The sequence below is a fragment of the Paenibacillus sp. NPDC093718 genome (assembly GCF_050279985.1).
GTDB lineage: Bacteria > Bacillota > Bacilli > Paenibacillales > Paenibacillaceae > Paenibacillus_AQ.
On the sequence record NZ_JBNNUS010000013.1, the window covers coordinates 115344 to 162855 of the forward strand.

Below are 47512 nucleotides of genomic sequence, written 5' to 3' on the forward strand. Positions count from 1 at the left end.
ACGGAGGAGGAGCCCTCGCACGCGTCCGACCGGTTCTCCGAAATGAAGAATCTTCCCGAAGACGAGAAGAGCAAATTCGACGTCTTGATCGAAGCGGGCATCTTCAACGGCGTCTCGGCCGGCATATTCGGACTCGATCAACGGATGAACCGGGTGCAGATGGCCAAAGTGGCCGCGCTCGCGTTCGAATTGGAGGTCGTGCAAATTCGTCATTCTCAGCAACTTCGACGAGATTGGCTATGTGAAGGAAACGTTGCGGCTAGGAGCATCGGATTACATCATCAAATCGGAAATCACGAAGCATACGCTTACCGAATTGCTTGCAGGTCTCAGGCAGAAGCTGCAGCCTTCGGCCGATACCGATCCTGCGCTATTTCCGTTTCCGAGACGGTGAAGATATTTAGGAAATGTTTGTCGAAAATGAAATTTAAGTTCTAGGCAGAAGCTCATAACGATCTGAAGCCCTGCCGCTTCCGGAACATTAGCGGAGGGCTTCATCATTTACACTTGATTTAGTTTTTTTGAGAAGAAAGTCGTTAACGCCTTATAAACCTCGCCTTTCTCCTTAATAATCGAGTACATAAACTTCTTATCGTTAATGCGCTTATAAGCCGACATCAACGTACTGCTCCGGTTATACTGGTTAACCTCACCATAGCCGAACATATTGCAGCGTTCCATCAATTGCGAAATCAGCCGAACACATCGTTCGTTATCAGAGGTTAGATGGTCTCTATCCGAGAAGTGGAACGGATAGATGTTCCACGCTGCAGTCGGATACCTACTATCGATAATATCCAGCGCCTTCTGGTAAGCAGAGGAGCAAATGGTACCGCCGCTCTCGCCACGCGTGAAAAACTCTTCTTCCGTTACTTCCTTGGCTTCCGTATGGTGGGCAATATAGATGATCTCGACATGTTCATATTTGCGGCGGAGGAAGCGGGACATCCAGAAGAAAAAACTTCGGGCACAATACTTTTCGAACGAGCCCATTCTTCCTGATGTGTCCATGAGTGCGAGAATAACAGCATTGGATTGGGGTTTTACGATTTCGGTCCACGTTTTGTAACGAAGGTCATCGGGGGAAATGCCGCCTATGCCGGATATGCCGGCATTCGCATTACGACGCAGGTTTTCGATTAGCGTCCGCTTCTTGTCGCTGTTGGACATAATGCCTTTTTTACGGATATCGGTAAATACGATTTCCCTCGTCTGCAGCTGCTCCTTCTGCTTTTGCTCCAGGTTCGGAAGCTCGAGCTCTTCAAACAACATATCCTCTAATTCGTCGATGCTGATTTCCGTATCGACCATATCCTCGCCAGGTTGTTCGCCGGCGCCTTCGCCTTTGCCGCCTTTCTTCGACGCTTGCGGATCAACTCCGAGAACGTCCCCCACCTGCGAATCGCCATCGCCTTGTCCGACGTGCTGCTTTTTGTTGTAGTTATAGATGAAGTGGGATTCGTCGAGGCTTTTGATGGGGACTTTGACCGTTTTGCGGCCGTCGGACAACACGATGCTTTCGTCGGAGACGAGATCGGGGAGGTTTTTGCGGATCGCTTCCTGCACCTTCTGCTGATGCCGCGCCTGATCCTGATACCCTTTACGGTGGAGCGTCCAATCCTCTCGAGAGACAATAAAAAGCTTTTCCGAAGCCATATCATCACCTCATTATCATATAGTTAATTATGCCGCACACATGGACCTGGATATAACCGAGATAACTTTAACTCTGCTAAAGGAGTACTTAGCGAAACAATCTAATCGGTTGAAGCCAAGTAGCCTAGGACACCGGATTCGCTTTGTTCGTTCCCGTATATCTTGGAAAGTGACAAGGGCAAGAAGGGCGGCATTGAACATCGTAAACCTCGCAAAAGAGGCGGTAAGGCTCAAAAACGCGGGATAAGTGATGAACAAGTATCTGTTGTAGTTGCTCTTGACCGTAATGGTGCGATCTTCTCAAAGTTAGCTGGACGTGGACGCGTTACAGCGTCTCAAATCAATGATGTGTTGGGTAATCTTCTTCGTAGAGACGCTGTGTTATGTACGGATTCTGCAACCAATTACAAAACCTTTGCCAAGCAAAATAAAATTAACCATGAAGTGATAAACATTCGTAAAGATGGGTATGAAAAAAAGGTGTATACCATATCCAATATGTTAATCGATATCATGGTGAACTGAAATATTGGTTGAAACGTTTTGATGGTGTGGCAACACGCTACCTGGACAACTACTTGTTTTGGTTTCGGTTCCTTGAAATGAACAAAAACCAAGATGACAAGTTAGTTTCAAATTCAATTCTATTGGCATCGTGTCAAAAACCGAATTTTAACACGATAAAGTCTTTTAAACATACTAATGCATGAAAAGTTGGTTTTCTACGTTTAGCCACTGTTTTTGCCATAGAGAAACCTGAACAACATATTTTTGAGGAGGATTTATATGATTATCAGAAGGTATAAAACATCTGACCATGACTCTGTATGGGAACTCCATAATATCGGATTAACTCAGACAGGGACTAATTTAGGCAATGGAAATTGGGATGATGATTTGCACAATGTAGAACATGTATACTTGCATAACGCTGGAGAATTTTTGGTAGGACTTGTTGATGACAAATTAATTGCAATGGGAGCGTTTAGGAGAACAACTGATATATCCGCAGAAGTAAAATGAATGAGAGTACATCCAGATTATCAAGGAAAGGGCTATGGACAAAAAATTTATGAAAATCTTGAAACCAAAGCAAATGAGTTAGGATATAAAAAACTCCATTTGGACACGACAGCCAAACAACTGCCCGCCCAAAAACTTTACGAGAAATTCGGTTTTAAGGAAGTTTATAGAAAAACAATTAAAGAATTGGAACTTATTTTTTATGAGAAAATGCCTGAAAACTAAGAACTGTTTAAACATGCGTAGTATATAGCAACAATTCTTTAGAAAACAGTCTTTCATAAACATGCTTTCATTGCTGCGATTAGACCAATCATCAACGACGGATGAAATGCTAATGGGATGTGATAGAAATCTATGTGCTGTCGAGGGACAAGAACATGGTACCATTCAAAGTCGCTAATTTAGCGGCTTTTTTGTTTTATTGGTACAAGTTCTTGTCCCAAGCCGAGGACAAGAACTTGTACCGATAGCCGAAAAGGACACGAACTTGATCCGATTACCGATTAGATACATATCTAATTAAATTCCGCAGCTATTTCATTAAGCTAACGGGCAGGTTAGTGTAATAGCAATTAGATGAGGATGTGAAATTAGATATTATAATAGATGCTATGCGATTTAGGGAAGATGATTGCAAGTTCCGTATATTGACCTTCTTCTGATTTCACAGCTAGCGAGTGGCCGAGTTTGATTGCCATTTGGTTAGCCAGGTATAGCCCCATGCCTGTTGAGCTAGTATTTTTCCTACCGTTGGAACCAGTATATCCTTTGTCAAAAATTCTACCTAGGTCTTCGGCGAGAATACCAATGCCAGTATCCTGGATGAATAGGCGCTTCTCTCTCGAATTTTCCTCAAGAGAATAAATAACGGAACCTTCAGCTCCGTATATTTCAAAGCATTGGTGGCGATCTGGTCTATAATGAATCCAAGCCATTTGCAATCACTGTAAACAGCTGTTTCTTCTTCCCACATGGTGAATCTTTTTATTTCACAAGCTTCATTCGAATGGCAGTGACTACTGCTTGTGTGCGGTCCTGCGCCTCAAGTTTTTGCATGATATGGTGTATATGCGTTTTTGTTGTGCCTTCAGAAATGCATAAAATCGCAGATATTTCGTGGTTTCTCTTTCCGTAAGCAAGCAGCTGCAATACTTCCGTTTCACGCTCCGTCAAGGCGCCAAGCAGCCGATCTTTGCCGGATGAATCCGGCTCCTCCATGCCCGAAGTCAATATTTGGTCTAGAGCGCGTTTGGCCATGCTGCTATTGAACAGGGTTGCCCCCCGGTGCATGGCCCGTATACCGCTCAGTAATTCATCGGTTTCTGTATCCTTCAATAAATAGCCGGAAGCCCCGGCACGAATCCCGTCAAACACATACTGTTCAACATCAAAAGTCGTTAAGAGGACCACTTTTGTGTTAGGCAAAGCTTCAACGATAGATTTTGTTGCCATGATACCTGTTCCGCCCGGCATGCGGATATCCATCAAGACGATATCCGGAACGTTTCGCAATGTAATGTCAACAGCTTCTTCTCCGGTCGAAGCCTCTCCGACAACCTGCATATCTTTTTGAATGTCCAATATGTATCGCAATCCTTTGCGGATGAAAGGCTGGTCATCCGCCAGTACGATTCGAATCCTTTTCTCGTTTTGCATGAATCGTCTCCTTATTAGCCGTACTCGATGTAATATTAAGCGGAATAACTGCTTGTATCTTTAAACCATTTGGTGAATTTGCGGAGAAAACGATGCTCCCTCCGGCAGATTTGCATCTTTCGATCATACCGCTTAGGCCAAATCCGAAATTCAAAGGTTTCTGGCCGCTGAAATGACCGTCATCCGTAATGAGAAGCTTTACATGTTCATTCTCTTCTTCAATTACAATGTTAACCGTTTTCGCATCGGCATGCTTGAGTATATTGGTTAACGCTTCTTGCAAGATTCTGTATAGAATCACGCTGCATTTAACCGGCCACTCACCGATAGGTCCGATTTCTTTATATTGTATCTGTACCATAGAATTAGCTTCGATTTGAGAGAGGAGGCCCTTCAGCGCAATCGGTCCCAGGCCCTTCTCATCGTCCGACCATTCCTTTACTGCAAGCCTTACCTCATCCATCCCTTTCCTAGCAACCTTCAGAGTCTCGTCTACGCTGCTTGCCGCCCCAGCCGGATCCTGCGGAATCATCAGCTTCAATGCTTGTAGTTGAACAATAAGCGAGGTCATCTGATGTCCAAACCCATCATGAATGTCGCGTGCCAATCTCGTACGCTCCGTCAGCGCAGCATAACCCATCGCCTGAACAGAGGTTTGCTGCAATTCGGAATATGCCGTGTTCAGTTGTTCCAGTTGCTTTCGGTTCGTGCGATGCGCTTCGCGAAGCAGGCTTTGATTTCTGACCGCGATATACATGAGGACAGCTGCAATTAGAGCGCCATATGAGACCTTGTCGACCAGCATCATTGCAAAAATGAGGCAAACAGTGAAGACGGCGAGAGTAACGGTTGAACGATTCCATTTCGGATCGGCCACACCCAGCATATACAGCAGCGGCCAGAAAATGCGGTGATCAGGGTAATCGGAATGAACGATGCGAATGACGAGGGTTATGCCAGCAAGAATGCAAACCGCAAGGACATACCTCTTAGCATTCCACCATCCTTTAGGTGCTGCCGCCATCCATATGTAACAAGCCGCGAAGGCAGCGTAAACGATAAGTACGTGGATATGCAGAAACGGATACTCTGGCATGATCAATATGAAAAAGGCAACGATAAAGATAGTATGTGCGGCGCGGGCGTTAAAGTGCTGAAATATGTTTTTATTCATTTTTCAATCCTTCATTCGGGTGGTTTACTTCATCATAACAGATGAATCCGTCTTGCTCATCAATCGATCGATATAGACGCTAAATAAAAATCAACTGCAGATAGACGTAAAAGGAATTGCATTGTGTTATTTTTGGTGTGCAAAAGAAAACGAGGAGTGATTGCCATGGAATTGGCCAGAAAAGACGAAGATGTCAAAGAGAGAGGAAGATTGAAGTTTACAGGCATACAATTGCTGAAACGATGGCCCTCATTGCTGGCGTTAGCTATGGCCGCAACAGGGCTCCCTGCTTCGACGGATCCCATGTCATTTATCCTGATTCTCATCGCGCTTGTCTACCCGATTGCAGGCGCAATTCGCGGTCATCTCCGCGGGGTTCGTACCATCTTGATACAGGCGGCCGCATTACTGTTTTTCAGCATTATCGCGTTAGTGTCTCTGTATGTCGACAGAGAAACGGGACTGATCCTGCTTGCGGCAGGTTATATCGGCCATGCGGTCTGGGACTTTGTTCATTTTCGGAGCAACAAGATCGTCTGGCGATGGTATGCGGAATGGTGCACTGTTTTGGATTTTTTTATTGCAGCCTTTCTGCTCGCACCGATATTCATGTAACAAGTGGAGCGGATGCCTTTGCAATTGCATAAAATCTGATGGAGCCACATTCACGCTCGAACCGAGTCAACCTGCTGCCAGAGACAACGTTACTTTTGCGGTAACCGTTACCCAGGATGGTACTTTCTGGGGAGAGTGATAGTTGGAGTGGCGAATACACAGCAAACATTAATGGAGATAAGGAAAGTGGAAAGTTCATTGTTGGTTATAAAAATGCAACCGGTAAAGAACTTAAAAATTCGGAAATTACCATTAATGATGGAAAACGCGTACGTAAAGAGGGGAACTACAAAGGAGCAATAATTGAAATGCCTTCTAGTTGTTCAGGCTGTGCAGTAACGAACGTAGAAATTAAATGGAATGACAAAGAAGAAACTTTTCACTTAAAAACAAAAGACCAATCGAGAATTCGAAGGAGCCTTTATAGTCGTTTTTATCCTTGGGACGAATCGAAGAGAAAGAAGCCTTGATGATGGTTGCGATGAAAATATTTGACAACCTAACACAAGAAAATAAATTACTTCGTGAATACGTTGATAACTATGTAGACAGATTTTCATTTTAAAGTAATCAAACCATCATTCAAGAATAGAAAGACCTGAAAATGGCAACATGAAACTAAGCCCAGCTTTCATGGTTTTTAAAAACTGTGCTTGCTTGGTTGTATAGAAATCAGACCGTTACGAGGCCTGTGAGGCAGAGACAGCAACCTGAAGACCAAGATTCTCGAGTTTTCGTACAGCTTGTCTTACGATTGCTTCCTGCTGTCGCTGCTCAAAGTAATGCTTGCCTAAATCTTTGTAATCCTCTTTACGTGTGAGTATATGGTAGACAATAGCCATGATGAAGTGGGCGACAGCTACGGCTACCCGGTGTCTGCCTTTTCGTGCGCCAATCCGCCGGTACTGGGCTCCCAGGTAATTGTCGGATCTGCATACGGAGTGGGCGACTTCAATCAGTGCCGCTCGGAGATATTGTTGCCTTTGCGCGTTTTCGAGGACTTGCGTTTGCCGGCACTCCGGGAACCAGGCCTGCCCACGAACAGAGATGAGTGGCAGAGGGGAAGCGCGAACCGACGTCGTTCCCACTTCAGCCAGAATTTGTTCTGCGGTACGCCGGCCGATGCCCATATCCAGCCGCTCATTGTCTTGCTGAAAAGGGTCGAGCCGTTTGGCTACCTCCGTATCCAATTCGAGAATTTGCTCGTTCAACAAATCGACATGCGTGAGCATGGTTTTTAGCATGATCCGCTGATGGGCGCTCATGTTTCCACGCAGGGCTAATTCGAGCTCTTCTTTCTTTTTCTTCAAGGTTCGGCGAGCGAAGGCAGCCAGCTTTTCCGGATCTTCTTCGCCTTCGATCATGGCACTCATCATATCGCAGCTGCTCACGCCCATAATGTCGGAGACCACGGCAGCGAGCTTAACAAGCGGTGATGTACTTCTTGTGAACATCCAAACCGCAAGCGCGGACCTTCCTCACCAGCAGTAAGAATAGTATAGAACAACGGCGCATCAAAATTTTCATTACACTGTGGTGCCCCGAGAGGGGCATGGATGGCTAACGGGCAGAATTGTTTAGTTAAATTAAATTTGTATTCGGTCAGGCCAGGACTGTGCACATTAGCAATCCATGAGAAACCGGACATGCTGTTGGATGATAAAATGTAGACCTAGAGGAGGTTGCAAATGGAACGTGTAATCTTGATGATGAATGTGCGAGAAAACCAGGGAGGAGAGTCAGTCGCATGGCAAAGATCGTTTTCGCATTGAACCAGTCTCTGGACGGATTCGTCGACCACGACCACACGGCATTTCAGCCCGACCCTGTGCTATTCCGTCATTTCATCGACGACGTGCGCGGCCTGGCGGGCTGCCTGTACGGGCGCCGCATGTACGAGAACATGCGGTATTGGGACGGAGACCATTTTGAATGGGATGCGCCGGAACGGGAATACGCAGCGGCGTGGCAAAGCAAACCGAAGTGGGTGGTGTCGAGGACGTTAAAGACCGTCGGTCCGAACGCTTCTCTTATCGAGGGCGACCTCTCAGCGGCCATACGTGGGCTGAAGGCTCAGCATGAAGGGGAGATTGAAGTTGCCGGGCCGGAGTTGGCCCACAGTCTAACGGAGCTCGGTCTCGTTGATGAGTATCGAATCTATCTCCATCCAGTCGTGCTGGGTCACGGCAAGCCGTTCTTCGCCGGACCACGGCCGCCGCTGCGCCTCGTGGCAAGCGATCGAGTTGGCGAGAAGGTGATCAGGTTGACCTACGTTCCAGCTTAGTTGTGCGGTTACCCAGCGGCCTAAAGGACACGTTACTTTAATAGGGATTCTCCGGCTTGCCGTATCAGGATGAACTAAGCAAGGAAGCAATCCAATCTATGTTTTCATTTACATCTCAGAAAATTGCAATGTTAGTCATGAGCAAACCAGATGATGAGAATATACAACCCCAAAAATCGGTTGATCTATATGTTGAAAAATTGTATTTTTAAAACCCGTTGATGTTTAATTCCAACGGGTTTTAATTTTTTATTGAAACAATGATGGAAGAAATCTAAGAGGGAAAATGGCAAGTTACGGCAAAGGGTACAAGTTCTTGTCAGCGTTTTTTTTTGTTTAAATGAGAAGGAGAGGTGATAAAATCGATTGATCGTGGCAAACACGCCAATTGTGACACAATCCATAAAGAATGTGTCTAATGACACAAAAGCGGTCACATTGTAGGATTTTGACACAAATCCGACTACATTGTGGGGGAAACTTGGTACAAGTTCTTGTCCCGAGTCGAGGACAAGAACTTGTACCGATTGCCGAAAAGGACAAGAACATGTGCCGATTACCGATTAGATAAGTATCCATGTGTAGGTTTTATGCATTATACGGTTATTAATTGTATTTTATATTTCAATCATTTGATGCCACCTCTATAATGATGCCTACAAGAAATTTTTTTATACAATGTAAATCGGAGGACTATTCGATGAGGGAAGAAACGGAGTTAATAAAAGCCATTGATTATTTTGTTCGAGGTGAATTTTATTGTAGTCGTCAACCTGCATCCCAAGTATATGATTACGATTCTATAAAACATCTTGCTTTTGGTGCAAATGTGGATGGCAGAACAGACGAGTTTATTGTTTATGATTCAAATTCGGCTCACGTTCTCGATACCATAAATAAACTTGACATTAAAAAGGACTGTTGGATTACTGTGTTTTCAGATGAAGAACTGGATAATTATGAAACGGAAGGATATACCATTAAAAGTAAAGAGTTTCTTATGATTTTAAATCTAGAAAGCGGGTCTTTTGAAACAGATACCAAGATCATCAAGCGTATCAAAACTGAGGAAGAAGCTCAAAGCGTTAATCATTTTTTCAATAAGACTGTTATCGAGCCTGAGAAATTAAATGATCCCATTCTGCATTTTTACATTGCTGAGGAAAACGGGTATCCTGTATCTCATGGAAGTTATGCACGAGTAGATCAAACCGTATTTTTGAATAATGTTTTTACGTCAAAAGTACATAGGGGTAAAGGAATGGCGAAAGCGCTTTGCCAAAAAATGCTTATCGACGCCAAGCAGGAAGGTGCCGTCCAGAGTGTACTTATTTCTAGTCAAACGGGATATCCTTTATATCTAAAAATGGGTTACCGAGATGTATCAAAAATGTGGGTGTATACGAAGAAATCGAACCAGTAAATTTTCATGCAACATTTTTTAAACATTCTGTTATGCATAAATTCAATGCTTTATTGCGAAAGAAGAAACCGTTATTTAGATAGACAGGACCCAAGAAGAGAAAAGAAAATGTGGTTGTCGAGGGACATAAACAAGGTCCCATAGTAAGTCGCTATATTAGCGGCTTTTTTTATAGCGGTACAAGTTCTTGTCCCGATTGCCGTAAAGGACAAGAAGATGGTCCGATAGCCGATTGTATGCTGTTGATTAGACAGAAATCTAATTAAAATTCGTCAGCTATTCTGATTCCAACGTTACACGCCTAGCATTAACAGAACGTCTTCTGCGAATACAATATGTCCCCATGCAGAGAATTTAACACTGGATATTTCAGTCATCTAATTTTATCTATTGGAGTAATTCTATATTCTCTTCATAGTTTGGAGTACAGCCTAACTTTTTATAATTCTTTGGTTTTAATTATTATCATTCTTGGTAGCACTGCATACAAGGCGCAGCCCTAATAATAACTTCAGTTCCGGAGTTTTGGTTGGTCGAGAACAAAGCTATTAAAAATATTCTTTTTTTCCAACTTAAAGGCTTTATAAGATATCCTATTACGATCTATAACAAAGTTATCCAAATATTATTAATTTATATTCTGCCCTATGCGTTTATTAACTACTTCCCAGCTTAATATATAATTAACGGCTCACAATCAAGCAGCGTATTATATCTATTAACCCCATTAATAGGGTATTAGGTTATGCTTGGCTACATGGGTAGCAAATTCGCTCGTTTTAAAACATTGATTATCGTCGACATCATTAGTATTGAAACCCAAGATCTTACGCGCTCTTGAGATTTATAAGCCTGTCAGACAAGAGATTCTCGTAAAGCGCAATAGACAAGATGAAGTTGCGTTATTTATTTTTCAAAAACAAGGAGAATGTTTACAAGAAGATCCGTGGAACTAATTATTGAGGCCATTGCAGGAGAAGCTGGTGTAAAAGCAAACAATCAGAAAGTTACACCTCACAAATTAAGGCATACGTGTGCAACAGTCTTATACAATGAAGGTGAAGTAGCAGATTTATTAGCAATCGCGGATTTATTAGGAAATTTAGCGGCTTTGTTATTTTATCGGTACAAGTTCGTGTCCGAGCCAAGGACATGAACTTGTACCGATTACCGGAATGGACTAGAACACCGTCCGATTTCCGATTAGATGAATATCTAAATAAAAGACGAGTAGTTAAAACCTCAACAAGCAGTATAATAGCCCTACTAACGCGCCGAGGCAGGAAATTCAAGGGAAATGGGCGAAAGCTTTACAGTCGCAAGTCGGTTAGCAAGATTCGTAAAAAGGGGAAGATGAGGGGAGAAACACAATGAAAGCAAGCAAACGCAGCAAGAACGACAGGCAGAATCGGGGAATCGGCCGGAGATCGGGACGCAGGTGGGCAGCCTGTCTGCTCGCCGCGGTTCTGGCCCTTACGGTCGTCGTACCGGCTTATCCGGCAGAAAGCGCATCGGCGGCCTCGGCTACGATGGCCTCGCAAGGAGGGTTTACGCAGGATCAACTCGACGGATTGGCTTATCTGAACGAGATTCGGGCGAAGGTAGGCGTAGGCCCGTTGGAGCTGGATGCGAGATTGACGCAGGCGTCGCAGGCTCACGCGGCTTATTACATTCGAAGGATTGTCGGCCCATCGGGAGGAGCCGGGTACGGCAGGATTTACGGGAGTGACGGCCGGAGAACGGGGCAAAGCAGCCGGATGGCCAAACACTTCGGTAGCTGAAGTCATGTCTTTTAATAATACAACGACACGCGAAGCGATCGATTCCTGGCTAAGCACCGCTTATCATCGCAGGATTATATTGGACGACCAATATACATCGGTCGGCATCGGGTAGCAAGGTGGTACTGTGGTCATGAACCCGGCCTTCGTGAAGTTCCAGAAGGAAGGCCCGGAAGCCAAAGTGTATCCGTATGACGGCATGAAAGGAGCCGACGTTAAATGGAGCCATTGGATTGATCGTGCAGCTTAATGTTATCTAGTTCTTGATGGATTGTCGGGGGACAAGAACATAGTCTCATTGAAAGTCGCTAATTTAGCGGCTTTTTTGTTTTATCGGTACAAGTTCTTGTCCCGAGTCGAGGACAAGAACTTGTACCGATTGCCGTAAAGGACAAAAACATGGTCCGATTACCGATTAGATAAAAATATCTAGTTACTGAAGCCCGGGGGGCACTCATTGTAATACATTGTGATGGTTTGTTCTTCAATCTATATCCGAAAACTCGCGGTTCCTTCCAGCATTTTGTTCGTGGCTATGGTCCCTTCACGCCGGCAAACTTACATTTTAGTGCGGCAGATTGTTACCAGAAGGCAATCACTGGCGATGAAGCATCGGCTCTTAAAAGAACAGGCTGATCGAGATGATCCCTGCGAATCTGAAGCATGCGATCACCGTCGGAATCGGGCTGTTCATTGCTTTTATCGGCATGCGGATGAGCGGCATCATTACGGCGCATCCGTATGATCTGGTGGCACTCTGCAAGTAAAAGGCAAGTGGAAAGCCGTGCATCCGCTTATGTATATTTTTGCCGTGCTGTTTGTACTGCAGCTTGTTTTTGTTCCGCATTGATATTTCCCGCGCAGGACAACTTGGGATGGTCCATAAAAGAGCGGACCGATGAGTTCCGTTACAGTTCTCCCCAAAGGCGGCACTGAAGCCCCCTCCTTTTCATAGGATGTAGCTTCAGTGCCGCCAAAGAGAGACTTTTAACTAAACGAATTCCCTTCCTTTAACATTTCCGACAATTCTAAACATAGCCAATCAATTTGGGTAAGTTTTGGGTAACAAATGGAGCAAGCATGATTTTGATAGATAAATGAAAATGTCTGATACTGCGAAAATCGGGTATATGTACTCAAAATTCCTTTGCCATGGGTTGTCATATCCTTGACCTCATAGAGTGTAAGCGGCAAGGTTAGGCCGGTTCGCAGGACTTTGGATAACGCTTCCTTAGCTGTCCACAAGAGAGTAAGGGCGACGCTGTATGAAAAAGGAAGCGTGCGTAGCCTGTCAATTTCCGCTTTAGTGCTTTCCCCCTCAATTAGGGATAAATGATCTGGATTGAGGTCCTGAATATCAATGCCCATTGGCTGTGCTGCAGGAAAGGCAACGGCAGCCGCCATCCCATCGGTATGAGTAATACTTATCTGGGCGGATAGACTAGCTTGTTCCGTCACGATTGGATGCTGGAAAGCACCTTGTTCTATGCAGATTTGGTGCAGATTCGTACTTTGATAATGAATCAGTGCCTGCTTGGCGGCATAACGTCCTCTCAAAAAGCTTAGCTTACGACGATGGGTCGGATAGCCGCGGAACAAGACTTGTTCTTTCGAATGGAGTGTCTGTTCAACCCGGTTGTGGGTAATCTCCGGCCATTCCAATGTACAAAACGATACGGCCGCTGAAGCCGCTTCTTCGTTGGCCTGCAGTCGGAGTTTGAAGGATGGTTGATGTTGGTACAACGGTCTTTCCCTCCTTACCATACACAAAATAGGACCTCAATCAAGGCCGCTGATCCCGTGGATCGTCAGCTTATGGAATATATCATCGATCTTTTCTGCAGAGCACGGCATTTTATTATCCATCCACCACGTTAGAAGCGACCAGAACGTATTGACGACGAATTCCAGCGTCAATTCACGCGTAATAACGGATAGGCGGTTGTCGAGTAGTAATCTGCCGATCTCTTCACCGATCAGATCGACAAGCATTTGCTTCATATGATATTGAACGACCATTCCGCTTTGTTTGCCTGCAACTGCGCTGTAAATATGCCGATGGCTCTGGATATGCTGGAGCATGGGCATGCTGAAGCCGAAACGAACCTCGTTGCTTTGGGGAGGAGGCAAATAGCCCCTGCTCTGATTCTTGAGAAGGTCGCGCAATTGATCGATATTGCTGAGAAGCAGCATCTCCTTATCGGCATAATGGCTGTAAAACGTGGAGCGTCCAATATTGGCGCGATCAATAATGTCTTGAATAGTGATGTCTTCATATCCTTTCTCAATGATTAAATCGAGCAAGGCTTCTTGAAGCAAGAGCCGCGTACGTTGAATCCGGCGGTCCGGTTTCTTATCAGTCATGGTTCTTGTCCTCCAATACCATACATTTTGTCTTTTTTTGTTCCGTAATGGACGTTAACACCATTATTGGTTATTGTTAACAGCCACTTGCGAACATTATAATCGATATCGAACTACATGTTCAACAACTTATTCATTTACGATGATGTTAGGAGGAAGTGCCATGACCAAGAAGTCGGTCACCAGCGCCACCAATTCAGCAGTCGGAACGGGTGATTCTCTAATTTCTTTACGAGGCGTGTTCAAAAACTACGATACACCTTCGGGCTCATTTACGGCATTAAAGGATATTAACCTGGATGTGAATTACGGGGAGTTTGTAGCGATTGTCGGCAAATCCGGAAGCGGCAAGTCAACACTTATCAATGTTATCACAGGTATTGACAGTCCGACTTCCGGTGAGGTTTATGTGAAATCGACCGCGGTTCACAGCCTCAATCAAGAGCAATTGGCGGTTTGGCGTGGGAAAAACATCGGGGTCATATTTCAATTTTTTCAACTGCTCCCGACTTTAACCATTGCCGAGAACGTCATGCTGCCCATGGACTTTTGCAAGACCTATCCGGTACGGGAACGCCGTGAAAGGGCGCTTTATCTGCTTGATAAAGTTGGAATTGTGGAACAGGCCGATAAATTGCCTGCTGATTTGTCAGGAGGGCAGCAGCAGCGTGCTGCTATCGCCCGGTCACTCGCGAATGATCCTCCGATTCTCGTTGCCGACGAGCCTACCGGGAATTTGGATTCCCAGACGACAGACAGTGTAATGCGCTTTTTTGAGGATCTTGCGCAGGAAGGCAAAACGGTCGTAATGGTTACCCATGAACGCGATTTAAGCCAATATTTCACCAGAACGATTATGCTATCGGACGGGGCAGTCGTGACCTCATCGCCACTTAGAGACGGGGTGGGCCTCGGATGAGTCCAAGATGGAAAAAGCTGTGGAACGACCTGAAGGCAACGAGAGGCCGCATGATTATGATGGTGCTGGCCATTGCTGTCGGTATATTCGGGGTCGGCACGATTCTCAGCTCTTATACGATCTTGACCCGGGAGATCAATCTCAATTACATGAATACGAATCCTGCCAGTGCGCTGGTTGAAATGGATGAAGTGCCGGATGAATTGGTTGAGGCTGTGAAAGGTCAGCCGGGCATCGTTGATGCGGAAGCAAGCTCGACGGTGACAGCACGGGTGCTCGTCAATGACGAATGGGTACCGATCCTTCTGTTCGTCATCAAGGATTTCGAAAATATGCGCATGAATACCGTACAGCCGGAGTCTGGTGAATGGCCGCCTGCTGACAATACCATTTTAATTGAACGCGTAGCGATGTCTTTGCTTGAAGCACAGACGGGCGGAACGATCGATGTTCAGACACCTAACGGCTCTCTGCAAGCTCTGACCGTGTCAGGGACGGTCCATGACCGGGGGCTTGCACCGGCTTGGCAGGAACAGATGGCATACGGCTACGTATCTCCGGAGACGCTGGTGAAGCTCGGCGAAAGCGGCAGCATGCACATTTTGAAGGTCATTACCGAGAATCGATCGGCTCACCTGAGTGAGATCGAAGGAACAATAAGCGCTCTGGCAGGATGGATTAAACAGCAGGGATATGATGTAAATGAAATCCGGATTCCGCCTCCCGACAAGCATCCGCACCAAAGTCAGATGACGGCGATTCTAATCATGATGCTCATCTTTAGCTTGATGGCTCTCATCTTAAGCTCGGTCCTGACGGCCACGATGATCGGCGGAATGTTGGCACAGCAGGTTCGGCAGATCGGTGTCATGAAAGCGATCGGTGCGACAAGCAGACAGATCATGGGTGTTTATTTTACGATGGTGATCTTGATGGGTGCCGTCTCCGTAGCAATCGGTCTTCTCCCGGGCATTGCCGCCGGAAGGGCACTTGCTGGGGAAGTAGGCACGCTGCTTAATTTTACGTTATACAGTGACAGTATTCCGTGGTGGGTGTATGCGGTTGAACTGCTTGCCGGCATCCTTGTGCCGCTTGCGGCGGCACTGATTCCAATTTTGAGGGTAACCCGGACGACAGTACGGGAAGCGATCAGCGATTTTGGCACAAGCCGAAATTCATTCGGCTCCCGCAAATTGGATGCATTCCTCAGCCGGATTCGCGGGCTGGACCGGACGCTGGTATTGGCTCTACGCAATACATTCCGACGGCGAGGCCGCCTGATCCTTACGCTTGGCCTGCTTGCAGCGGCTGGAGGCATGTTCATGACAAGCCTAAACATTAAAGCGGCCTGGGAGAAGAATTTGGAGGGCGCTGCCCAGAATCGGAAGTATGATCTTGAGCTTCGGCTAAACCAAAGTGTGGATAAGTCGAACGTTCTACCGCTAATCACATCAATTGAGGGTGTAAAGCAAGTTGAAATATGGAATATGGCACCGGCCGGCATTCCGCGGGAAGACGGGTTGGAAATATTAAGAACGTATCCGGATGGAGGCCATGGAAGCTTCACTGCCCGATCCGTCCCGGCAGAAAGCCGGATGCTTCAACTGCCGATGATGGATGGGCGATGGCTTCAAGAGGGAGATGTCGGAGGAGTCGTACTTAATCATATGGCACAATCCTTCTACCCTGGAGTCCAGGCAGGAGATACGATTGAAATGATGGTAGACGGAAATCCTGCAAACTATGAAGTAATAGGAATAGCAAAAGAGATCGGATCTCCAGCAACAGCCTATATGCTGCCGGAATTCTTTGAGGAAGCGATCGGAACAAGGGATACGGTCAATGCCGTGCGTATAAGCATGAATGACAGGAGCCCGGAAACAGTGAGCCGTGCGGCAACAGAAATTGGGGCGACGCTAGAGAAAGCGGGGATAACCATCAAGATGGAAATCTCTGAGGCCAGGCTGGATGAAGCGATCGGAGGGCATGTTTACATTCTTATCTTTGCATTAATTATGATGTCACTAATTATGGGAGTCGTAGGCGCACTTGGTCTCATGTCGACGATGGGTACCAATGTGGTAGAGCGTACGAGGGAGTTTGGCATTATGCGAACCATCGGGGGAGAGTCCCGTACGGTACTTCGAAATATCATTAGCGAGGGAATCTTTATCGGTATCTTGAGCTGGATTATAGCGATAGTCGTGTCCGTGCCATTATCAGCATCGGTAGGAAACCTAATCGGCAATCTGGCTTTCCGTTCTCCACTGCCGCTTATTATTTCGCCATCCGTCGTACTGACTTGGCTGGCCGTGATCATTGTCGGGGCGATCATTGCAAGTGCATATCCCGCATGGAGAGCCTCGCGCTTGACTGTACGGGAGACGCTTGCTCATATTTAAGTCGGAGGTGCATCGTATGAAAAAGTCGACGATCATTTGGATCGCTGTAGTTATCATTGTTATTGGCTTAGCAGTATATTTATTCAACACCATTGATCTTATGGAAACCTTTAAGAAGTTTCACGGAAGCTAAATTAATTATGATCTATACGGATATCAAAGAGCCTCTTACTAAGAACCTAGTAAAGAGGCTCTTTTTTATGAGGTAGACACTTGCACGTAAAAGAAACAAAATGACGTATTTTGTTCAGAAATGAATTGTTTCATCATCTTTTGTTATTGTGGCGTCCAGTATCTATTATTATAATAGCGATTGTACAAAATTGGAATATTTAATGTCTAATGGAGCATCGACCTCTAGAAAGGATTCCTTCCTAGTTCGTGGTAATTCTGCCAATGGAAAGCGGGGAATTACAAAACATTGACGTTAACGATATACCAAAAGTACAAAATCATTTTACGACCCTACTTTGGGAGTAAAGGAGGCAGCGGAATGGATGTCCGATCGTCGCTTATGTTTAGCGAACTTATGGACGCTTGGGCTAAAAGAAGCCCCAGCGAACGAGCATTAGTTTTTCTGGAAAATGGGGAGGACGAAACAGCGGTCTTAAGTTACTCCGATCTTCATGAAAGAGCTAAAGTAATCGCAAGGCATCTTAAGGATCGTGGACTCAATGGAGAGCGTATCATGTTGTTGTTCCCTTCAGGTGCCGACTATGTAGCCGCTCTTCTGGGTTGCATCTATTCCGGAGCTATCGCTGTACCGGCCTATCCGCCCAGAAACAATTATCATGCTAGACGTATAGCCGTCATTGCCAGAGATTCGGGCGCTCGTACAGCGCTTGCTCTATCCCACCATTGCGCCGATATTTCAAACAGATTGAAGATGCTTGAGGAGAACTGGGCTGGCGATGTAATTCCACTGCATGAGGTGGAGGAACCGGCAACCGGATGGATCAATGAGGAATTGACAAAGGATCATGTTGCTTACCTCCAATATACTTCAGGTTCAACGGGAGATCCCAAGGGGGTCATGGTACGTCAGGGTAATTTAGTCCATAACTGCAGTATATATCAAAAAGCTATGGATCTTCCGGAGGGAATGGTTCAAGTTTCTTGGCTCCCGATATTCCACGACCTGGGCCTTGTTCAAGGCATTATACTCCCACTTATATTGGGCGGAACTTCCGTGTTTATGCCTCCGGTTTCTTTCATAGAACACCCTGTACGATGGCTGCGCGCAATCGACCGTTACCAAGGGGAGCATACCGCCGCTCCTAACTTCGCTTACGACCTCTGCATTCACAAAATTTCAGACGATGAAATATCCGATCTGAACCTCAGCTCTTTACGTTATGCCATTAACGGCGCAGAACCTATATCCTATGATACATTAAACGCTTTTGCGGAAAAATTCAGACCTTGTGGCTACCGTGCAGGCACCATATTCGGTGGATACGGTCTTGCCGAAGCGACGCTCTTTGTCACCTTCGGGAAAACCGATCGCGAAAATCCTTCTTTGCTGCTGAGTAAACCTGCTTTGGAAAAAGATCAGGTAGACTTGTGTACGGATGCCGAATCCGATGGCTGGCGCTTGGTATCTTCAGGCATCGTGCTTGAAGATCCGTTGGTCCGAATTGTGAATCCGGAGACGGGAATGGAGTGCGGAAAGCATGAAATCGGTGAAATATGGCTGGCCGGCAGCAGTATATGCGCAGGCTACTGGAACAGACCGGTTTCCACCGAGGAGACGTTTCACGCCCAGCTGGCCGGCGACGACAGCAATACGAAATATCTTCGAACAGGCGACTTAGGTTTTATTCTGGATGGCGAGCTGTACATAACAGGCCGATTGAAAGATCTGATTATTATTCGTGGCTCGAATCATTACCCGCAAGATATCGAGAAGACCGTCGAGGAGGTCAGTCCGGAGCTTCGAAAAGGCGGTTGGGGTGCGGCGTTTACCGTATTGAAAGAAGGCGTCCAGAAGCTTGTTGTCGTCCAGGAAGTGGAGAGAGTCGCTCGGAAGCGAATTAACACGTCCGTTACCGGCAGAGCGGCAGCTTCGGCAGTGGCCGAGGCTCATGGCATTGACCTCGACATAATCGTATTCGTACAGACGGGGAGCATCCCGAAGACGTCGAGCGGAAAAATTCAGCGTAAAATCTGCAAGGAAATGTTCGAAAACGGATCACTTAAAGAGATTGGCCGCTGGGAGCGAGCGGATCACATTGATTTAAAAGGGAAGGGCTTAACCTCGCACATGAGCCTGCATCCGACACAGGCCACCTACTCCGAAGTCATGTTCTCGTTAAAGCAAATCGCAGCCGGCTTAACAGGAATGGCACCCGAAGAGATTCCTCCAGATCTGCCATTTTCGGCTATGGGGCTTAATTCGATTCAGGTAGTCGAACTCGTGGCGTCGGCAGGGGCGGCTTGGGGAGTTTCGATCCCGTCAACTATCGCGTTCGAATATCCGACTTTGGCCAGCCTGAGCGAATATTTGCTGGGGGTAAGCAAACCCGGCATGACGGATACGCAGCGAGATGAACCGATTGCAATCGTAGGTTTAGACTGCCGGTTTCCCGGAGCGGATGGAGCTGAAGCATTTTGGGAGCTGCTTACTTGCGGAGCCGAAGCGATTCGGGAGGTTACGGAAGAACGGCAACGCCTCACCGGTTTTGCTTCGGGAGAAGATGCATCGTACCGATGGTTTGGCCAGCTGGATGATATTGATCGCTTTGATGCGGCGTTGTTCGGGATCTCTCCAAGGGAGGCCGAGAGTATGGATCCCCAGCAACGCATATTGCTGGAGACGGCATGGAGAGCGCTGGAATCCGCCAATATTGCACCGGACAGCCTGGCCGGAACGAACACGGGCGTTTTTATCGGAATCAGCAGCAACGATTATTTTCGGCTTCAATTGGAGCATACCGGGGAACGAGCAGCTTACATGGGCACAGGCAACGCACTTAGTGTGGCAGCGAATCGGATATCCTATTGTCTCGGGCTTCAAGGGGTGAGCTTGGCTATCGATACCGCGTGCTCCTCATCTCTCGTCGCGGTACATCAAGCATGCCGGAGCCTCGCATCCGGAGAAAGCCACCTTGCTGTTGCCGGAGGCGTCAATCTCATTCTGTCCGATGCTTACAGCCAAATATTCACGCAGGCTACGATGATTTCACCAACAGGACGATGTCATACCTTCGATGAGCAAGCGGACGGATATGTCCGTGGTGAAGGGGCAGGGGTACTAGTACTGAAGCGCCTATCGGACGCCCGCAGGGACGGAAATCGGATTCTGGCCGTTATTCGGGGCTCCGCAGTCAATCAAGACGGGTACAGCAATGGCCTAACGGCTCCAAACGGACATGCTCAGCAGCGGGTAGTCAATATGGCCCTGCAGCGAGCGGGAATACCCGGACATACCATCGGTTACGTTGAAACCCATGGCACGGGAACGCCGCTAGGCGATCCGATTGAGATTCGTTCACTGCGTGCTGTGTTGGACATCTCTGACGAAACCGAGGCTACGCCTTGCTGGCTCGGAGCGGTGAAGACCAATATCGGTCATCTGGAATCCGCATCAGGAATCGCAGGGCTTATAAAGACGGTGCTTGTTCTGCAGCATCGACTGATTCCTCCCAATCGCAATTTCCGTCAATTGAATCCGCATATCGATCTTGAAGAAAGCAGATTTCGTCTTCCAACCGGTCCGCAGGAGTGGAAGCTGCCGGCCGGGCATTCGTATCGTGCAGGAGTCAGCTCGTTCGGATTTGGCGGAACAAATGCTCACATAATACTGGAAGGTTATGAGCCGGATGCAGCGGAATTGGAGGCAATGCAGCCCATGGACGGACAAAGCGTACTGCTGACGTTGTCCGCCCGCAGCGAGAGCAGTCTGCGCGAGCTCGCGCTGCAATATGCCAATCGATTGGATTCTATTGAGGATGACAACATGCTGCCATCGATATGCCTGGCAGCGAATACCGGACGTGCCCGTTTGCCGATGAGGGTGGCTGTTACGGGTAAGAGCAGGGGGCAACTAGCAGGCCTGCTTAAAGATTACGCCGCCGGGCAAACCCATCCTGACATTTCCGTAGGGATGGCCAAGCATCGTCCGAAAATTGCCTTCCTTTTTTCCGGACAAGGCTCGCAATATATCGGAATGGGTCGGGACCTATACGCAAAGGAACAAGTGTTTAAAGAATCAATGGACCACTGCATCGAAGCGTCTGCTGATTTACTGAACGTGCCCCTGTTCGAGGTTCTGTTTGGCTCCCAAGACCATCTTCTTGATGATACGCAGTATGCCCAACCTGCACTGGCAGCTCTCCAAATGGCTCTTGTTGATCTATGGCGGAGCTGGGGCATAGAGCCAGACGTCGTCGTTGGACACAGCATAGGTGAATATGCTGCGGCCTACGCGGCAGGCATGCTTGATCGGAATACGGTGATGCGATTAGTCATTGAACGTGGGAGACTGATGGGGACTGTACCAGGGCACGGATCAATGATTTCAGTACACGCCGGGGCTGCCGATATCCAAGAAGCGCTCGGTTCATTGTGGCCCGCTGTTGACGTTGCCGCTCACAACTCGCCTAACCAATTGGTCTTGTCCGGCGATCAAGAGCTGATTCGAGATGCAGCCCGAACGCTTGAGAACAGCGATATTCAGTTAGTGAAGCTCCGTACGAGCCATGCCTTTCATTCCCGTCTGATGGAGCCTGTGCTTGAGCCGTTTCGCGCTACTCTGGAAGGAGTTGAATGGAACGAACCGCGAGTGCAACTGGTGCTTACCGGCAATGCCAGTGGGGAGAAGCCAGGCACCGATTACTGGGTGGATCAGATTCGCCAACCGGTACACTTTCACGAAGCAATGCTACAGCTTGAAACGCTGAAGGTGGATATTTTCGTTGAGATTGGTCCCGGGCAGACATTAACCAGACTGGGACAACGATGCATATCGGGGGGAGTATGGCTTTCAAGCCTTCCTAAAGTGGCGGCAGAGCCGGATCATTTGCAGGCGTGTTTGGGACAGCTGTTCGTACAAGGCGCTCCGGTATCCTTTAAGCCGAAAAAATCACCGATGAACATGCCGCAGGCTTCATTGCCGCTGTATCCTTTTGAACGCAAGAAATACTGGTTTAACCGTGAGGAGGGCCGGAGTCTGACAAGCCACGGAAGCCGGCTAAACGAAGGGGGTTACCCTTTGATTGGACGGAGCATGGATATAGCCCTAGAACATATTTGCTGTTATACCAACGCTCTTCCGGAGGCTACCTCGCGGTATTTGCTCGACCACCGTGTGGGAGATCAGAGCATCATGCCTGCAGCGGGTTATATCAGCATGATGCTGGCTGCTGTCCGCTATTCAGGATGGACAAGGGAACGTCAGCTTGTTGCGGTGCGAGATCTTCGGTTCCATCGTCCCCTGAGTTTGATTGCCGAAGGGGTGGAGGTCCAGACGGTTCTCCAGCGCCATGATGTATTGGATATGGAATGGGCCGTCCGAGTCCTGTCAAGGGATTCCCGCGACGGCGAATGGCAGACCCATGCAACCGGCACGATTTCAAAAATGGTACGTGAACCAGCAGCCTGTTCGGAAGAGGAGACGCCGGGACATCCGCCTGGTGCCAGTGGACTCACGGTTAGTCCCCCAACCGGCTTCCTGTCAATCGGGAATCAATCTTCGCCAGAGGCTGCGGGTATTATACGTGAATTTTATGACAACTGGAGGCGGCGCGGCATTGCCTATGAAACAGGCTTTCAGGCTGTCGAGTCTCTAAAACTTAAGGGAGATCGGATATTTGGTGAGATTCGCCTGCCGTCTCATGTGCCGGAGCTGTCCGGAACAATTCACCCGGTTCTGCTTGACGCTGCATTTCAGTTGCTGGGAGCTTTGCTCCTAGCATCCGAGGAGAACAGAGGGGCTGTTCCGCTTCCTGCCCGCTTGGACGCTTTGAATGTTTATGAGAGTGAATATACAACCAACACTTCGTTTGAAGTGGAAGGAAATTTACGTAAGAATGCGGCAAATGGCGATGAGCTGATTGCAGATATTACACTGCGCCATAAGAACGGAAATATCGCCGTAGAAGTGGTCGGCCTAACCGCTCAATGGACTGATATAAGCGCATTTAGAGGAAACATACCTGCCGAGCTACCATACTATTCCCCAGCATGGGAAGAAGTCTTATTGCCTTTCGGACATGAGGCTGTCATAGAGAACAAGGATTTGTCAACAGAACTATGGATCTACCCTGCATATGCCGAAGGCATGGTGAAGGTTTTGACGTCGGAAGGTGGTGCTGCTTCCCGTTATCATATCGTACTCGGGCACAAAAACAGGCAGCTCTCCGATCATTGCTGGGAAGTGGTGTACCAAGACGCCACAATATGGCCTGAGCTCGTTAACTGGCTTCCGCAAACGCTCGGTCGCATCTGGTTCCTTGGCGGAATGCACCATGCGGAACAGTCTTGGGAAGATATTCAAACATTGTCCTCCCATGAGCAGCAAGGGGTGATCACGTTGTTCCGGCTGCTTCGGGCGTTATCGCTGAATGGATACAGGGAAAAGGAGCTGATCATTCGGAGCGTAACCAACGGCGTATATTCGGTGGAGCCAGGGGAGGCGGCACAGCCTTTAGGGGCGGGTATTGCCGGCTTGTCCAAAACGGCTAATCGCGAATATTCGAAATGGTCGCTTTACCACCTGGATCTGGACCGGGACATTTTGGAACAGGATGAGCCAACGCTTCGGGATTGGATAAAGCCGTTGAATGATATCATGTCAGATCTGGCACTACGCCAAGGTCTGCCCTACCAGCGGATATTAAAGCCGACCGGGCCCAAAGCTTCTGGGAATCTCAACCTCCGCGAACAAGGGGTGTACCTCATTTTCGGCGGTTCGGGAGGCATTAGTCGCTCCCTGTCTGTATATTTGGCACAGAAGGTGAAGGCGAGATTGGTGCTCGCGGGACGTTCGCCCTCCGGACGAAAACAAGGGGAGCAGATCCAAGAGATTGTATCTGCTGGCGGAGAAGCGATCTACGTTCAGTCCGACGTGACCCAATTGGAAGATATTCGGCTTGCCGTAGCGCGGGCAAAAGAAACATTTGGGGCGATTCACGGGATCATTCATGCAGCAGTCGTCCTCCGCGATAAGTCCATGGACAACATGGATGAAGAGATGTTGCTTGAGGTGCTTGAACCGAAGGTGGCCGGGAGCGCGCAACTATTCAAGGCGGCGCAAAATGAAGAGCTGGATTTTCTAATATATTTCTCGTCAGCTCAATCATTTTTCGGAAATGCCGGTCAGGCGAACTATGCCGCAGGCAGCACCTTCCAGGATGCGGTTGCCCGGTCGGCGTCAGGGCGTGTCCGTTTTGATGTCAAGTCCGTGAATTGGGGCTACTGGAGCGAGATCGGAGTTGCGTCGGACGAGCACTATCGGAAGCGGCTTAAAAATCAAGGGGTTGACGGCATCACACCAGCAGAGGGCATACAGGCCTTCAGTCCCCTTTTGAAAATAGACGGAGAGCAGGTCGTGATCATCAAGGCTGAACCTCATATATTGGCCCAAATGGGCGTCATCACAGAGACAATTGAGATGAAAAGGGAAAATATCCCTTCACTAATCCCTGCTATAGAGCTTGCTCAACTGCCGGAAGAAGCGCTAATCCTTGCCGTTCTCCATGGACTAAGGGATTTGATTGGCTCGGTGCTGCGCATCGATGCACATCGCGAACTTGCCTCGAATGAAAGGCTTATGGAGCTCAAACTGACCTCTCTTGGTATAGATTCTTTGATGGCGATGGAGCTTCGTAATCAGATTCGCTCCTGGGTTGGTGTAGATATACCGGCACATTTATTTATCGGGGGGAGCGAAGTGTCCGAGGTGGTAGAGATGATTCGCCAAAAGCTGCTGCTGCTATTGTTGAGCAGGAAGAGCGAAGCGTATTTCGGGGATGCGGATGAGGAATTGGAGGAGTTTGTGTTATGAAATTGACGGATTTCCTGCAAATGCTTCAATCAAAAGGCATTCAAGTGAGCTGCCGAGAGGGAGCACTTAAGATACATGCCCCTAAAGGGGTGCTCACTCCGGAAATTAAACAGGAGTTGGCGACATACAAGACCGAATTGCTGACGCTGCTGCAGTCCACAGAAGAGGCTAAGCTGCCTGTCTGCCAACCAAAGCCGGAGGAATGGCATGAGCCTTTCCCCCTATCGGATTTGCAGCTTGGCTTCTACATGGCGGACAATCCTTTTATGGAGTTTCATGTGCGGCCGCACTACTACACGGAGAAGGATGTCGAGGAGCTTGATATTCCCCGTTATGAAGTTGCTTGGAACAAGGCACTGGACCGCCACCGCAATGAAATTGTGACCGTTCAGCGGAACGGGATGTTGGGAGCTGTTCAGCATCCGGCTCCGGTAAGCTGCCGTGTACACGATCTAAGGGGACTCCCTTATGACGAAGTGATCAAGAGCCTGGTGGACACCCGGGCCCAAATGATGCGCAGCGAATTACCGATTGAACGGTGGCCATGGATCGATCTTACGGTCAGCCTGTGGAGCGAAGAGGGGAGACAGCGGGCTAGGATTCATTATAATCATAACAATTTCTTCTGGGACGGTTACGGGACCCATCAGCTCCTTGAGGAAGTCGACCGCTATTATCGGGAACCTGATCTCCAGCTTCCTGAGCTTCAATTAAGCTATCGGGATGCGGTAATGGCACTGGAAGAGTTGGCCCATTCTCCTCAAGGGGAGAAGGCACGCCGATATTGGGAAGAGCGATTGCCGCTTTTGCCTGAGCCCCCATCGCTGCCGATTCGTCGAGAGATGAACCGCCGCTGCCGTTCACGGCTTCATCGGCGGGAAATATTCATCGATCGTGACGAGTGGGCACAATTCAAGTCTCATGCGCGCAGCTTCGGGATAACGCCTTCAAATGCGATTTTTTCGGCTTATGCTGAGATCATCTCCGCGTGGAGCAACAGCAGGCATTTTATCCTGAGCAACATGATGACCCGGCGATTGAATATCCATCCTGATATTCGGCATATTCTCGGGAATTTTGCTTCGCTGTATCCACTTGAAATTGACTTTCGCGCCGAAGATACGTTTATCGACAGAGCCCGCCGAGTTCAAGAGCAGGTTATCCAGGATGCGCGTCACCTCGAATGGGGCGGCATGCAAGTGATGCAAGCTTTCAACAGGCTGCGCGGCGGCTTTGGACAAGCTCCGATTCCGTTTGTCATCGGCAGCGGTTTGTTCATGGAAGGATTTAAGCGCCCTGATTTTAGTTGTCTGGAAACGTCCCAGGTCATGCTGGATCACCAATTTTGGGAGCTGGATGACGGTAGGCTCTATTATGTGTTTGATACGTTGGAGGATTTTTTCCCGGAAGGGCTCATTGATGCAATAGAAGCGGCTTACGCTTCACTCGTCCGAATGCTGGCCGTTGAAAGGGAAGCCTGGAAGCAGCTGCACTTCTCCGTTATACCGGATCGTCAGCTGGACATACGGAAACAGCCTAAGGAGGAAGAAACGTTACCCGCGGTGCGCATGGAGCATTGGATGCTTCGGGCGGCTTCTGATAGTACAGACCGGACCGCAGCCATCTCGGCAGAAGGAAGGCTTACGTACGGAGAACTTACAGCGGGAAGCGGCCGGATCGCCACCGCGCTTCAAGCGGCGGGCGCCGGACGAGGCGATTCGGTTGCGGTCGTTGCAGACCGGGGGGCGTCCTTACTCCGGGCGGTGTACGGTGTACTGCAGGCGGGATCGGCCTACGTGCCGATCGATCCACGCCTGCCCGAGGAGCGTCGCAATTACCTGCTTGCGAACAGTGGGGCCGAACTGGTGCTGGCTGAGCCGCGGTACTTGGCCGATCTGGCATGGCCAGGGGATCTTCTCGTGCTGCCGATCGGCGGCAGGGACGGTAGTGAAGGTAGCGAAGGGGTTGTAACCGTACAAACGGATGTAACCGTTACAGATCTGGCCTACATTATCTATACCTCAGGCTCTACCGGTCTGCCGAAGGGGGTCATGATTGACCACCGGGGAGCGGCAAATACGATTCTGGACGTGAACGAGCGCTTTGGCGTCGGACCGGAAGACCGCCTGTTCGGGGTATCCTCCTTCGGCTTTGACCTCTCCGTCTACGATATGTTCGGGGCGGCAGCAGCCGGCGCGGCAGTCGTATACCCACATCCGGAGCAAGCGCTGAACCCGGCGCATTGGCTGGACCGGATGATCGAGGAGGGGGTCACCATATGGAATTCGGCACCTCCGCTGGCGGTGTTACTGGCCGAGGCGGCGCAGGACCGCGGGGTCGAGCTGCCGGCGCTTCGTCTGGTGCTTCTGAGTGGGGACTGGATTCCGCTCGACCTGCCGGCACGGCTGCGCCGGGTGGCGCCTAAGGCGAAGCTGGTCAGTCTGGGCGGAGCTACGGAAGCGTCGATCTGGTCGATCCTGTATGAGATCGGAGACGTAAATCCGTCTTGGAGCAGCATCCCGTACGGGTATCCGATGAAGAATCAGAGCTGGCACATCCTGGACGAGTGGGGGCGTCCAGCACCGGAGTGGGTGGCCGGTGAGCTGTATATCGGAGGCATCGGCCTGGCTCAAGGCTATTGGAGGGATGAGGAAAAGACGAAGGCAAGCTTCATTACTCATCCGGACACCGGGGAGCGCATCTATCGGACCGGGGATATTGGGCGCTATTTGCCGGGCGGGGTGATCGAGTTTCTGGGACGGAAGGATTCGCAGGTGAAGCTGCAAGGGCACCGAATTGAGCTGGGAGAGATCGAAGCGGTTCTGGCCGGGTACCCGGGAGTCCAGGCGTCCGTGGCGCATGTGCAGCAAGGAGAGCGGGGAGCCGAGCTGGTGGCGTATGTCATTCCGGTGGCGGGAGTGACCCTGGACGTGGAGGAGCTGCGGCGCTGGGCGGGCCGCAAGCTTCCGGATTACATGGTTCCACGCCTGATCGCCTGGCTGGACCATCTGCCGCTGAATGCAAACGGGAAGATCGACCGGAAGGCGTTGCCGCGAATCGAGGAATCTAAGAGGCCGAAGGAAGCCCAGCTTCGCGACGAGCCGATGGACAAGTGGGAAACAGAGCTGCTGGATATCTGGCAGCAAGTGCTGAAGCTGGACTCGATTGCGGTGAGCGATGATTTCTTTGACCTCGGCGGCCAATCGTTTGAGGCGGTGCGCATGGTCGGGCTTATCGCAGAGCGGCTCGGGCAGACACTGTCGCTGGGCGACATCTGGGAGGAGCGGACGATTATCGGGCTGGCGTCACGGCTGCGGAGCGAGGAAGCGGAACCAGGGAAGGCAGAACGCACTCGCTGCCTCGTGCCGATGCAGGAAGAAGGCCAGGGAACCCCGATCTACTTGGTGCACCCGGCGGGAGGTCATGTCATGTGTTATGGGGAGCTCGGCAAGCGGCTTAATCGGCCAGTGCTGGCCTTTCAAGCTCCCGGGGTCGATGGCCGGGAGGCGCCGCTCCAGACGATCCCGGACATGGCGAATCGATATGTTGAGCTGCTGAACGCCCGTCAGCCAGAGGGACCGGTGATTGTGGGAGGCTGGTCCTCGGGCGGACTGATCGCCTACGAGATGGCGGTGCAGCTGCAGGAGCAGGGACGGCAGGTGGAAGGTGTAATCATCGTGGACAGTCCGGCGCCGCTGGTGCATGAACCGATCGAGGAAGCGGAGCTGTTCAAGTGGTTCCTGGGGGACTTGAACCTGCCGGAAGCGGTGTATGAGCAGGTGGCGGCCATCGACTGGACCGGGGATGCCCCGATGGCTCGGGTAGCGGCGTGGACGAAGGAGGCCGTGGGTTTGGATGCCGAGCAGTTGGAGACGATCTACGGTGTGTTCCGCGGTATCGTTCAGGGCAGCCGATCCTACCATGCTGCATCGACGCCAGTCGATATGCTGGTTCTGCGGGCAAGAGACGGGGAAGTCAGCGAATTCGTCGCTCATCCGTACCGGGAAGCAGCGGATTGGGGCTGGAAGCGCGTGACAGCAGGCCATGTGGATGGCAAGTTCCTGCCAGGGACGCATTATACGCTGCTGGCATCAGATGTCGCTCGTGTGGTAGCTGAGCAAGTGGAACAGTGGATTCATCGGATTCACGCTCACTCAAGGATATTGAACTAAGGGGGAATAAGTCATGCAAAATATATTATCACAGGCTCTTCGCGCCGGGGTGCGATTTCAGGCCGTCGGCGATAAGCTGCGCATTACAGCCCCGCAAGGCGCAATGACACCTGAACTGCGGGAAGGCATTCAGAGGCATAAACAAGCTATTCTTGATCATCTCCGCGCACAGGACCGCCCTGCAGAGGAGGACACGCTGCCAATCCTTAAGCCGGACCCTGCCCGCCGTCACGATCCATTCCCTCTTTCCGACATTCAGCATGCATACTGGTTGGGGAGGAACGGAGGCGTTGCTTACAGCGGCGTTTCAACCCATTTCTATTTCGAGTTGGACAGTGAAGGGCTGGATATTTCCCGTTTGAATGATGCTTTATGTCGACTGATCGACCGGCATGAAATGCTGCGGGCAGTTTTTGATAAAGACGGAACGCAGCGTATTTTGCTTTCAGTGCCACGATACGAGATTGCTGTTCATGATCTTTCGACCGAGGGAGAGATGCAAATCGAGCATGCCATCCAAGGAATTCGCGATGAATTGTCACATCAGGTTCTCCCATCTGATCGTTGGCCGTTATTTGATATCCGTGCCACACGACTGCCTCATCATCGGATTCGCCTTCATATCAGTCTCGATTTTCTTATAATCGATGGGTGGAGTATGTTCCTCTTGTTTGATGAATGGCATCAATTGTATAGGCATCCGGATGTAAGCCTTCCGGAAATTGATGTTTCCTATCGTGATTATTTGCTGGCAGAACGGAATCATGCCGGTTCGGCAGCTTATAAACGATCCTATGAATATTGGATGAATCGGGTTGATACGCTTCCCCCGGCACCCGCTTTGCCTGTTCGGGCCAGCTCGGACGGAAAGGGCAAACCGAGCTTCAGCCGCCGCAGAGCCGTGCTGGATCAGCAGCGCTGGGAGCAGCTTAAATTACGGGCCCGCAAGGAAGGCTTAACCCCTTCGGGTCTGCTTATGGCAGCTTATGTGGAGGTCTTGGCCCGTTGGAGCAATACCCGCCATTTTACGCTGAACCTGACATTATTTAACCGGATGCCGCTGCACGAAGATGTAGGCCGGTTAATTGGAGATTTTACCTCGTCCGTGTTGGTTGAGGTCGACCACCGTAAATCAGGAACGACCTTTCGGGAGCGGGCGCTTCAACTGCAGCGGCAGTTGGCGGATGATCTTGACCACCGTGAGGTCAGCGGGGTTGAAGTGATGCGGCAATGGTCGAAAATAAACGATACTCCCCTTCAAGCGGTCATGCCATTTGTATTCACGAGCGGCTTGGTGTTTGGCGGTAGCGAAGGGCTGGACGCAGGTTGTATCGAGCGGTTTGGGCCGATGGTCTACGGCATAAGCCAAACCCCACAAGTCTGGCTAGATCATCAGGTAATGGAGGTTAATGGAACCTTGACCTTCAACTGGGATGCCTTGGATGCGGTGTTCGAGGAGGGCGTGCTTGATGCGATGCTGGGCAGCTTCATACGATTGTTAGAGGAACTTGCCGACCAGGAGGAAGTATGGAACAGCGCTTATGTCGCGAGGCTTCCTACAGCTGTTGAAGCTGAGCGCGAAGCGATTAATCGCACAGCCAGCACTTATGACGAGTGTTTGCTGCATGAAGGCTTCATGCGGAGAGCTAGACGGTTCCCTGAAGCAATGGCTATTTTCTCGGAAGAGAGGAATTTGACGTATGGGGAACTGTTGACCGAGAGCATGGCGATTGCGGGTTGGCTACGAAAACAGGGGATCCTCAAGGGAGAATTGGTGGCAGTCCTAATGCATAAGGGATGGGAACAGGTGGCGGCTGTGCTCGGCATTCTGATGGCAGGGGGAGCATACTTGCCCGTAAATGCGAATCTTCCTGTCAGCCGGCAAGAGGAACTCCTGCATATCGGTGACGTAAGGCATATTCTGTGTCAGCCGTATGACGTACCACAAATTGCAGAACCTCAAGGCAAACGATCGTATCGGATTCTGGAGGTTCACCCGAGTACTGCCGATCATCCGGCGCTTCCGCTATTGGATGACGGTCTGAGCCCTAATATGGACGACCTTGCTTATGTGATCTTCACCTCTGGAACAACTGGCGTTCCGAAGGGGGTTATGATCAGCCACCGGGGGGCGGTCAATACAATTGAGCACATTAATCGTCTGTTCCAAGTTGGTCCGCAGGATCGTGTGCTGGCGGTTTCTTCCCTTAGCTTTGACTTGTCGGTCTACGATATATTTGGCATTTTGAGCGCAGGAGGAGCTATCGCAATCCCCGATCGTCGTAAAGGCCATGACCCAGTCTATTGGAGTCACCTGATTGCTAAGTATGGTATCACGCTATGGAATTCCGCGCCGCAGTTAATGCGGATGTTAATGGACAACTCTCATCGTGGAGGAGGGGATGAAACTACACTTCGGGCTGCACTGTTAAGCGGCGACTGGATTACGCTTGATCTGCCGGACCGCATCCGAAAGGCTTATCCCGCTTGCCGGGTGACAAGTTTGGGCGGAGCGACAGAGGCTTCGATCTGGTCCATTTACTATCCGATCGAAGAGGTGGATCCGCAATGGTCAAGCATACCTTACGGGAAGCCGCTGCCGAATCAGACCATATGGGTCTATGATGAGGAGTTTCGGATATGTCCGGATTATGTGAGGGGCCGGATTTTTATTGGAGGAATAGGTCTCGCACAAGGGTATTGGAAAGACCCCGATAAGACGAGCGAGAGGTTCGTCACACATCCAGTGACCGGAGAACGACTGTATAATACCGGTGATCTCGGTTGTTATACGCCTGGGAGCGTCATAACGTTTCTTGGCCGGGATGACAATCAAGTCAAAATACGCGGGCATCGCATAGAATTGGGTGAAATTGCAGCCGTATTACGCCAGCATCCGGAAATCCGGGAAGCTGTGGTGACGGTAACGGGCAGCTTGAACGAACATCGACAACTTGCCGCTTATATAGAGCCCGAAGTTGAGATCGGGCTCTTGGGAAGCACGGATATTCTGAAAGAGCCGCAACGGAAATTGTCTGAGCTTTTTGATGTTATGAATTTGCGCGCCCATACGCGTCAGTTAACAGGGGACTACGAAGCGGCATGGACGCTCCTGGAGGATTATTATGCTGCAACGGTCTTTAAGGTATTGTACAGTTTCGGGGTCCGAGGGGAGATTGGCGAGTTAATTGTCGTTGATCGGTTACTGGCCGCCGGCGTAGCGTCCCGGTATGAACGCTGGCTGAAGCGTGCCTTGAGCATGCTGGTCGAGGATGGATATGCACGTTTGCTTCGCCCGGGAGCCGTGGAGCTGACTTCGCCGTTGCCCGAACCGGATCTTGTTACGGTTTCGCGCGAGGTGAAGGAGCGGCTCGAGACTGTCCTCGCTTTTGAGGAAGACGAAGCCGATTGGCTTGTTGAGGCCGTGGAACGAATCGATGACATATTGCGGGAACGAATCCATTCTGCTGAGATTTATACGGCGGATGCAACAGCCAGAATATATCAGCGACTGTTCCCGGATAACCACGAGCAATTAAAGATTGCGCTTCGAAAATTGATGGAAAATCAAAGAGGTGCCCGCGTCCTGGAAGTCGGAGCAGGGCTCGGATCGGCTACGCAGCATCTATTGCCGATTGTTGCCGAAGCGAAAGGTCGGTATGTGTTTACGGACATTTCGGAATATTTTCTTCAGCGGGCCGAAGGATTGTTTCTGCCATTGCATCCCGAGATGGAATTCCGTCTATTGAATCTGGACGTCCGCCCCGAGCTTCAAGGCATGGAGCGCGGCAGCTTCGACATGATCGTTGCTTCAAGCATGATGCACGATGTGATGGATATCAGGCAAGCTCTTGAACATTTGCGCTCCTTGCTGCGTCCGGGCGGACAGTTGATCCTGCTGGAGGAAACACGATTCTTCCGTTCGTTCGATTTACATATGGGGCTTCAGCAGGGTTTCGATGTATTTCGCGACGAGGAGCTGAGAAGCACGCATTGCCTGTTGACTGTTGAACAATGGGAACGAGCTCTTCGGGACTGCGGTTTCGTCGATGTCGTCGCAACAAGCACTCCGGGCAGCGTTGCGGACTATCTGGGATTTCATGTCCTAATTGCGGAAGGGCCGCCGCTGGTGCAGCGGCTGGATGTGCAGGCCGTTCGGCAATATGTCGGCGATCGGCTTCCGGAATATATGGTACCGAAAGTGGTTCTTCAGATGGACAAAATGCCGGTATCGGCCAACGGCAAGATTGATTACAAGGCGCTTCCAGCCATTCCTGAATATATCCAATCGGAATCAGCGGTAAAGATCGAGCCTAGGCATCAGCTCGAAAGATGCATTTATGATGCATGGTCCAAGGTGATGAGAGGAAAGGACTTCGGGGTTACGGACAACTTCTTCGATCTAGGCGGAGATTCGCTTGTCGCTACGGAACTGCTGCGGGAAATGAACCAGGTGCTGCCGTTCGAGCTGGAAATGCATGAGTTTTTTGAGCACCAGACGATCGAAGCCTTGTCGATCATGATCCGGAAGCGCCTCAACGAGGAAGATAACGACTCGGCCGGGCAGCCTGGATTAATGGGCGAAGCATTGGAAAGCTCTGTCCTGTCAAGCATAGAAAATCATATTCCGCTGTCCGACTTACAGCTGGGATTTTTTATGGCGGACGATCCTTATATGGAATTCCATGTGAGGCCCCATTTATATATGGAATATGACAAAAGCCGGATCGACCCTGTACGGTATGAAAAAGCGTGGAATCAAGCCCTTCTTCGACATCGCGGGGAGATTGCGGTGCTAAAGCCCGATGGAACGCTGTCGACCTTGGACAATGTGGTGCCGCTACGCTGCAAGGTGGCAGACTTGCGTGGACTTAGCGAGGCTGAAGCCGTAGACAGGCTGATGCATACTCGAGAAGAGATGATGCGCAGTGAACTGCCGCTCGACCGCTGGCCATGGATTGATCTTCGCCTCACGTTATGGAGCGAAAAGGGCACGGATAAGACACGAATTCACTATAACCACAACAATTTCTTTTGGGATGGCCATTCCGTTCGTCAACTGCTGAAGGAAGTCGATCTGTTCTATAACGACGAGCAGGTTCAACTGCCGTCTGCGGAGGTTACCTTAAAGGCTGCCGCCACAGCGCTTGAGCAATTGTCTGCTTCCCCGGAAGGTCAAGCTTCCCGTCTTTATTGGGAGTCGCGGCTTCCCAGCTTGCCGGGTCCGCCAAGCCTTCCTGTCCGGCCGCATATGGAACGGCGCTGCCGGTCTACCCTACATCGGCGGGAGCAAATCATCGGAGCCGACATCTGGCTTTCCTTCAAAAAGCAAGCCAGAAGTCATGGCGTGACACCGTCAAGCGCGATGTTCACGGTATACGCTGAATTGCTTGGGGCGTGGAGCAACAGTCGTCACTTCGTAATCAGCAATATGATGACCCGCCGAATGGTTCTTGACCCTAATCTGCGGGATGTATACGGCAATTTTTCATCAACTTATCCGATGGAAGTAGATTTCCGTTCGGACTGTTCATTTGCAGATCGGGCTCGCCGTCTTCAAGGGCAGATCATACGGGATTCGCAGCATCTGCATTGGGGAGGTATGCAGGTGATCCAAGCCTATAGCCGTCATCGCGGTGGATTTGGACAAGCTCCAATTCCGTTTGTCATTGGCAGCGGCCTGTTCATGGAAGCTTTTCAACGCCCGGATTTTAGCTGCCTGGAGACGTCCCAGGTTATGCTGGATCATCAGTTTTGGGAATTGGAGAATGGTTCTCTATTCTATGTTCTGGATACGTTTGAGGAGTTTTTTCCGGACGGGCTTATCGATGATATGTGGGCAGCCTATGCCTCGCTAATTGAACGGCTGGCTCATGACCATCACTTGTGGCAGCGAGAAATCATTCCGCTCGTTTCCAATAAGCCTGGGCCTGGACAAAATGATAGCGATGCGAACAGCCATGTCAACTGGAAGAAATTGGATAGCTTCTTGCAGGAAACTGCCGCTGTAAATCCTGGGAGAGCGGCGGCTATTACGACGGAAGGAAGGCTTACGTATGGAGAGCTTGCAGCGGGAAGCGGCCGGATTGCCGCCGAGCTTCAAGCGGCAGGTGCCGGACGGGGCGATACGGTTGCTGTTGTCGTAGACCGGGGAGTGTCTTTACTCCGGGCGGTGTACGGTGTACTGCAGGCGGGATCGGCCTACGTGCCGATCGATCCGCGCCTGCCGGAGGAGCGTCGCAATTACCTGCTTGCGAACAGCGGGGCCGAGGTGGTGCTGACTGAGCCGCGGTACCTGTCCGATCTGGCATGGCCAGGGGATCTTCTCGTGCTGCCGATCGGCGGCAGGGACGGTAGTGAAGGTAGCGAAGGGGTTGTAACCGTACAAACGGATGTAACTGTCACAGATCTGGCCTACATTATCTATACCTCAGGCTCTACCGGTCTGCCGAAGGGGGTCATGATTGACCACCGGGGAGCGGCAAATACGATTCTGGACGTGAACGAGCGCTTTGGCGTTGGACCGGAAGACCGCCTGTTCGGGGTATCCTCCTTCGGCTTTGACCTCTCCGTCTACGATGTGTTCGGGGCAGCAGCATCCGGCGCGGCAGTCGTATACCCAGATCCGGAGCAAGCGCTGAACCCGGCGCACTGGCTGGACCGGATGATCGAGGAGGGGGTCACCGTATGGAATTCTGCGCCTCCACTTGCGGTGTTACTGGCCGAGGCGGCGCAGGACCGCGGGATCGAGCTGCCGGCGCTTCGTCTGGTGCTTCTGAGCGGGGACTGGATTCCGCTCGATCTGCCGGCACGGTTGCGGCAGGTGGCGCCGCAGGCGAAGCTGGTTAGTCTGGGCGGAGCTACGGAAGCGTCGATCTGGTCGATCCTATATGAGATCGGGGACGTGAATCCGTCCTGGAGCAGTATCCCGTACGGGTATCCGATGAAGAATCAGAGCTGGCATATCCTGGATGAGTGGGGGCGCCCAGCACCGGAATGGGTGGCTGGTGAGCTGTATATCGGAGGCATCGGCCTGGCTCAAGGCTATTGGAGGGATGAGGAGAAGACGAAGGCAAGCTTCATTTCCCATCCGGACACCGGGGAGCGCATCTACCGGACCGGGGATATTGGGCGCTATTTGCCGGGCGGGGTGATCGAGTTTCTGGGACGGAAGGATTCGCAGGTGAAGCTGCAAGGGCACCGGATTGAGCTGGGAGAGATCGAAGCGGTCCTGGCCGGGTACCCGGGAGTCCAAGCGTCCGTGGCGCATGTGCAGCAAGGAGAGCGGGGAGCCGAGCTGGTGGCGTATGTCGTTCCAGCTGCGGGAGTGACCCTGGACGCGGAGCAGCTGCGGCGCTGGGCGGGACGAAAGCTTCCGGATTATATGGTTCCGCGAGGGATCGCCTGGCTGGACCGGCTGCCGCTGAACGCAAACGGCAAAATCGACCGGAAGGCGTTGCCGCGAATCGAGGAACCTAAGAGGCCGAAGGAACCAAAGCTTCGAATCGATCCGCTGGACAAGTGGGAAACGGAGCTGCTGGATATCTGGCGGCAGGTGCTGAAGCTTGAATCGATTGCGGTGAGTGATGATTTCTTTGACCTTGGCGGCCAATCGTTTGAGGCGGTGCGCATGGTCGGGCTTATTGCAGAGCGGCTCGGGCGGACGCTGTCGCTGGGGGACATCTGGGAGGAGCGGACGATTATCGGGCTGGCGGCGCGGCTGCGGAGTGAGGAAGCGAAAACAGGGAAGGCAGAAAAAACTCGCTGCCTCGTGCCGATGCAGGAAGAAGGCCAGGGAACCCCGATCTACTTGGTGCACCCGGCGGGAGGTCATGTCATGTGCTATGGGGAGCTCGGCAAGCGGCTTAATCGGCCGGTGCTGGCCTTTCAAGCTCCCGGGGTCGACGGCCGGGAGGCGCCGCTCCAGACGATCCCGGACATGGCGAATCGATATGTCGAGTTGCTCAGCGCCCGACAACCGGAGGGGCCGGTGATTGTGGGAGGCTGGTCCTCGGGCGGACTGATCGCCTACGAGATGGCGGTACAGCTGCAGGAGCAGGGGCGGCAGGTGGAAGGTGTGATCATCGTGGACAGCCCGGCGCCGCTGGTTCATGATCCGATCGAGGAAGCGGAGCTGTTCCAGTGGTTCCTTGGGGACTTGAACCTGCCGGAAGCGGTGTATGAGCAGGTGGCGGCCATAGAATGGACCGGAGATGCCCCGATGGCTCGGGTAGCGGCCTGGACGAAGGAGGCCGTGGGTCTGGATGCCGAGCAGCTGGAGACGATCTACGGCGTGTTCTGCGGAATTGTTCAGGGCAGCCGATCCTACCATGCTGCATCGACGCCGGTCGATATGCTGGTTCTGCGGGCAAGAGACGGGGAAGTAAGCGAATTTGCGGCTCACCCGTACCGGGAAGCAGCGGATTGGGGCTGGAAGCGCGTGACAGCAGGCCATGTGGACGGCAAGTTCCTGTCAGGGACGCATTATACGCTGCTTGCATCAGATGCCGTCGGCATGATCGCCGAGGAAGTAGAACAGTGGCTGAAGCAAACGAATAAAATCATCAGCTCATGATTAACGGTCGGGGGCATGAATCCTGCATGAAATATAGATGGAGTGCCGCGAAACAGCATAACCGAATGCTGTTAATGCCCCCGTTCTTTCATGCTGATTTCGATAGGGAGGCAAAAAAGGCATGGAGAGATTTGATGACATTGTCGTCGGCGCCGGTTCGTCCGGGGCCGTCATCGCTAGTCGTCTAAGCGAAGACACAGGCCGCCGCATACTTCTGCTTGAAGCCGGGCCGGATTATCTGAACAGGGATGAGTCGCCAGACTCCATTCTGAATCCGAACGGTCCTGTTTTGTCAGGGAATAATTGGGACATTCAAGCACTTGTCAGGGAAGATCAGCCACTGGGAGAAGCTCGCCGAAGAGGGGTGTTGTTCGACTATGCCCTCGGTAAAGTTGTAGGCGGATCATCATCTATTAATGGTGCGATTGCTCTGCGCGGCCTTCCAGAAGACTTTGACGAATGGGCGGAAGTAACAGGAGGTGCCTGGTCTTGGTCAGAGGTGCTGCCTGCATTCCGATCGTTAGAGCATGACCTGTCTCCGGATGCCTCCATTCATGGGCGAAGCGGTCCCGTGCCGATTGTTCGTCCTGACGGTACGGAGCTTGTCCCCCTTCAGGAGGGGTTCTTGAAAGCATGCCTATCGATTGGCTATCCCTTGGATCCTGATTTGAATCATCCGGACTCAACGGGGGTTGGGTATATCCCTAAAAATATTAGTGGGGGAATTCGGATGTCGTCGGCTTGGACCCACCTTGCCAAGGCTCGTGCCAGACCGAACCTTACGATTCGGTCCGATGCGCATGTGGTGCGGCTTGATTGGAAAGAAGATCATACGGTTCAAGGCGTCGAAGCGATTGCGGGCGGCAAACGAATTCGACTCGCCGCCGATCGTGTCATCCTATGTGCGGGAACGATTCAAACGCCGGCCATCTTGATGCGTTCCGGCATCGGGTCTCCCCGATCGCTAGAGTCGCTTGGTATTCGTGCCCGAGTTTCGCTCGCCGGTATGGGGGAGAATCTGACAGACCATCCTGCGGTCGGTATATGGGGGGTGCCCAAAGCTGGCGCAAGCAAACTGGGAGAGCCGACGCATCAAGTGTTACTCCGTTATTCAAGCGGGTCCATCATGAGCCGCAATGATATGCATGTGTATATGCTTAGTGGAATGGACACACGAATGTTCCCCCTTTTAAACAATGCGCTGCAATCTTCGATTAGTTTGGTCGTATCGGCCTGCCTTATGAAGCCGCGATCACGCGGCTATGTCCGGCTACTCTCGTCAGATCCCTTGGTTCCGCCTAGAATAGTCGTCAATTGTCTTACTGATCGTGTAGACGCCCGTATGATGAGGGACGGGGTGCGGAGAGCTTGGGAAATTATCGGGCATCCGGAGCTGCGGCCATATGTAGAACGCATTGTTGGATGGACGGAGGGAGTTGTCAAGTCGGATGCCGCATTGGACCAAGCAATCGCAAGTTGGGTCCGTCCGGGTTGGCATCCTGTGGGAACAGCCCGAATGGGTCTGGAGAACGATGAATATGCAGTGGTTAACCCGGACGGGAAAGTGCACGGAATTGATAATGTATGGGTTGCGGATGCATCCATTATGCCTACAATCCCAAGTGCGCCTACGAATTTGACTTGTATGATGATCGCGGAGCGGATCGCCGCCCGGTTAAAAACAGACGTTGATGCGGCAGCAGTCTCAGAAATATAGAAGTCTGCGATAATCTTGACAAGGGGGAACCCATGCCATGAAAGTAGAAATCGGTACAACGTATCAGCTTGAAGTGATTAGGACGAGCTCCCCCGGCTTCATTAACTATTGTTATTTGGTTATGGATTGTGGGAGCAAGGAAGCTTTATTGGTGGACCCGGCATGGGAACTGCAAACGATCACGGATAGATTGGATCAATTGGGAGCTGAGCTAAAAGCGATTGCGCTTACGCATTCTCATGCGGACCATGTCAATTTGGTTGCGTCCTTGAGTACGATTTATGAGCCTGACGTATACATGTCGGAAGCAGAAATCCATTATTACAGCTTCGACTGCCCCAAACTGAAAGGACTGAAAGATGGCGATCAGCTGCGGTTAGGCGATACCATCATAACAGCCCTGCTGACACCGGGACATTCAGCTGGCGGAATGTGCTATCTGCTGGAGGATTGCGTATTTACAGGGGATACGTTATTTGCCGAAGGCTGCGGGGCCTGTGACGGTAAAGGAGCCTCTGCAGAGCAGATGTTCTATAGTATCCAGATGCTAAAATCCAGGCTGATGCCCACTATGCGATTGTACCCGGGTCATTCATTCGGTATGGAGCCCGGACTTATGATGAGTGAGGTGGAGAAGACGAACCTGTACCTGGCCATTTCCGACAAAAGAAGTTTTATTCAGTTCAGGATGAGAAAGGACCAAGCAAGTAACATGGACTTTCAATAAATCATGGGCACATCTTGGAGAAGCCCCTTCGGCCTTGCGCGCCGAAGGGGCTCCGTTTGTGTTACGGAACGTTCCGAGGGCTTATAGGGATAAATTTACATTGATTAAAGAACGTGTGCTGTCGGGGGACAAGAGCATAGTCCCATTTGAAGTCGCTATTTTAGCGGCTTTTTTGTTTTATCGGTACAAGTTCTTGTCCATAGCCAAGGACAAGAACTTGTACCGATTACCGAAAAGGACAAGAATATAAGCCGATTACCGATTAGATAAGCATTGAACTATTAATTGAATTTATTAAGCTAACAGGCAGGGGAGTTTATTGATTTTGCGAATACTCTACATATGAAGTTATTTACGAAGTTCGTAGATAAGACGTTAGCCGAAAGAAGTTCTTAGTTTAGGAGGAGTCTATATGATATTAGAAAAAGTTATAAATAGAATTGTAATACAAAGTGAATATAAGGATTTTGTTGATAAGTATATAGATAACATAATTACCGAATTTAAAGGTAAGATTCATAGCATTTATATGTGTGGCTCGATTCCAAAAGGAACTGCTAAACCTTTTAAGTCAGATCCAGACTTTACTATTGTATGTGTAAATCCCAAAGATATTGATTACGAAAGATTGTCAAATATTAAAGACAGGCTTTTGGAAGAATATCCAGTAGATATGTCGGGGGACAAGAACATAGTCCAATTGAGAGTCGCTATTTTAGCGGCTTTTTTGTTTTATCGGTACAAGTTCTTGTCCCGAGTCAAGGACAAGAACTTGTACCGATTGCTGAAAGGACAGGAACATGAGCCGATTACCGATTAGATAAGCATCTAACATTTCATTAAGCTAACGGGGCAGATTAGTTCAATCAAGCCACTGTAACTTTGGAACACTTAACCTTAAGTTTACGTATAAAGGAAAAGAAGTCGAGGGGAGTGGGAAATGATGAAAGTGGTCATTATCGTTATTGTATTTGGACTGATATTTGCAGCATGTAGTAGTTCAGATGAAACAAGTAAAATCATCACTGATTCCATAACCAAACCAACGATTAATACAGTAACCAAAAATGAGTTAGATTCCGGGCAGGTCATCTATCATCATAACTATGACAACATGGATCGTGGGAATCATGATTTAGAAGGTCAGGTTGTGATTGATTCGAAGTATTACAATAAGCATGCGATTAGTCGCGGTGATATCGTATACTTTACAAATCCTGAAACTAAAAAGAATCTTGGTGAGTACAGTATTTCTAGAGTAATCGGGCTACCTGGCGAAAAAGTAAAGATTGAAAAAGGACAGATCTATATTAACGGGAAATTGCTTGATGCCTTTTACGGAAGAGCACATCGACTGGGTGCTGATCTCGATAGTTTGAAAAAAGCTTTAGAGCGTGTTGACTTAGAAGATTACATAAGAAAAAACATCGAAAATATAGCGAATTATTTTGAGGAATTAACTATGAAGGAAATTGAGATCCCTGAAGACAGCATTTATATTGTAGGTGATGATTGGTTTCGCAGTAATGATAGTAGATTCTTTGGGCCATTACCCACAGATAAAATTGAGGGGAAAGTGGTTGGGGTGATCGGTAGCCCGTAAAGAGCTAACGGGAAACTTTAGTTGGAATGCAAGAGGAATTAATAACCAAACAGTCGAATGTTATTAGTATGCTTTGGAAAGGAGGATTTAATATGTACTTTCGCTGTTATAGAAAGCCGATAAGAATCCGCCAACTTCCTCAAAATTAAAATTTGAGGAGGGTAAATATGAAGGTTAATGATAATTATCTGAAAGAACAATTAAAGCATGTGTATTGGTTAAATGGTGGTTGTTGCGCGGGCAAGACCACAATGACAAAGAAATTTGCTGAGGAGTTTGGATTTCAAACGCTAGAGGATAATGTCTTAAAATATAGACCATTCACTAGCCCTGTTGAATACCCTGCCCTTCAATATCCTCATCCTGGTTTGGACTGGGACAAATGGTTTAATAAACCCAATGATGAACATTGTGAATGGCTTTTTCAAATTATCGAAGAAATGATGGAGTTTTTTGTTATCGATTTGTTGAAAATGCCTACCGATACACCAATCATAATAGATTTAGGAATAATGCCCGAGCAAATATTACCCTTTATTCCTAAAGAAAGAATGATTTGTCTCTATACGTCTGATGAAGAAATAGAACGGCTATATTTCTTCAGGGAAGACCATAAGATGATTTTGGATGTTATTAACCTTACAGCTAAACCAGCGGAATCAATCAAAAACGGCAACAAAAATATGGTAAAGTTTTCTCGTGACATTAGAAATGCCTGTGTTAAAAATGGAATCAAGACCATTAAAAGAACAACTAGCTTAAGTGTTGAAGAACAATTTAGACTAGTTCGTGAACATTTTGGATTATAAGTTGAAACAACCAGTAGTGTAGGTATCATGTGCAGGCTGCCCAATAGGCAGCCTGTTGCGCTAACGGGAGACGATAGTTCAATAAAAGCAACAAGCAGCCGATTAACGGGATCGGCTGTTTTTGTTCAACTAACGGGCAGTAGAATTCAGTTTCGTGTTAAAATACAGTGTGGAATAATTACCCATATAGATTTGGAGGAATGCTCGTGGCATGGCCAACTCATATTGTTGCTGTTAGCGGTATTGTGGAAAATGAACAAGGGCAAGTACTTTTGGTGAAGACTCGACATGGCGGTTGGGTGTGCCCAGGGGGACAAGTAGAAGTAGGTGAAAACTTATTTGATGCTTTGATTAGAGAGATAAAAGAAGAAAGCGGAATAGACGTGCTGGTCTCGCATTTATTTGGGGTCTTCTCGAATACAGGAGTTCATAAATGGCATGACGGTGTGACCGATGTTCCAACGAAAGTGATGTTGGACTTTGTCTGTAAGCCCGTTGGTGGGCATTTATGTACATCCGAAGAGACATCGGATTGCCGTTGGGTTGAAAAGGATCAAGCACTTAATATGATTACAGCCCCAGCTATTCGTACACGTTATCAAGCTTATTTAGATTTCAATGGGAAAACGCATTACATGGATTATGTTACTAAACCGAATTTTGAAGTGAAGTTAAATAGAACCATTTAATCGTTAAACTAACGAGAAACGATAGTTGTATAAAGAAGAGAAGGCAGCTGATCAGAGCGATCAGTTGCCTTTTTAAGCTAACGGGCAGGTTAGCATGATGGCATCAACTAACGGATAAGGGCAGTAACCTTTGACAAGGATTTTGACTATTAACAATTGAACTACTTATAAAAAATAATAAATGGTGGTGATATAAATGTTTACTGTAAGAAAAGCAAATGAAACGGACCTTTCGGATGTGGCTAACCTGTCTGAAATATGGGTCTCAGAATGTATCACTTACGGTTTGGGGGCTAATACCGCAGAGTTGTTGAGGAACAATATCGGGGATTACTTCTGGGTTGCAGAAAACAACTCGGAAATTGTAGGCTATATAACTGGTAGTGTACATATAAGCGACGGGTTAGCTGTAATCGAGCAGGGAGAGCATTATCTAGAGGTAGATGAGGTATATGTTCGCCCTGAGTATCGAAGTGGAAATATAGGCCACGTGATGGTAGATAAGCTTCTTGAAGCCGCAGAAGGTAATGGCATAACTCGGTCTGTTGTATATTCTGCGACAAAGCAGTGGCAAAAAATAATTGGTTTTTACGAGAAGCATGGGTTTAAAATGTGGTTTGTTCAAATGTACCGTTAAGAGCATTACTTTACCTAAGGATTAAACTAACGGGATACGATAGCTCAATAAAAACAAGAAGGCAGCCGATCAACGTGATCGGCTGCTTTTGTTCATGAAAGCAGGGAAGTACATGAAACACGTGGAATAAATATACAAATTATCAGTATTAGGAGGTTGAGAAATGTCGTTTCCGACACATATTGTATCGGCAGGCGGAATTGTAGAAGATGGAGATGGAAATATCCTATTAGTAAAAGCCCACGACGACGGTTGGGTATATCCTGGTGGGATAACTGAAGTTGGAGAAAACCTGATTGATGGCGTGATCCGTGAAATTAATGAGGAAAGTGGAATAGAAGCCATTGTTAGCCATTTAATTAGTGTTGTTTCGAATACAGCCATCCATAAGTGGTATGACGGTGAAACTGATGTTCCTACGAAGGTCATGTTTGATTTCGTGTGCAAAGCTGTGGGTGGAGAGTTAGCAACATCGACTGAAGAATCTAGCGAATGCAGGTGGGTTCCAAAGGAAAATGTTCTGGATTTGATCACTTTACCCGCAATCCGCATGCGTTATGAAGCTTATTTGAACTTTAACGGCTCAGTGAATTATATGGAGTACGTCACTGCGACAACGTCAGAGTGTGATGTCAAGCTTCAAAGGAATGTTTAGTTGTATTGATAGTTAAATAAATATAGAAAAGGATTACTGTCGAAGGACAAGAACATGGTCCCATAGAAAGTCGCTAATTTAGCGGCTTTTTTGTTTTATCGGTACAAGTTCTTGTCCCGAGTCAGCAGCTCAACAAACCCAGGATGTTGGGTGACAAAAACATTGCAACATTAGAAGCCGCTGATTTGCGGCTTTTTATATTTATGTTATCAAGTTCTTGTCAAAACACCTGTCGCGGGACAAGATCTTGTTCCCATTGAGAGTCGCTATTTTAGCGGCTTTTTTGTTTTATCGGTACAAGTTCTTGTCCCGAGTCGAGGACAAGAACTTGTACCGATTGCCGTAATGGACAAGAACATGAGCCGATTCCCGATTAGATAAGTATCTTACTATGTTCCCATGCAATTTCATTAAGCTAACGGGCAGGTTAACGCAACTAAAAATTGAATATACATCTTACCGGTGGCAACTACCCATATCGAATATTTTCGCCACCCGTTACTTTTTCTCCGCCCAGCACATCTAATCTATGTCGACAGTAATGAAACACGAGAAGGCCTAGGTCTTCTAGGAGGTGGGAAACATTAAAAGCATGGCAATTAAATCGTCAGGTAGCGTTAGATCGTCGGATAAAATGGAGCTGGCGAAGCTCGCATGGTCTGCTCGACAGGGAAATACAGAAGCCTTTCTTGAGCTGATAGAGGGTCTGAAGGGAGCGCTCTATAGAACCGCAAGAGCGATCCTAAAAAAAGACGAGGACTGTGCGGATGCGCTCCAAGAAACCATCGTTAAGGCCTACAAGGCGATCAGTTCGCTGAGAGAGCCGGCACATGTCAAAACATGGCTGTACAGAATCCTTATCAATGAGTGCACCACGATATTGCAGAAGCGACTACGCGAGTCCCTGCCCGGCACGCTGCCGGAGCCTGTTGTTGATAGTCCGGTTTTCCAGGACTTGGAACTGAAAGAAGCCATTGATCGGCTGGAGGAGCCACTTCGGTTGGTCGTGGTACTAGTCTATTTGGAGGATTTGAAGATTGCAGATGCCGCAGCAATTCTTGGCATCAGCGAAGGCGCAGCCAAGATGCGCCTGAAACGGAGCAAGGCCCAGCTGAGAAACTGGCTGGAGTCGACATGGGAAGGGAGAGGTAATCATGAAGTCAGACCATATAGATGAACGGCTGAACCGACTTCGGCCGGAAAAGGAACAAAAAGTAGACATCCCCGCAGTCGTGCAGCTCCGAATGGAGGAAATACTTGGGGGAATTCGGGCCGAAGCATCTTCCTCATTGTCAGCAACCGGCGAGGGCTACAAGCAGGATCGAGCTGCCCTCTTCGAAGACATCCGGCAGGTGAATGGTCAATCCGGGCGCTCCCAATCTATCGTCCCCAGACGGTTCCACCCGCTGCGACGCTTGGCAGCCGTAACTGTGGCAGTCGTGTTACTGCTTGGAACGGGGATGGCCGGACTCGGTTACTTTTCACCGGCATTCGCCGATTCGATGCGATCGGTTCCCTTAATCGGAAGTTTATTCTCTTTGTATGGGGACAAAGGCATGCAAGCGGCAGCGGAAAATGGATTGGTGCAACCAGTTGCAGTCACCGAGACTCACGGGGACACAACAATTAGCGTCCGAAATGTCATTTATGATGGGGCGAGGATCGTGCTGGAGGTTCAGCGGGAGGATGATGGGGAGTTCTACAGCAGCAACTTGCGGGAGCCTAAGCGTGGCGAACTGACTTGGGTCGAGGCATATTTGCAGGAGGAGCAGTTGATGGCGTCCTGGGGTCCGGCTGGAGAGCATTCCGTGCTCGTAAATATTGATCGGCTGCATTCAGAGTTGCCGAGTCAGTTCACGCTTGGGGTTAAACTTACGGTAGCCGGAGTTGAACAGCCATTTCGCTTTGACGTACCGGTGAAAATCAATGCCGAACCGGTTGTGATCGAGAAGCCCGAAATGCCAGATACACTCGCTTATCGCGGATTTGTTGTAGACAAGGTCGTCGTGACACCCGTGACGACACAGGTGTTCTTCCATCTTCGGCCCAAGGCCGAGGATACAGCAAACACATTTGTACATCCGGATGATTTTGATATGTCGGCAGCGCGGGATGATCAGGGGCGCGTCTATCAGATACTTGGTGGTCAGGGTGAGCCGGAGACGGAGTCGGGCAGTAAACAGCTTTATATATTCGAGCCTGTCAATAAGGGAGCGAGCGCTCTCAAGTTAAACTTTAATGTCGCAGGCGGCCCGGACGGCAAGCCGTACACAATTGAAATGGAGGTGCCGCTACCGGATCGTCAACGGTAAAGCTGGAATTCAAGGTTTTATTGCATCACGCAGCAGAAATTGTTGGCATCTTTTAAAATAACGCAGAATACCACCGTTAGCCTTTTTAAAGGAAGGGACTTAATAACATATATCCAACAAATCGTTAATGGCAAAGACGCATATAACGCATTGCCTGAGGCGGAAGGGAGATTATGATTAAGAAAAGCAGAATGTTGGATGTATTAACACTATTGCGCTCCCTCGAAATGATTCAGTTTCCTCACTCAGACTCATGAATTCGCAGGATTTCACCCTATGGTAAGTGTGAGAGAAGAAGTCATGGAGGAACT

At 49.4% G+C, this 47512-nt stretch carries 33 protein-coding genes and 2 pseudogenes; 28 read left to right on the top strand and 7 right to left on the bottom strand.

The annotated features are described in order from the left end of the window. The first annotated feature begins 42 nt into the window (after nt 1-42). Nucleotides 43-438 carry a hypothetical protein gene (locus ACQKPA_RS29170; RefSeq protein WP_427495889.1) on the top strand — a complete coding sequence of 132 codons (396 nt, stop codon included), beginning with the start codon at nt 43-45 and terminating at the stop codon, nt 436-438. Between the two features lie 63 nt (nt 439-501). Here the strand turns inward: ACQKPA_RS29170 and yhbH are convergent, their stop codons facing one another. Further along, nucleotides 502-1656, bottom strand: a complete 1155-nt coding sequence (gene yhbH / locus ACQKPA_RS29175) for a sporulation protein YhbH (RefSeq protein ID WP_427495890.1) — start codon at nt 1654-1656, stop codon at nt 502-504. Between the two features lie 162 nt (nt 1657-1818). Between yhbH and ACQKPA_RS29180 the strand changes: the two genes are divergently transcribed. The 3 genes from ACQKPA_RS29180 to ACQKPA_RS29190 all read left to right on the top strand — a co-directional run bounded on the left by ACQKPA_RS29180 (nt 1819) and on the right by ACQKPA_RS29190 (nt 2904). Continuing rightward, a complete protein-coding gene (locus tag ACQKPA_RS29180; RefSeq protein WP_427495891.1) occupies nt 1819-2181 on the top strand; it encodes an IS1595 family transposase in 363 nt (120 codons plus the stop codon). Nucleotides 2182-2442: 261 nt separating this feature from the next. Continuing rightward, nucleotides 2443-2679 carry a hypothetical protein gene (locus tag ACQKPA_RS29185; protein ID WP_427495892.1) on the top strand — a complete coding sequence of 79 codons (237 nt, stop codon included), beginning with the start codon at nt 2443-2445 and terminating at the stop codon, nt 2677-2679. Beyond that, nucleotides 2680-2904, top strand: a complete 225-nt coding sequence (locus tag ACQKPA_RS29190; RefSeq protein ID WP_427495893.1) for a GNAT family N-acetyltransferase — start codon at nt 2680-2682, stop codon at nt 2902-2904. It abuts the gene before it with no gap. Nucleotides 2905-3272: 368 nt separating this feature from the next. Here the strand turns inward: ACQKPA_RS29190 and ACQKPA_RS29195 are convergent, their stop codons facing one another. Genes ACQKPA_RS29195 through ACQKPA_RS29205 form a run of 3 tightly spaced genes read right to left on the bottom strand, consistent with a single transcriptional unit; the run spans nt 3273 to nt 5512 of the window. Beyond that, a complete protein-coding gene (locus tag ACQKPA_RS29195) occupies nt 3273-3617 on the bottom strand; it encodes an ATP-binding protein (RefSeq protein WP_427495894.1) in 345 nt (114 codons plus the stop codon). Nucleotides 3618-3666: 49 nt separating this feature from the next. Further along, nucleotides 3667-4338 carry a response regulator transcription factor gene (locus tag ACQKPA_RS29200; RefSeq protein WP_427495895.1) on the bottom strand — a complete coding sequence of 224 codons (672 nt, stop codon included), beginning with the start codon at nt 4336-4338 and terminating at the stop codon, nt 3667-3669. Then, nucleotides 4298-5512: a sensor histidine kinase gene (locus tag ACQKPA_RS29205; protein WP_427495896.1), complete on the bottom strand. Its 1215-nt coding sequence runs from the start codon at nt 5510-5512 to the stop codon at nt 4298-4300. The genes ACQKPA_RS29200 and ACQKPA_RS29205 overlap by 41 nt, the downstream gene beginning before the upstream one ends. Before the next feature lie 165 nt (nt 5513-5677). Between ACQKPA_RS29205 and ACQKPA_RS29210 the strand changes: the two genes are divergently transcribed. Beyond that, complete coding sequence (locus ACQKPA_RS29210; protein ID WP_427495897.1) at nt 5678-6127, top strand: hypothetical protein; 450 nt, start codon at nt 5678-5680, stop codon at nt 6125-6127. A 116-nt stretch (nt 6128-6243) separates the two neighbouring features. Further along, on the top strand, nt 6244-6597 hold the full coding sequence (locus tag ACQKPA_RS29215) for a hypothetical protein (RefSeq protein WP_427495898.1): 354 nt from the start codon (nt 6244-6246) through the stop codon (nt 6595-6597). Nucleotides 6598-6807: 210 nt separating this feature from the next. Here the strand turns inward: ACQKPA_RS29215 and ACQKPA_RS29220 are convergent, their stop codons facing one another. After that, nucleotides 6808-7581: a hypothetical protein gene (locus tag ACQKPA_RS29220; protein WP_427495899.1), complete on the bottom strand. Its 774-nt coding sequence runs from the start codon at nt 7579-7581 to the stop codon at nt 6808-6810. Nucleotides 7582-7874: 293 nt separating this feature from the next. On the opposite strand from ACQKPA_RS29220, the gene ACQKPA_RS29225 reads away from it, so the two are divergent. From ACQKPA_RS29225 to ACQKPA_RS29255, 7 genes and pseudogenes are all read left to right on the top strand, one after another. Beyond that, a complete protein-coding gene (locus ACQKPA_RS29225) occupies nt 7875-8411 on the top strand; it encodes a dihydrofolate reductase family protein (RefSeq protein ID WP_427495900.1) in 537 nt (178 codons plus the stop codon). 700 nt (nt 8412-9111) lie between these two features. Further along, a complete protein-coding gene (locus ACQKPA_RS29230) occupies nt 9112-9834 on the top strand; it encodes a GNAT family N-acetyltransferase (RefSeq protein WP_427495901.1) in 723 nt (240 codons plus the stop codon). Between the two features lie 502 nt (nt 9835-10336). After that, nucleotides 10337-10510 (top strand): ABC-2 family transporter protein, encoded by a 174-nt coding sequence (locus tag ACQKPA_RS29235; protein WP_427495924.1) that lies wholly within the window; start codon nt 10337-10339, stop codon nt 10508-10510. A gap of 252 nt (nt 10511-10762) precedes the next feature. Beyond that, nucleotides 10763-10990 carry a tyrosine-type recombinase/integrase gene (locus ACQKPA_RS29240; RefSeq protein ID WP_427495902.1) on the top strand — a complete coding sequence of 76 codons (228 nt, stop codon included), beginning with the start codon at nt 10763-10765 and terminating at the stop codon, nt 10988-10990. Between the two features lie 214 nt (nt 10991-11204). Further along, entirely contained in the window at nt 11205-11615 is a 411-nt protein-coding gene (locus ACQKPA_RS29245) for a CAP domain-containing protein (RefSeq protein WP_427495903.1), read from the top strand. After that, nucleotides 11560-11730: a CAP domain-containing protein gene (locus ACQKPA_RS29250; RefSeq protein ID WP_427495904.1), complete on the top strand. Its 171-nt coding sequence runs from the start codon at nt 11560-11562 to the stop codon at nt 11728-11730. The genes ACQKPA_RS29245 and ACQKPA_RS29250 overlap by 56 nt, the downstream gene beginning before the upstream one ends. A gap of 508 nt (nt 11731-12238) precedes the next feature. Beyond that, a pseudogene (locus ACQKPA_RS29255) lies at nt 12239-12373 on the top strand (NCS2 family permease); the annotation flags it as partial. A gap of 229 nt (nt 12374-12602) precedes the next feature. Here ACQKPA_RS29255 and ACQKPA_RS29260 read toward each other — a convergent pair. Both ACQKPA_RS29260 and ACQKPA_RS29265 read right to left on the bottom strand, forming a co-directional pair. After that, nucleotides 12603-13358, bottom strand: coding sequence for a 4'-phosphopantetheinyl transferase family protein (locus ACQKPA_RS29260; protein WP_427495905.1), 756 nt, complete (start codon nt 13356-13358; stop codon nt 12603-12605). A 36-nt stretch (nt 13359-13394) separates the two neighbouring features. After that, nucleotides 13395-13979: a TetR/AcrR family transcriptional regulator gene (locus ACQKPA_RS29265; RefSeq protein ID WP_427495906.1), complete on the bottom strand. Its 585-nt coding sequence runs from the start codon at nt 13977-13979 to the stop codon at nt 13395-13397. Between the two features lie 163 nt (nt 13980-14142). Here ACQKPA_RS29265 and ACQKPA_RS29270 point away from each other — a divergent pair, with 163 nt between their 5' ends. The 15 genes and pseudogenes from ACQKPA_RS29270 (at nt 14143) to ACQKPA_RS29340 (ending at nt 47201) form a co-directional block, all read left to right on the top strand. Then, complete coding sequence (locus ACQKPA_RS29270) at nt 14143-14898, top strand: ABC transporter ATP-binding protein (RefSeq protein ID WP_427495907.1); 756 nt, start codon at nt 14143-14145, stop codon at nt 14896-14898. Then, nucleotides 14895-17300 carry an ABC transporter permease gene (locus tag ACQKPA_RS29275; protein WP_427495908.1) on the top strand — a complete coding sequence of 802 codons (2406 nt, stop codon included), beginning with the start codon at nt 14895-14897 and terminating at the stop codon, nt 17298-17300. Before ACQKPA_RS29270 ends, ACQKPA_RS29275 begins: the two co-directional genes overlap by 4 nt. Before the next feature lie 493 nt (nt 17301-17793). After that, nucleotides 17794-25305: an SDR family NAD(P)-dependent oxidoreductase gene (locus tag ACQKPA_RS29280; protein WP_427495909.1), complete on the top strand. Its 7512-nt coding sequence runs from the start codon at nt 17794-17796 to the stop codon at nt 25303-25305. Next, a complete protein-coding gene (locus ACQKPA_RS29285; RefSeq protein ID WP_427495910.1) occupies nt 25302-29477 on the top strand; it encodes an amino acid adenylation domain-containing protein in 4176 nt (1391 codons plus the stop codon). The genes ACQKPA_RS29280 and ACQKPA_RS29285 overlap by 4 nt, the downstream gene beginning before the upstream one ends. 13 nt (nt 29478-29490) lie before the next feature. Beyond that, a complete protein-coding gene (locus tag ACQKPA_RS29290; protein WP_427495911.1) occupies nt 29491-38052 on the top strand; it encodes an amino acid adenylation domain-containing protein in 8562 nt (2853 codons plus the stop codon). 121 nt (nt 38053-38173) lie between these two features. Then, nucleotides 38174-39769 carry a GMC family oxidoreductase gene (locus ACQKPA_RS29295; RefSeq protein WP_427495912.1) on the top strand — a complete coding sequence of 532 codons (1596 nt, stop codon included), beginning with the start codon at nt 38174-38176 and terminating at the stop codon, nt 39767-39769. A 49-nt stretch (nt 39770-39818) separates the two neighbouring features. Next, nucleotides 39819-40496, top strand: coding sequence for an MBL fold metallo-hydrolase (locus ACQKPA_RS29300; protein WP_427495925.1), 678 nt, complete (start codon nt 39819-39821; stop codon nt 40494-40496). A 412-nt stretch (nt 40497-40908) separates the two neighbouring features. After that, a pseudogene (locus tag ACQKPA_RS29305) lies at nt 40909-41166 on the top strand (nucleotidyltransferase domain-containing protein); the annotation flags it as partial. A gap of 270 nt (nt 41167-41436) precedes the next feature. Further along, entirely contained in the window at nt 41437-42099 is a 663-nt protein-coding gene (gene lepB / locus ACQKPA_RS29310; RefSeq protein ID WP_427495913.1) for a signal peptidase I, read from the top strand. A 167-nt stretch (nt 42100-42266) separates the two neighbouring features. Then, nucleotides 42267-42908 carry a hypothetical protein gene (locus ACQKPA_RS29315; RefSeq protein ID WP_427495914.1) on the top strand — a complete coding sequence of 214 codons (642 nt, stop codon included), beginning with the start codon at nt 42267-42269 and terminating at the stop codon, nt 42906-42908. Between the two features lie 206 nt (nt 42909-43114). Then, nucleotides 43115-43597: an NUDIX hydrolase gene (locus ACQKPA_RS29320; RefSeq protein WP_427495915.1), complete on the top strand. Its 483-nt coding sequence runs from the start codon at nt 43115-43117 to the stop codon at nt 43595-43597. A gap of 196 nt (nt 43598-43793) precedes the next feature. Next, on the top strand, nt 43794-44234 hold the full coding sequence (locus ACQKPA_RS29325; protein ID WP_427495916.1) for a GNAT family N-acetyltransferase: 441 nt from the start codon (nt 43794-43796) through the stop codon (nt 44232-44234). A 163-nt stretch (nt 44235-44397) separates the two neighbouring features. Then, on the top strand, nt 44398-44889 hold the full coding sequence (locus ACQKPA_RS29330; protein WP_071220688.1) for an NUDIX hydrolase: 492 nt from the start codon (nt 44398-44400) through the stop codon (nt 44887-44889). A gap of 592 nt (nt 44890-45481) precedes the next feature. Continuing rightward, complete coding sequence (locus ACQKPA_RS29335; RefSeq protein WP_427495917.1) at nt 45482-46066, top strand: sigma-70 family RNA polymerase sigma factor; 585 nt, start codon at nt 45482-45484, stop codon at nt 46064-46066. Further along, complete coding sequence (locus ACQKPA_RS29340) at nt 46044-47201, top strand: DUF4179 domain-containing protein (RefSeq protein ID WP_427495918.1); 1158 nt, start codon at nt 46044-46046, stop codon at nt 47199-47201. The genes ACQKPA_RS29335 and ACQKPA_RS29340 overlap by 23 nt, the downstream gene beginning before the upstream one ends. Nucleotides 47202-47512 lie beyond the last annotated feature (311 nt).

What these genes read in the sequence shown, in the direction of transcription:
- ACQKPA_RS29195 (WP_427495894.1), bottom strand. Translation starts at nt 3,617, where the DNA reads ATGGCTTGGATTCATTATAGACCAGATCGCCACCAATGCTTTGAAATA.
- ACQKPA_RS29185 (WP_427495892.1), top strand. Translation starts at nt 2,443, where the DNA reads ATGATTATCAGAAGGTATAAAACATCTGACCATGACTCTGTATGGGAA.
- yhbH (WP_427495890.1), bottom strand. Translation starts at nt 1,656, where the DNA reads ATGGCTTCGGAAAAGCTTTTTATTGTCTCTCGAGAGGATTGGACGCTC.
- ACQKPA_RS29210 (WP_427495897.1), top strand. Translation starts at nt 5,678, where the DNA reads ATGGAATTGGCCAGAAAAGACGAAGATGTCAAAGAGAGAGGAAGATTG.
- ACQKPA_RS29200 (WP_427495895.1), bottom strand. Translation starts at nt 4,338, where the DNA reads ATGCAAAACGAGAAAAGGATTCGAATCGTACTGGCGGATGACCAGCCT.
- ACQKPA_RS29315 (WP_427495914.1), top strand. Translation starts at nt 42,267, where the DNA reads ATGAAGGTTAATGATAATTATCTGAAAGAACAATTAAAGCATGTGTAT.
- ACQKPA_RS29325 (WP_427495916.1), top strand. Translation starts at nt 43,794, where the DNA reads ATGTTTACTGTAAGAAAAGCAAATGAAACGGACCTTTCGGATGTGGCT.
- ACQKPA_RS29215 (WP_427495898.1), top strand. Translation starts at nt 6,244, where the DNA reads ATGGTACTTTCTGGGGAGAGTGATAGTTGGAGTGGCGAATACACAGCA.
- ACQKPA_RS29230 (WP_427495901.1), top strand. Translation starts at nt 9,112, where the DNA reads ATGAGGGAAGAAACGGAGTTAATAAAAGCCATTGATTATTTTGTTCGA.
- ACQKPA_RS29270 (WP_427495907.1), top strand. Translation starts at nt 14,143, where the DNA reads ATGACCAAGAAGTCGGTCACCAGCGCCACCAATTCAGCAGTCGGAACG.
- ACQKPA_RS29245 (WP_427495903.1), top strand. Translation starts at nt 11,205, where the DNA reads ATGAAAGCAAGCAAACGCAGCAAGAACGACAGGCAGAATCGGGGAATC.
- ACQKPA_RS29240 (WP_427495902.1), top strand. Translation starts at nt 10,763, where the DNA reads ATGTTTACAAGAAGATCCGTGGAACTAATTATTGAGGCCATTGCAGGA.
- ACQKPA_RS29285 (WP_427495910.1), top strand. Translation starts at nt 25,302, where the DNA reads ATGAAATTGACGGATTTCCTGCAAATGCTTCAATCAAAAGGCATTCAA.
- ACQKPA_RS29335 (WP_427495917.1), top strand. Translation starts at nt 45,482, where the DNA reads ATGGCAATTAAATCGTCAGGTAGCGTTAGATCGTCGGATAAAATGGAG.
- ACQKPA_RS29280 (WP_427495909.1), top strand. Translation starts at nt 17,794, where the DNA reads ATGGATGTCCGATCGTCGCTTATGTTTAGCGAACTTATGGACGCTTGG.
- ACQKPA_RS29330 (WP_071220688.1), top strand. Translation starts at nt 44,398, where the DNA reads ATGTCGTTTCCGACACATATTGTATCGGCAGGCGGAATTGTAGAAGAT.
- ACQKPA_RS29265 (WP_427495906.1), bottom strand. Translation starts at nt 13,979, where the DNA reads ATGACTGATAAGAAACCGGACCGCCGGATTCAACGTACGCGGCTCTTG.
- ACQKPA_RS29340 (WP_427495918.1), top strand. Translation starts at nt 46,044, where the DNA reads ATGAAGTCAGACCATATAGATGAACGGCTGAACCGACTTCGGCCGGAA.
- ACQKPA_RS29220 (WP_427495899.1), bottom strand. Translation starts at nt 7,581, where the DNA reads ATGTTCACAAGAAGTACATCACCGCTTGTTAAGCTCGCTGCCGTGGTC.
- ACQKPA_RS29225 (WP_427495900.1), top strand. Translation starts at nt 7,875, where the DNA reads ATGGCAAAGATCGTTTTCGCATTGAACCAGTCTCTGGACGGATTCGTC.
- ACQKPA_RS29170 (WP_427495889.1), top strand. Translation starts at nt 43, where the DNA reads ATGAAGAATCTTCCCGAAGACGAGAAGAGCAAATTCGACGTCTTGATC.
- ACQKPA_RS29295 (WP_427495912.1), top strand. Translation starts at nt 38,174, where the DNA reads ATGGAGAGATTTGATGACATTGTCGTCGGCGCCGGTTCGTCCGGGGCC.
- ACQKPA_RS29290 (WP_427495911.1), top strand. Translation starts at nt 29,491, where the DNA reads ATGCAAAATATATTATCACAGGCTCTTCGCGCCGGGGTGCGATTTCAG.
- ACQKPA_RS29275 (WP_427495908.1), top strand. Translation starts at nt 14,895, where the DNA reads ATGAGTCCAAGATGGAAAAAGCTGTGGAACGACCTGAAGGCAACGAGA.
- ACQKPA_RS29190 (WP_427495893.1), top strand. Translation starts at nt 2,680, where the DNA reads ATGAGAGTACATCCAGATTATCAAGGAAAGGGCTATGGACAAAAAATT.
- ACQKPA_RS29205 (WP_427495896.1), bottom strand. Translation starts at nt 5,512, where the DNA reads ATGAATAAAAACATATTTCAGCACTTTAACGCCCGCGCCGCACATACT.
- lepB (WP_427495913.1), top strand. Translation starts at nt 41,437, where the DNA reads ATGATGAAAGTGGTCATTATCGTTATTGTATTTGGACTGATATTTGCA.